This window comes from Ruegeria sp. HKCCD8929, assembly GCF_013031405.1.
In the GTDB taxonomy this organism is placed as follows: Bacteria; Pseudomonadota; Alphaproteobacteria; order Rhodobacterales; family Rhodobacteraceae; genus Ruegeria.
Genome location: NZ_WPZY01000005.1, coordinates 1 through 53909 on the forward strand (window position 1 = coordinate 1; position 53909 = coordinate 53909).

The following is a 53909-nucleotide window of genomic DNA, read 5'->3' on the forward strand; positions in this document are numbered from 1 at the left end:
TCGATGTCTGTCTTCGCCTCGCCAGCAGGTGGGCCAATCTACTCCCCCTCCGAGCCCCGAGCCGGTGGGCGGCCTGCGCTGGTTTGGCCAGACACCGTCAACGATTACGGGTTGGAATTGCCCGCCGATGCGTCGTGTTCTGAGATATTCATCGTTATGCAGTATAAGGACGGTATCGATGAGGCCTGGGACAACTACATCACGTTGATCACCGACAAAGCGGGTATCACCAGCAATGGGGTTCGCACCGTCGGAAACTACAACGGCACGAACCTGTATGCAGGTGGTTCCAGCGCCATTTCCTGGCTTCGAAAAGATGGTGGTTCAGCAACTCGAACTCTACTCCCGATGCCTCTGAGCGTCATTCGCTTCACGTCGAAAGACCAAAGCACCCCGGGTACTCCCATCAATATCGCATCTCTCGGGGGGCCAAACAAAGGCGGGGCGAACCGCGCTTGGCAGGGGATAATGTGTCAACTCATTGCCGTCTCCGCTCAGGTCACCTGGACCGAGGCGCAGGCTGCACAGATGACAGACTTTCTTATGCAGAAATGGGGTATCTCGTGAAAAACAGTCGGTAGGCCCGCTCGTCAAGTCAGGCGCGCTGCGATAAATCTGTCCGACAATTCGCACCCCTATGCCCGAAAACCGCCGCCGCGCAATAAATGGCAGCTGTGTGATGAAACACAGCAAAGAGCCGCGTAGAGTTGTCCGGGAAATCGTGCCAAATTGTCCGGAAGCAGCCGCCGTGCTACACCTCCTTAGTCCATTCAAAGGTGGAAAATTCCAGTTCGCAATGGCCCGAAAATCGGGGGGAAGGTCACAGAGGTGAGCATTAAGTACTTGTTTTTAGGAGATTAAATGGTGCCCGGGGGCGGAATCGAACCACCGACACGAGGATTTTCAATCCACTGCTCTACCCCTGAGCTACCCGGGCACGGGAACGACGATTGCCGTTGGGTGGAGGCGTTCTATGCCGTGCCACCCGCAGTGTCCAGAGGCTTTTTCCAGATTTTTTCAGTGCGGACGGGAGGGCGGAGTTTGCACGGCCGGGGTGACCTCATCCACATCTTCAAGCTCTTCGGATGGTGCTGCGTAAGCACCGTTTAGCCACTTGGCCAGATCCAGGTCCGCGCAGCGTTTCGAGCAGAACGGGCGGTACTTGTGGACTGTGTCGGAGCCGCAGATAGGACAGTTCATTTCAGCACCTCCGCCACAGGCACGCGCCCACGTTTGCGTTGCAGCTCGAAATGCCCCAGAGGGGTCCAGCCAGCAAGTGTTGTCTCTTCGCTGTCGGCCTTGAAGGCCGCCCGCAAAGATGCCTCAAACCCGCGACGGTCCTTCTTGGGCATTGGGGCCAGTTCCAGCGTGATCTGGCCGCCTAAACCGCGCACGCGAAGGGCGCGCGGCAGCACTTTGGCGCAGGCGAAGTTGGCCTTTTGTCCGGCGGCCAGCGAGGTGTCGCTGCCGGTGTTCACGTCCACAGCCACAAGCGCGCGGGTGGGCTGGATGTAGAGGTGTCCGCCGCCCGGCAGCGGTTCGGAAATGCCGCGCACCTGATCCAGCGCGTCCAACACGGAATGAGTTTCAAAACCGCCGGGCTCGGTTACGATCTCGGCCGGGTCGGTCCAGTCTCGCCAGGCCAGCGCGTGCGGGGTGTCGCCCTCGGTCAGCATCTCGGGTCCGGTTCCGGGATCATCAAGCACCTGGGTGGCCAGACCGGCCATCGCAGCGATGTCCTCGGCGATGTCCCCGGCACCCGCCCCGGCGCAGCAGGAACGCAGGATCAGGCCGTGATCCGAGGCATCCATTTCCTCATGTGCGATCTCCAGAAGCCGGTCGCGTTCGTCCTCGTCGCGGATGCTGCGCGAGATGTTCAGGCCGGGCGCGGTGGGCGTAACGATGGCATAGCGGCTTTTGAACAGCAGCTTCGTGGTCACCGGGATCGCCTTGCCCGGCTCGGCATAGCCGGTCACCTGCACCAGCAGTTGCTCACCGGGTGCAAGCCCCTTGACCTGCCGCAAGAAGGCGGGGCCGTCGGGGGTTGAGAGGAACATGCCGCCTTGCCCTTTCACCGGTCGGTCGGCACGGGCGCGGTAGATGGTGCCGGGGGCCGGGGCGTCCCCGGCGATCAGAAAATCGTCAAGCTTGCCGTCGACCATCAGCGCCGCGGCCTCGCGGCCCTGGATGTGGTCGAGGATGATGGTGCGGCCTTTCATGATGCCTCACGATACAGCGGGTATTGAGCGGCCTGCAGCAGGGCAGCGGTCTCCGACAGCGGCAGGCCAACGATACCGGTGAACGAGCCGCTGATCCACGGGATGAAGGCCCCGGCAGGCCCCTGAATGGCATAGGCCCCGGCCTTGCCCTGCCAATCGCCGGTGGCGAGGTAGGCGTTGATCTCGGTATCCGACAAACGCTTGAGCCTGACCTGACTGACCACGTCCCGCTCCCACACCCTGTCGCCCCGGCGCACGGCCACGGCGGTGATCACCCGGTGGCGGCGGCCTGAAAGGGCGTGTAGGAATTCAGCGGCCTCACCGGCATCGGCGGGCTTGCCCAGAATGCGCCGGCCCAGCGCCACCGTGGTATCGGCGCAGAGGACGACATCGCCTGTATCCGCCTGAACTGTCTGCACTTTCTCGCGCGCGATGCGGGCGCAATAGGGGCGCGGCAGCTCAGCCTTAAGCGGTGTTTCATCGATGTCGGGGGGACGTACCGCATCGGGCTGCACGCCAAGCTGAGCTAGCAGGTCCAGCCGTCGCGGACTGCCCGATCCGAGGATGAACGCCATGTGGCTGACGTTACTTGAAGCGGTAGTTGATCCGACCCTTGGTCAGATCATAGGGGGTCATCTCGACCTGCACCTTGTCGCCGGCCAGAACGCGGATGCGGTTCTTGCGCATCTTGCCTGCCGTATGTGCGATGATCTCATGGCCGTTTTCCAGCTCGACCCGAAACGTCGCATTCGGCAGGAGTTCCTTCACGACACCGGGAAATTCGAGCGTATCTTCCTTGGCCATGTTCTCTCCATCATTACATTGCGCACGCAGAATCTGCGGGACGTGCGCTTAAATGAGCGCATTTTCCCCTTATTTCAAGGGTGGATTTGCGTGAAGGCAACAGTTTGTGACCGATTGAACGCGGGGCTCCTGCTCGGTCCAGTGGGCCCGGTTCAGCACCACGCCATCGGCGCGGACATGGGCAATTGCGGACAGATCGACCTCGGCATAGGTCCAGCCGGGTTGGTTGAGCGTGCCCTCGGCCAGAACCCCGGTTGGAGGAAACCCCTTGTCGGGCGGGCCGAAGATGCCGCCGGTGCCGGTGTTCACGTCCACCGCCTTGGACCAATCGTTGTTGCCGACCAGCGAGGCCATGACCGTAACACATTGATTTTCCAACGCTCTTGACATGGCGCCGATGCGGACGCGCCAGTAGCCTGACAGCGCCTCGGTGCAGGAGGGGACGAGGATCAGATCGGCCTCGCTCAGCGCCCGGCCCAGCAGGGGAAATTCACTGTCATAGCAGATCAGGACGCCGATTTTGCCCAGTTCGGTGTCGAACACTTTGAGCGGTCCGCCCGGGGCGATGTCCCATTCCTCGCGCTCGAACCGGGTCATGATCTGCTTGTCTTGGTGGTCGTGACCGCCGCCCGGGGCATGGAGCGCGGCGCGGTTCACGGGGCGGCCAGGTCTGGCAAGAACCGGGGCAGATGCGCCCAAAATGTATGTCTTGTACTCGGTCGCGAGGCGCTGATGCACGATTTGTACATCTTCCATCCGCTCGGACACGGCCCGGATCGAACGTTCCAGATCACCCGCGACTTCAGCGCCGTCCAGCGTCGAGAGCTCCATCGCGCCGTATTCGGGAAAGACGAGCAGCTCGGCCCCATTGCCCGCAGCCTCGGACACCCAGCGCGCCAGCTTGTCTTCGTATTGCGCCCAACTTTCGAGCCAGTTGAGCGGGTAGGCGGCGGTGGCGATTTTCATGTCGGCGTTCCCGGATTGAATTGTCGCGCGACATTAGCGGGTGTCGTCGGATGCTGTACAGCCTGGTCATCCGGGTGTTGCCTGACGGAAGGAGCGGTCGTTTTGCCGGAAGACACCTTCGGTCAACGGGTGGCGTGTGACCGGATTGAACCCAATCTCACCCGGTTGCGATGACAAAGCGGAGGCGGCGTGAATGTATCTGGTTAGTATAGACACTGCCGTTATCCGTGAATCGTGGCGGGGAAGACGCCGGATGTTGTTCAATGTCCGGCCACAATTATCGGATTGACGGTTGCCAACACGACATGTCGCATCGGCTGAACACTACGGCAATTGCGGGTTGGCTAGGAAACCTGCACCCGTAATGATACGGTCTCTGGGTCGGTTCTCGTGTAGGTCTGTTACGGATGAAATAGGGCGTTTTGCTTGTGGCCTATAACGTAGTCTTGCCGCGTTTGTTGGGGGTGACAAGTATCCAGCCGTCTGCATGCCCGTTTGGCCATTGAAGGATCTCCAAATGCCGGACTTTACCTTCAGCATCTATCGACCCGTTAACATCGGCGGGACAGTCGGTTTCGAACGCGCTGGCGCGGTGACGATTCGGGATGACAACGGCTTTCGGGACGACATCTTCGACGATATCGAACAAGCTCCGCCATCTGAGACAAACGGAGACCAAAGAATTGTAGCATCTTCAATCGCTGAGCTCGACGTTGGGGATACGGTCCGGTCGCGCGGCATTTATCGGATGACGAACAACGACACGGGAGAAACCTTTGATAACATCATTGAAGTTTTTTCCGAGACGGCAGGGAATCCTGTGGCTACATTATTTATTTTCACGGCTCCACCACCGGCCTGGCTGTTCGACAATACAAACCGCACGCTTTCACTTCTCAATAGTGATGGGACTACTCCATACGCTTCTATTGTGTGTTTTGCGGCCGGAACACGGATCCGCAAACATGACACTAGCGAGGTGCCGATTGAGGATCTAAGGGTTGGAGACCGTGTTCAGACACAGGACTGCGCGGCACAGAGTATTCGCTGGATCGGGTCGCACAAAGCCAGTGGCTTTGATTTGATGGCTAACCCCAAATTGCGGCCAATACGTATCAGAGCAGGTGCGCTTGGATGTAAACTTCCGACACGAGACCTGATTGTTTCGCCTCAACACCGCATTCTGGTGCGGTCCAAGATCGCGATACGCCTGTTTGATACTGATGAAGTTCTGATCCCGGCGAATAAACTGGTTGCGCTGGACGGCATCGACATCGCTGATGACATAAGCGAAGTTGAGTATTTCCACATTCTGTTCGACAGACACCAGGTCATCTTTTCCAACGGTGCTCCGACAGAGAGCCTGTTCACGGGGCCGGAAGCGATGAGAGCCGTCTCACCAGCGGCCCGCGTGGAATTGGAGACGCTTTTTCCGGAAATCTGCAAATCAGATTTCATCCCCGTCCCGGCCCGCCTCATTCCCGGAAGAGGCAAACATATGAAACAGCTCGTGGCGCGTCACCGCAAAAACGGCAAGCCCCTGCTCGCAGACGCCTGACACATCGCGCATTATCCGACCGCCGATCAAACCGGTTCCTTAGTTCGCGCTTTTCACGCCGGGATCGCCGGGGACTTCTGCCCGCATGCATCGCACGCTTGGGGGTCTACCAGTAATCAGGAGAGTTAAGTGCATCGACGCATCTTGAAGGGCCTTTGAGCGGATCGAGCGGTCGGTCAGTGAGCGACTGGCCCAGCCAACCCTCGGGATACTGGAGCGGTAAAGGCGCCTGAGCATCAACCTCTGTGATCTGGTTGAAACCAACCTTGGAGTAGAAGTTGATGTCGCCATATGTAAGCGCCGCGTCGACACCCTGTTGCCGTAAACTGTTCAAACCGTGGCGCAGGAGTTTTTGCCCAATGCCCTTGCCCTGCTGGTGTGTCGCGACGGCGACGGGCGACAATAAAAACACACTGCGATCATCCTGCGGGTAGGTCAGGCGCGTGAAGATGATGGTTCCGACAATCGCGCCGTCATGCAAAGCCGAGAAAACGAACATGTCGGGATCATTCACCGTCGCGAACATGTCCGTCACGAGCTGTCCAATCAATCGGCCCTCCTCGGCCCCTTCGGAGGCCGTGAAGGTCGATGTGAACAGGTCGATGATTTCGTCGGTTCTGTCCTTGTAGGTGGAAGCGTAATCCATGATCCGATCCTTTTGGCATCGCGTCCTGGCCTTGGTTGAGCCGCGCCGGGACAGCTTGGATACGCATTCGCGATGCGTGACGGGGCGGCCTGTTCTTTAAGCGAATGAAGCGTCGGTTCTTCAAGTTCAAGGTTGCTTTAGATGTTGGCCGGGAGAATATGCAGCCCGCCATATTCGAGTTTGTCAGAAACTACGGGATGCGTTGCAAAACGGCCATTGGGGGACATGTCGCAGCGGGTCGCTCAATGGATCGCAGCCCAAAGGTTGTCGCTTTGGGGATTACAAATCCCGGATCCAGAATTGCAGGGGTTTTGGGGTCTCGCCCGCTTCCCCCAGATCCTTCCACGAGAACTGCGCAATCGCGCCTTGGAGCGGCGCGTAGCCGCGGGCGCGCCAGAACGGGTCGAGCGGTTTGTAGGTCTCGGGGCGCATCGGGTGGTCTGGCGGGCGCTGGACGCCGCAGAAGGCGGTTTTGGCAAAGCCCAGCCCCCGCGCATGCCCCTCGCGCAGGTCAAAGAAGCGGTGGCCGACCCCCTGTCCGCGATAGGTGGGCAGCAGCACCGACTCGGCGCAGTAGAAGATGTCAGCGAGATCCAGACCGGTGCCCGTGAAGGCGGCGGCGAAGTCATCGGCGTGATCGGCCAGCGGGGTGCCGGTTGAGGCACCGACCAGGTGGTCGCCGTCGAACGCGCCCACCACGATGGCGCCGTCGCTGTCGCGGTAGGATTGCAGGTAGTCCCGTTCATAGGCCAGATCGCCGTCATAGAGATAGGGCCAGGCACGGAACACCTCGATGCGCAGGCGAGCCACATCGTCCAGCGCGGCCTCGAGCGCCGGGCCGGTCAGGGCCCGGACATCTGTCACCCTAGCCATTCGAGACCTGCTTTACCCAGTCGGCGAGGTTGTAGAAGGTGGTGACGCGGGTGATCTGGCCGTCGCGCAGGCTGAAAAACGACCCGGCGGGCAGGCGGTAGGTCTGGCCATGGGCCTGCGGCAACCCAGCGTCGGTTTCCAGATAGGTGCCGTTGACGATGAATTCGGCGGCCGCGCGGGTGCCGCCACCATGATCTTCGGTGGCCTCGAAGATCACCATATCGGTCAGGTGCTCTTTGTAGCAGCGGTTCATATGGGCGCAGAATTCGGCGAATTTCTCGCGGCCCACGCGGATCTGGCCTTCGTTCACGTGATGGGCCACATCCTCGGACAGGCAGGCCAGCATTCCATCGACGTCACCTGCGTTGAAGGCGTCGAAATAGCGTTTGACGGTCTCGCTCATGATATCTCCGTTGGCTCGCCCCAGCGCTCTTTGAGGTGCTGGACGATCTGATCGCGGGTTTGACGGTAGTGTGTTAACTTGTCGTCCCGCGTCTCGCCGAGCCCGGTAGGGTCCATTATTGGCCAATATTCGACATCGAGGTGAAAAAAACGGGTGAGTTCCAGTGCCCGGCGCTGGCTGGCGGGCGAGAGCGCGATCACCAGATCGAAGGAGCTGAGGTCGTCGCCCCACTGCTCCATCTCGTCGAACGAGCGGGAGCGGTGGCGGGACAGCTCGACATTCATCTCCTGGCAGACGGCGATGCAGAACCCGTCGATTTCCATGTCGTTATGCACGCCCGCAGACTGCACATAGGTGCCGGTGCCGTAGAACTTCTTCATGATGCCCTCGGCCATGGGCGAGCGGACCGAGTTGTGGTCGCAACAGAACAGGACCGACTGCGGGAGCGGCTGCACGCGTTACCCTCCGAAATGCAGCACGCAGATCAGCGTGAACAGGCGGCGGGCGGTGTCGGTGTCGATATCGGCCTTGCCTTCCAGCCGTTCCTGCAGCACGCGGCTGCCTTCGTTGTGGATGCCGCGCCGGGCCATGTCGATGGTCTCGATCTGGCTGGGCGGCAGGGTCTTGACCGCGTTGAAATAGCTTTCGCAGATCTGGAAGTAGTCCTTGACCACCTGCCGGAAGGGGCCAAGCGACAGGTGGAACTCGGCGGCCTTTTCCTCGGCCTCGGTCTGGATGTCGAAGACCAGCCGCTTGTCGCGGATCGACAGGTTCACGTGATACGGTCCGTCCGGCACCACCCGGTCATCGCGGCGGGGCAGCGAGAAGGTGTTTTCCTCGAGCAGGTCATACACGGCGACCTTGCGCTCCTGCTCTATCTCCGGCGTGGGCGGCGGCAGGTTGCGGTCATCAAGCTCGATATGACTGATGTGGCTCATGTTTTCGGGTACTCGGACTAAACTGCGTTCCGGCAGACCTACAACAACGCAAATAAGGGGGCAACGGCATGTCGCCCCCTTTTGATTGGGTTTGCCCGGGGCCGGGTTATTGAGGCCACTGCGTATTGGCCACCGGCGCTGGGCTCATTACCGGTTGAGCGCGTCGAGGCGGGCGCGTACCGAAAGCCCGTGCGCCTCGAGGCTTTCGGAATGCGCCAGTTTCTCCGCCGCAGGCCCGATGGCGCGCAGCGCGTCGGGGGTCATCTGGCTGAGCGTCGTGCGCTTGAGGAAATCCATCACGCTGAGGCCCGAGGAAAACCGCGCCGAGCGCGCCGTGGGCAGCACGTGGTTCGGGCCGCCGACATAGTCTCCGATGGCCTCGGGTGTGTACTGGCCGAGGAAGATGGCCCCGGCATGGATGGTCTTTTCGCTCAGGGCATTCGGATCGGCCACGCACAGCTCAAGATGTTCCGGCGCGATGCGGTTTGACAGCACCGCCGCCTCGTCCATGTCGCGCACGGTGATCACCGCGCCGAAATCGCGCCAGCTTGCCCCGGCGATGGCGCGGCGGTCCAGCGTTTCCAGCCGTGCCTGCACCGCCTCGGCCACCGCGCGGCCAAAGCGCGCGTCATCGGTGATCAGGATCGACTGGGCACTTTCGTCATGTTCGGCCTGAGACATCAGGTCGAGCGCGATCCAGTCGGGGTCGTTGTCCTTGTCCGCGATCACCAGAATCTCGGACGGGCCTGCGATCATGTCGATGCCGACCTTGCCGAAAACCCGGCGTTTGGCGGCGGCGACGAAGGCGTTGCCGGGGCCGGTGATCTTGTCGACCGGCGCGATGGTCTGCGTGCCATAGGCCAGCGCCGCAATCGCCTGCGCGCCGCCGATGCGGTAGATCTCATCGACCCCCGAGATATGCGCCGCCAGCAGCACCAGCGGGTTCACCTGCCCATCGGGAGTGGGCACCGCGATGGCCAGCCGTTCGACCCCCGCCACCTTGGCCGGGATCGCGTTCATCAGCACCGACGAGGGGTAGGAGGCGAGCCCGCCCGGCACGTAGAGCCCCGCCGCCGACACCGCCGACCAGCGCCAGCCCAGCGTGGCGCCGCTGTCATCCGTCCACTGCGCGTCCTGCGGTATCTGGCGTGCGTGGTAGGCGCGGATGCGGTCGGCAGCCAGTTCCAGCGCTTCGCGGTCCTCGGTGGAGACCGCTTGTGTCGCCTGTGCGATCTCGTCGGTGGTGAAGCGGAGGGTCTCCGGGGTCAGCGCGATACGGTCGAACCGCTCGGTCAGTTCGATCACCGCCGCATCGCCACGGGTCCGCACATCCGCGATGATCCCGGCCACGACCTGATCCACATCGGGGCTGTCCTCGCGCTTGGCCGACAGCAACGCGGCAAAGGCGGTTTCGAAATCGGGCGAGGTGGTGTCGAGAAAGACGGGCATGGTCGGGTCCTCAGGGCGTTTGTTGGGGACATATCGCCGGGGCAGGGCGGCCTCAAGCCTTTGCCCGTCGGGTGCAGCGATTTGCCCGGACGAGGGCTAGAGGGGCTTGAACATCTTCTGACAGGGGCCATAACGCCCGGCCTTCGCCGTGCCTTCGGTCTGCCAGCCGTGTTTCAGGTAGAACCCGCGCGCTGTCGCTGTGCTGTCGAGCCTGCCGGTGTCATGCCCGGCCTCTTTCAGTTCGGCCTCAAGCCGGGCCAGCAGCGCGGCGCCGACGCCGCTGCCGGTGCCATCCGGTGCCACGTAGAGCACCGAGACCTCGCCCTCGGGCGAGATGGCCCCGACGCCGACGGGTTGGCCGTTCAGAAGTGCCAGCCACAGATCATGAGAGCCCTCGATCCGGTCCCGGATACCCTGCGGTGTCTTGTTCGCGGTCCATCGCGCGACGATGTCGGGATCGTTGTCGTGATCCGCCGCGCAGAGCTGGGTGATCGAGCGGATCAGGATGCGGCTCATGTCGAACACGTCGAACAGGGTGGCGCGGCGCAGTTCGATCCCTTTCGGAGCTGCCGAGAAGGCCTGCGATATGCCGCGCTTGTTGCGCATCTACTCCGGGTGGTGCGGCGCCAGTTTCGAGGGCGCCAGATAGGGCCGGGTCACGTCCTTGAGGGTCACATCCAGCGCCTCGACCGCCAGCCGGATCGCGCCGTCGCCCGCCAGCGTCAACAGGATCTGTCCGGCGCCGTCCTCAGCCGCCTCGAAATCGACCGCCAGCAGCGACAGGATCACGTCCTTGTCGGCGCGGTCGACGCCCTGGCTGGCCACACCCAGAACATTGTCGAAGACCAGCACCGACTGCACCCGCTCGAACGGGCGGCCCCGGCGTTCGGCGGCGGCGCGGTCCTCCCACCGGAAGCGGTTGATCAGCAGGGCGAAGCGGTGCTCGCCGGGCCGCCACGACATCTCGGTCACGGGAAATACCGCGTCCTGGGTCAGGGTCGAGACCACCTTGAGGTCTTCGGCATCCTCGACCCCTAGGTTCAGCGGCGCCTCGCGGCCGTCTTCGAATGTTGCGTCAGCCATCAGACTTGATCCGTTCAATCCTGGCGCCCACCCCTTCGAGCTTGCGCACCACATGTTCATAGCCGCGATCCAGATGATAGACCCGGCTGACCACGGTTTCCCCCTCGGCCGCCAGCCCGGCCAGGATCAGCGAGACCGAGGCCCGCAAATCCGTTGCCATCACCGGCGCCCCTTTGAGCCCCTCGACCCCGGTTACCGTGGCCGTGCCGCCATGCACGTCGATCTGCGCGCCCATCCGCATCAGTTCGGGGGCGTGCATGAAGCGGTTTTCGAAAATCCGTTCTTCCAGAACCGAGGTACCTTCGGCGGTGCACATCAGCGCCATCATCTGTGCCTGCAGGTCGGTGGGAAAGCCGGGGAAGGGTTCGGTGGTGACATCCACCGCCGTGACCCGGCCGTTCTTGCGGGCGACCTTGAGGCCCTTGTCGGTTTCTTCGACGTCGATTCCGGCGGCGTTTAGCTTTTCGACGAAAGCACCGACAAGGCTCAGACGCCCGCCGAGAAGCTCGACCTCGCCGCCACAGATGGCCGGGGCCAGCATATAGGTGCCCAGTTCGATCCGGTCGGTCACCACCTGATGGGTCGCACCGTGCAGGCGGTCGACGCCCTGGATCTCGATGGTCGATGTGCCTTCGCCTTCGATCTGCGCGCCCATCTTGCGCAGGCACTCCACCAGATCGACGATCTCGGGCTCGCGCGCGGCGTTCTTCAGCACGGTGGTGCCGTTGGCCAGCGTTGCCGCCATGACCATGTTTTCGGTCGCCCCCACCGATGCAAACCGCATCTCGTGCACGGCACCCTTCAGCCCGCTTGGCGCCTTGGCGTGCAGATAGCCGTCCTTCAGCTCGATCTCGGCGCCCAGCGCCTCAAGCGCCTCGATATGCAGGTCCATCGGGCGCGCGCCGATGGCGCAGCCGCCCGGCAGCGACACCACCGCCTGCCCCAGCCGCGCCAGCATCGGACCCAGCACCAGGTTCGAGGCGCGCATCTTGCGCACGATCTCGTAGTCCGCGGTGTGGCTGATCAGGTCGTGGCTGGACATCGCGAGCACCTGTCCGTCCTGCAGCGACGACACCTCGGCCCCCAGCGATTGCAGCAACAGCGTCATCGTCTTGATGTCGCTCAGCCGTGGTGCATTGGTCAGCGTGAGCGGTTCTTCGCTGAGCAGCGTTGCCGGCATCAGGGTGAGGCAGGCATTCTTGGCGCCCGCAATCGGTATTTGGCCGTTTAGCGGCCCGTTGCCCGTAACAAGAATCGAATCCATCTGCTCCTAGCCTTTGTCCTGACCGGCCTTGTCATCCGAAGCGGCCCGCGCCTTGGCCTGCGCCTTGCGCCGTGCAAGGTTGGCCTTGAGGGCCGCCTTCAATCGGTCCTCGCGCGCGGCTCCGGATTCGCCGTGTTTTTTTGGTGACTTTTTGTCTGACATTGTCTTTCTCTACAGGAGGGGAAAAAAACCGTCCAGACACCCTTGCGCCCTGTTTCGTTTGAGTCTAATCACCCGCCCACAGCGCTGCTGTAGCTCAGAGGTAGAGCACTCCCTTGGTAAGGGAGAGGTCGAGAGTTCAATTCTCTCCAGCAGCACCATCCAAATCCGATCCGTTTCAAAAAATGCGCGTCCGATGCTGGGTGTCGTTGCGTGAGGCATGGTGGCAGGGGATCTGACGAAAGCCCCAAGGGATTACTTTGCGGTACAGGTTCGTTTCAGCACCTCGAATGTGCGGTCGATGACGGTGCGGACCTCGGGCACGAACCGGTCTTCGTGATGGGTGACGAGCCACTGGTCGTGATCAAGCGCTTCAATCGGGTCGGAAAGCTGTTTCAGGGTGTCGAAGCGGCGTCCGATGAATGTGGGCAGCAGGGCCATTGTTTCTCCGGCCAGCGTCAGGTCCAGCGCGTTGCGGGGGTCGGTGATCTCGATGGCCGGGGCGTCGCTTGTGTTGTCCTGAACCCAGCGGGCCGACGGTGTTTGGCCTATGACGCGCGCCCAAACCCGGACCTTCTTGCTGGTCGCATAGGTAGCAAAGCGGACGCGACCGATGCGGCGCCCGGCCAGCCCCGGACCCTCGGGGCGTTTGTTGCGCACGCCGATCAGCGCCTCCCGCCGCCCGATATCGGCGATGTCGTCTGAGGCGATGAACCGCAATTTGACGGAGGTCTGCGCCATAAGCTCGGGCAGTGCGGCGCAGAGTATATGTGTGACCCAGGTCCCGGCGGAGATCTTGATGACCGGAATGCCGCGCCCGGGCGCGTCTTGGATGACCGAGAGGATGCGGTCCTCGATCTCGGTCGCTTTCTGCAACAGCTCCTGCCCCTGTGCGGTCAGCTCATATCCGCGGGCGCGGCGCAGGAACAGTTCACATCCCAGTTGCCGTTCCAGCATCAGGATCCTGCGGCCAAGAGTGGGCGCGCTTTTGCCTGTTGCCCCGGTCGCCGCGGCAAGCCCGCCGTCGCGCGCAACGGCAAGAAAGAGGCGCAGGTCGTCCCAGTCGAGTTTCGTTTCATTCATGAAACGATCATTGCAATACGTTTCGTGGATGTGAAGCCCGTTTGGCGATTAGCTGACCCGTGACGCAGCTTTGGAGGAGTCGTATCATGAAGTTTCTGGACCATGAAATATCGCCGCTGGGCATGGGGTGCTGGCCGATCGGAGGGCCGATGTTTACCGGCGATCAACCCCTTGGCTATGCCAATTCCGATGACGCGGAATCCGTGCGGGCCATACATGCGGCGCTCGATGGTGGGATCACCCTGTTTGATACCGCCGCCGCGTATGGGGCAGGACATGCCGAGCGCCTGTTGGCCCGCGCCCTGAAGGATCGGCAAGATGCGCTGATCGTTACCAAGATCGGGATCACCATCGACGAGGACAGCAAGCGGCTGATATTCGAGGATACCGAGCCCGATACCGTACTGCCTGCCATCGAGGCCTGCCTGTCCAGGCTCGGTCGCGATTGCATAGATGTGGTGTTGCTGCACCAGAACGGTCTGTCAGTCGGGCAGGCCTGGCCGGTTTTCGAAGAGATGGAAAAGGCGTGCGCCGCCGGAAAGATCAGGTCCTATGGCTGGAGCACGGATTTCACGGACAGTGCCGCGGCATTCGCGGATCGCCCGCATTTCCGGACCATCGAACACGCCATGAATGTCCTGATCGATGCGCCGCGCATGCAGGATGTTGTGCGGGATCGGAACCTGACGGCACTTATTCGCTCGCCGCTGGCGATGGGGCTGCTGAGCGGGAAATACGGGGCGGGATCAAAGATGTCTGATCAGGATATCCGGGCGACACCCAATCTGGTGACAAGGTATTTCCAGGACGCCACGGCCAATCCGGCCTTTCTGGCGCAGCTCGATGCGGTGCGGGACCTGTTGACCGTCGATGGGCGCAGTCTGGTTCAGGGAGCGATTTGCTGGCTCTGGGCCAAGGGCGGCATGAACATCCCCATTCCCGGCGCCCGCACGGTGGGGCAGATCGAAGGTATTGCCGGGGCGCTGAGCTATGGCGCGTTGCCCGAGGATGTGATGGCTGAGATCGAGGCCGTGATCGTCCGCGACGCGGCGGAGCTTCATTCGGAAAAAGAGCGCTGATCCCGGCGCCTTTGGTTGGGAGGCTGACCGATCCGTCGTCTGGTGATGGTGGAGGGAGCAAAGAAGACCAGCCCACCCCCCTTCTGGAAATCGGATGGACTGGTAACATTCGCCGGCTCATCCGGTTTCAGTGGGCTGGTCTCAAGTTGGCCGGAAAGGCTGAGATCAGCATCCACGAAACGGGGGTGCCTCGCAGTAAACCAGTTCACAGGACGCCGGAGTTTTTTGCGCGGCTGACCTCTCAGCGCCAGTCGAAGAACCCTTCGCCCGCGCGGGACAGCAATCCGGCGGCCATGGCGCGGCCCAGCTCGGCGGCGTCTGCGACGGCGCCGGTCACATCGTCCGATATCGCCTCGGAGCCGTCGGGCCGCAGCACTTCGCCGCGCAGGCGCAGGGTGGAGCCGTCCAACTCGGCCAGCCCGGCGATGGGGGTCTCGCAAGAGCCGTCGAGCGCGGCGAGCAGCGCGCGTTCGGCGGTCAGGCGGTGCCCGGTCTCGGCGTCGTGGATCGCGGCCAGCAGGTCGGCGGCGCGGGTGTCGTCCGAGCGGCGCTCGATGCCGATGGTGCCCTGTGCGATGGCGGGCAATATGGCGTCGGTGGGGATCGGGGTGGCGGGCACATCGGCCATGTTCAGGCGCCGAATCCCGGCCATGGCGAGAAAGGTGCATTCCGCCACACCATCGGCCAGTTTCCTGAGCCGGGTCTGCACATTGCCCCGGAACTCGACCACCCGCAGGTCGGGGCGGCGGTTCAAGAGCTGCGCCCGGCGGCGCAGCGACGACGTGCCGACCACCGCGCCCTCGGCCAGTTCGGTCAGTGCGGTTTTGTCCGGTGAGATGAAAGCGTCGCGCACATCCTCGCGCGGCAGAAACGTGTCCAGCACCAGCCCGTCCGGCTGTTCGACCGGCATGTCCTTGGTCGAATGCACCGCGATGTCGATCCCGCCGCTTAGCATCGCCTCTTCGATTTCCTTGGTGAACAGGCCCTTGTTGCCGATCTCTTTCAGCGGCCGGTCCGCGTCGATCATCGCCCGGTTGTCGCCGGTGGTCTTGATCACCACGATCTCGAACGCCTCCTGCGGCAGATCGAAGGCGGCGGCCAGCCGATCGCGGGTCTCATGCGCCTGCGCCAGCGCTAGCGGAGAGCCTCGGGTGCCGATTTTCAGCGGTGACGCGGGGGAGGGAAGCTGTGCAGTCATGGCGACAGCTTTAGTCGCGTCACATTGCCCTGACAATGGGGGCGGAGCTTGACAAATTGCCGCCGAAGGCCGAGCGGTGGCGGAAATCGATTTTGGGGATGAGCATGGCCGAGACGAAGAAACTGCTGCGGGCGCTGGCGGGCGAGGTTCAGGACGTGCCGCCGATCTGGATGATGCGGCAGGCCGGGCGCTATCTGCCCGAGTATCGCGCCACCCGCGCGCAGGCCGGGGACTTCCTGTCGCTGTGCTACAATCCGGAACTGGCTGCCGAGGTGACGCTGCAGCCGATCCGCCGTTACGGGTTCGACGCGGCGATCCTGTTTGCCGACATCCTGCTGGTGCCGCAGGCGCTGGGCGCCGATCTGTGGTTCGTGACCGGAGAGGGCCCGCGCCTGTCGACGATCACGCAGCAGGCCGAGTTCGACGCGCTGAAACCGGCCTCGGCGATTCACGACACGCTGGCGCCGGTCTATGAAACGGTGCGCATCCTGTCGCGCGAATTGCCGTCCGAGACCACACTGATCGGGTTTGCCGGGGCGCCGTGGACGGTGGCGACCTACATGATCGCCGGGCGCGGCACGCCGGATCAGGGCCCGGCCCATGCCTTGCGCGAGGGAAATGTGGCGCTGTTCGAGGCGCTGCTGGACCGGATCACGGCGGCGACCATCGATTATCTGTCGGCTCAGATCGAGGCCGGGGCGGAGGTGGTGAAGATCTTCGACAGTTGGGCGGGCTCGCTCAAGGGCGAGGCGTTCCGTAAATACGCGGTCGAGCCTTGCCGCGTGATCACCAAGGCGCTGAAGGAGCGGCATCCGGGCATTCCGGTGATCGGCTTCCCGCGTGAGGCGGGTGACGGCTATGTGGGCTTTGCCAGGGAAACCGGCGTCGATTGCGTGGCGCTGGACAACTCGGTGGCGCCGGGTTGGGCGGCGGAGCATGTGCAGGTGGATGGTTGTGTGCAGGGCAATCTGGCCTCGTCGCATATGGTGACGGGCGGGCAGGCGCTGGTCGATGAGACGCGGGCGATTGTCGAGGCGTTCTCCAAGGGGCCGCATATCTTCAATCTGGGGCACGGGATCACGCCGGATGCGGACCCGGAGAACGTGCAGTTGATGATCGACACTGTGCGCGGATCGTAGCGGTCGGAGCGAGGGGCCGGCCCCTCGCGCTCCCCGGGATATTTTTTGAACAGAAGAAGGGCGGATCAGGTCTGTTTGGTTGACCGGAGGTCTGCGAGGATTTCGTCAGTGTGTTCGCCACGGGCAGGGCTGGGTTGCGGGTGCCAGTCGGTGGCCGAGAAGCGTGGGGCGGGGGCGGCCTGAAGCGTACCGTCGATCTCGCGCCAGGTTTGGCGGGTGCTGTTCATGGGGTGGGCCTTGGCCTCTGCGGGGCTGAGGACCGGGGCGACGCAGGCATCGGTGCCAAGGAACAGGTCGGCCCAGTGATCACGCGGGTGTCGGGCGAAGAGCGCGCTCAGGCGTTCGGTCAGGGCGGGCCAGCGTGTGGCGTCGTATTGCTGCTGGAACTCGGGGTCGTCGGCCAGACCCATCCGGTCGAGGAACAGGGCGTAGAATTTCGGCTCGAGGCATTGCACGGTTACGAAACCGCCGTCCGCGCAGGCATAGGTGCGGCTCCAGTGTGGGCCGTCGAGCAGGCTGTGGCCGCGGGCCTCGGACAGGTTGCCGGTCTGGCGCAGGCTCATCAGCAGGTTCATCATATGGGCCGAGCCGTCGTAGATGGCGGCGTCGACCACGGTGCCCTGACCGGTGGCGCGGGCGTTCAGCAGCCCGGCGAGGAGACCGGTGACCAGATACATCGCGCCGCCGCCGATATCGCCCAGCAGCGTGGCCGGGGTCTGTGGCACGTCGCCGGGGGCAGAGCCGTACCAGAGCGCGCCGGAGAGCGAGATGTAGTTCAGGTCGTGCCCGGCGGCATGGGCCAGCGGGCCGGTCTGGCCCCAGCCGGTCATGCGGCCATAGACCAGTTTCGGGTTGAGCGTGTGGCAGGTCTGAGGGCTCAGCCCCAGCTTTTCCATCACGCCGGGGCGGAAGCCTTCGATCAGGGCGTCGGCGGTGGCAATCAGGTCTTTGGTCGTTTGCAGATCGTCCGGGTCCTTGAGATCCAGCGCGATGGAGCGCTTGCCGCGGTCGAGCAGCGAGCGTTCCGGCATTCCGGGGGTCACCGCGCCGCCCTTGCGGTGGATCACGATCACGTCGGCGCCCAGATCGGCCAGCAGCATTCCGGCGAAGGGGCCGGGGCCCAGCCCCTCGATTTCGATGACACGGATGCCGTTCAGCATGTCTGACCCTCCCTTTGCGGTGCAGGTTTCCGGGCTGCGGGCGGGATTGCAAGTGCTCAGGGGCGCGACGTGGCGTTTTGCTCGATCCGTCGGCGAAAGCGGCCCGGCGGTTGGCCGGTTCCCTTGGTGAAGACGCGCGAGAAATGGGCCGGATCCTCGTAGCCCAGCTCATGGGCGATCTGGGCGGCGGTGAGGTTTGTGTAGATCAGCAGGCGACGCGCCTCGCGCAGGGTCCGGTCGGTGAGCAGCGCCGAGGCCGGGCGGCCGGTGGCCTGCCGCACCACGCGCGTCAGGTGGGTCGGCGTCACCGCCAGTTGCGCGGCATAGGCCGAGAGCGGCTGGCGGGTGCGGAACTGCTGCTCGACCAGCGCCTCGAACCGGCGCAGCAGGGGCGTGTCGGTCGCGGGCTGTGGGGCGTGGTCCTGCAGGGCGCGGGCGGTGAGACCGATCAGCGCTCCGGCCAGGGCGCGCAGCACATGGGCGCGGGCAAAGTGGTGCTGGCCGTGCTCGGCGTGGATGCGGGCGGCAAGGATGTGCAGGTCGTCGGGCAGGGGCAGCACGGCGGCGCGGTCGAAGGGCGGGCGGACGCCTTCGCCTGCGTGCAGGGCCTCGTCCACCAGATCCGAGGGGAGGGTGATGACCCATCCTTCGGTGTCCGGCGCGAAGGTAAACCCGTGCACGCAACCCTGCGGGATGTTGATCAGGCAGGGGGTGATCAGAGGCTCATGGCGCCCGTCGATTTGGGCCGAGCCGCCGCCGCCGGTCAGGGCAAGCACCTGATGCAGGCGGGCGTGGCGGTGTGAGCGCAGCTCCCAATTGTGCAATCGGGAGCGGGCGGCGATGGTCTCGCAATGGATCACATCGGCCAGTTCTGCGGTTTCTCCGAACAGGTTGTAGGTGCGGATGCGGGTGCTGGTCATGTTCGATTTCTACAATAAGCTGCCGGTTCGATCCATTCGCTTGGGGTGATCGCGCGCGCATACTGGCACCGGGAGGACGCGCATGAAGACACAAGTGGGGATCGTTGGCGGCGGGCCGTCTGGCCTGTTGCTCTCGCAGCTGCTGCACCGGCGGGGGATCGACAGCGTGGTGCTGGAAAAGCACACGCGGGCCCATGTGCTGGCCAGGATCCGGGCCGGGGTGCTGGAGCAGGGCTTTGCCGATCTGTTGCGGCTGGCGGGCTGTGGCGACCGGATGGACCATCAGGGCGAGGTGCATGAGGGGGTCAACATTGCCCATGGCGAGGATCTGCACCGGGTCGACCTGCACGGGCTGACCGGAGGCCGCACGGTGATGGTCTACGGACAGACCGAACTGACACGCGATCTTTATGAGGCGCGGGACGCGATGGGCGGCGTGGTGATCCACGAGGCCGAGGATGTGCAGCCGCATGACCTGACCTCGGATACGCCCTACCTCACCTATCGTCAGGGCGATGAGGTGCGTCGGGTGGCGTGCGATTTTGTCGTCGGCGCCGATGGGTTTCACGGGGTCAGCCGCAAGTCGATCCCGGCGGATGTGCTGACCGAGTATGAGAAGGTCTATCCGTTCGGCTGGCTCGGGGTGCTGTCGCGGACCGAACCGGTCGCGCCCGAGCTGATCTATGCGCGGCACCAACGCGGCTTCGCCCTGTGCTCGCTGCGCAGCCGGGTGCTGAGCCGCTACTACATTCAGGTGCCGCTCACTGACCGGCCCGGCGACTGGTCGGACGAGGCGTTTTGGGCGGAGCTGAAACGGCGCCTGCCGGGGCATGTGGCCGCGCGCCTGCAAACCGGGCCGTCGATCGAGAAATCCATCGCCCCGCTACGCAGCTTTGTGGCCGAGCCGATGCGGTACGGGCGGCTGTTTCTGGCAGGCGATGCGGCGCATATCGTGCCGCCGACCGGGGCCAAGGGGCTGAACTCGGCGGGCTCGGACATCCAGTATCTCTATCACGCGCTGCTGGATCACTATGAGCGCGGCGATGACAGCGGGCTGTACAGCTACTCGCAAAAGGCGCTGGCCCGGATCTGGAAGGCGCAGCGGTTTTCGTGGTGGATGACCTCGATGCTGCATGTGTTCCCGGACTCGCCCGCCTATGACCGGCGCCTGCAGGAGACCGAGCTGAACTATCTGTTTTCGTCGGAGGCCGGGCTGCGGTCGCTGGCGGAGAATTACGTGGGCCTGCCCTACTGACGCTCGGTGACGCTGCGTTGCGCGGGGTTCTCAGGCTGTGCCCCGCGTGCTTTGCTGCCAGCCAGCAAGGGAGGATCATCATGCCAGTTGTCACTTACGAAAAGGACGGCCGCATCGCCCGTATCACCCTGAACCGGCCCGAGGTGATGAACGCCATCAATGACGAGCTGCCGGTGGCGCTGGCCGGGGCGGTGGCGCGCGCCGATGCCGATCCGGGCGTGCATGTGATGGTCCTGTCCGGCAACGGCCCCGCCTTTTGCGCGGGCTACGATCTGACCTTTTATGCCGAGGGCAATGGCAGCGGAGACGTGACCCAGCCGATGCCGTGGGACCCGGTCAAGGATTACCGGTTCATGTGGGCCAACACGCAGCATTTCATGTCGCTCTGGCGGGCGATGAAGCCGGTGGTGTGCAAGGTGCACGGGCATGCGGTGGCGGGCGGGTCGGACATTGCGCTGTGTGCAGATCTGACGATCATGGCCGAGGATGCGCAGATCGGGTACATGCCCGCCCGCGTCTGGGGCTGTCCGACCACGGCGATGTGGGTCTACCGGCTGGGGGCCGAGCGTGCCAAGCGGATGTTGTTCACCGGTGACAAGATCTCAGGGCGCGAGGCGGCGGAGATGGGGCTGGTACTAAAGGCGGTGCCGGCGGAGCAACTGGATGACGCGGTCGAGGAGCTGGCCGCGCGCATGGCCACGGTGCCGGTCAATCAGTTGGCGATGCAGAAGATGGTGATCAATCAGGCAATCGAGCAGACCGGCCTGATGCAGACCCAGCGGCTGGCCACGATCTTTGACGGCATCACGCGGCACTCGCCCGAAGGGATCAACTTCAAGACCCGCTCGGAAGAGGTCGGCTGGAAACAGGCGGTGACCGAGCGCGATCAGGGCACGTTCGACTGGACCGCGAACGAGGAAATCCCCAAGCGTAACCGTTGAGTTCAGTAGCGTCCCTTGACCTCGGTCCGGGCGATGCGGCGGGCCTTTTGGCGCTCGCGCAGGAACACGAAAAGGCCCGCGCCCATGATCAGCGCCATGCCCAGCCAGACGACGGGGCCGGGCAGCTCTCCCCAGATCAGCCAGCCCCAGAACACCGCCATCGGCAGGCCGACATATTCGAACGGGGCCACGGTGGCTGCATCGGCGACGCGGTACGCCTGTGCCAGGCAATAGCCGACAATGCCCGAGTTCAGACCCAGCCAGATGAAATAGAACCAGTCTCCGTCGGCGGGCCAGGTCCAGGCGCGCAGCAGGAAGTTCAGGCTGGGATTGTCCACGCCTTCCGCATAGCGCCCGTCGCCCGCCACCAGATAGAAGCCGATCGACACCAGAATGAACATCGCCTGGATATAGACCGCCAGTGCCGAGGCCTTGGTGGTTGCGCCCAGCTTGCGGGTCATGAGCTGGTTCAGGGCATAGGTCAGCGCTGCGATGACCGGCAGGATCAGGACGATGCGATCGGCGTGCAGGCTGTCGCTGCCCTCCCACGGGCGCTGCATGATGATCACCCCGGCAAAACCCACGACCACCGCGCCCATGCGCAGGGGGCCGACCTTTTCGCCCAATACCGGGATCGACAACACCGTGATGAACAGTGGTGCGGCAAAGAACAGGGCGGTCACATCCGCCAGCGGTACGGCGGCCAGCGCTACGAAAAACGTCATGTTCGAGATCACCACTAGCAGGCAGCGCACCGTGTGCAGCAACGGGTGACGGGTTTTCAAAAGTGACACACCGCCCTCGACCTGCATGAGCGCCAGCGACAGGATCATCCCGATGGACGAGCGGATGAACACCATCTGGTGCAGCGGATAGCCGCCCGACAGTTGCTTGATCAGCATGTCGTTGACCGAAATCGCCACCATGCCGGCAACGATAAAGGCGATTCCGGTGCCCGACCGGTTTTGCGCAATCTCACTCATGTGGTGCTCCTTCGGCATGCGGGCAGAGCAATTGCCCGCCGCCTGCTCCAAGGGCTATCACAGGGCGGGGATATGTCCATGCCCGATTTCGGGCAGTGGCGCGGATCGGATGCGATCCGCCTTAGACATTCGTTTCGGTTGCCCGCAGGCGGTTAGCGGCTATACCTCTGGGAGCGGATGGAGAGGCGACAGGGAAGGAGGCGTTCCGATGCAGATGAGCGACACGCGCGAGATAAAGGCCGACCCGGCGGCGGTCTATGGGGCACTGCTGGACCCCGAGATGCTCAAGGCCTGTGTTCCGGGCACGCAGGAGCTGACCGGCAACCCGGATGACGGCTATGAGGCCACGGTTGTGCAGAAGGTCGGGCCGGTCAAGGCGACCTTCAAGGGCACGGTCACCATGTCGGACCTGGTCGAGAACGAGCGCCTGACCATCGCCGGTGAGGGCAAGGGCGGGGCGGCCGGGTTCGCCAAGGGCGGCGCCAGCGTGACACTCAGCCCTGGTGAGACTGGCGGCACGCTGCTGGCCTATGATGTCGAGGCCAAGGTGGGCGGCAAGCTGGCGCAGCTGGGCAGCCGCCTGATCGACGGCTTTGCCAAGAAGATGGCCGATCAATTCTTTGCCAACCTGCAGGAGCAGCTGGAAGGCCCCGCCGAGGCGCCTGCCGAGGAAGAGGCGGGCGAGGACGGCGGCGAAAAGAAGGGCTGGCTGGGGCGCCTGACCGGGCGCGGCTGAAGCCTGCGCATTTGCGCAACGGAATGTGCGCATTCGGCCTGTTCCGGCTTGGCGGCACGCTGTAGGGTCTCCGCCAGAACGAGGAACATGCATGACGGCCATCCTGTCCATCAAAGACCTGCGCAAATCTTATGCGGACGGGTTCGAGGCGCTCAAGGGCGTCTCGCTCGACATTGAAGAGGGCGAGATTCTGGCCCTGCTCGGCCCCAATGGGGCGGGCAAGACCACACTGATCTCGACTGTCTGCGGCATCACCACGCCGAGTTCGGGCTCGGTGACCGTGGGCGGGCATGACATCCAGACGGATTTTCGCGCTGCCCGCCGGATGATCGGGCTGGTGCCGCAGGAGATTGCGCTGGAGCCGTTCGAGAAGGTCTGGAACACGGTGCGGTTCTCACGCGGGTTGTTCGGTCATGGCCCCGACAATGCGCGGATCGAGGAGATCCTGCGCAAGCTGTCGCTGTGGGACAAGCGCAAGAACGCGATCAAGGAGCTGTCGGGCGGCATGAAGCGCCGAGTGCTGATCGCCAAGGCGTTGGCGCACGAGCCGCGGGTGCTGTTTCTGGACGAACCGACCGCGGGCGTGGATGTCGAGCTGCGCAAGGACATGTGGGACATCGTGGCCGAGCTGAAACAGGCCGGCGTCACCATCATCCTGACCACGCACTATATCGAAGAGGCCGAGGCCATCGCCGACCGGGTGGGCGTCATCAACAAGGGCGAGCTGCTGCTGGTGCAGGACAAGGACACGCTGATGGCGCAGATGGGGCAGAAGCAGATCGAGGTCATGCTGACTCAGCCGATCACCGCCATCCCCGAGGTCCTGTTGGAACATAACCTGACGCTGAACGGTAATGGTGACGCGTTGGTCTATACCTATGACACCCATGCCGAGCGGACCGGGATCACCACGCTCTTGAACGACGTGGCGCAGGCGGGGCTGGTGTTGCGCGATGTGCAGACCCGGCAGTCGAGCCTGGAGGAGATCTTTGTCAATCTGGTGTCGGAGGGTGCGACATGAACTGGGCCGCCATTGCCGCCATCTACCGGTTCGAGATGGCGCGTTTCTTCCGCACGTTGGCGCAGAGCTTTTTCTCGCCCGTGCTCAGTACCTCGCTTTATTTCGTGGTGTTCGGCACTGCTATCGGCAGCCGGATACAGGAGATCGAGGGCGTGTCCTACGGCGCGTTCATCGTGCCGGGGCTGATCATGCTGTCGGTGGTGATGCTGTCGATCTCGAACGCGTCCTTCGGCATCTATTTCCCGAAATTCCTGGGCACGATTTATGAGTTGCTCTCGGCGCCGATCAATTTCCTTGAGATCGTGATCGGCTATGTGGGGGCGGCGGCGACCAAGGCGCTGTTCGTGGGGCTGGTGATCCTGGCCACCGCGACCTTCTTCGTCGATATCCGGATCGAGCACCCGCTGGCCATGGCGGCGTTTCTGGTCCTGTCGTGTCTCAGCTTCTCGCTACTGGGCTTCATCATCGGCATCTGGGCCAGCAATTTCGAGCAGATGTCGCTGATCCCGCAACTGGTGGTGACGCCACTGATTTTCCTCGGCGGAACCTTCTACAGCATCTCGATGCTGCCGCCGGTCTGGCAGACGATCACCCTGTTCAATCCGGTCGTCTATCTGATCTCGGGGTTCCGCTGGTCGTTCTACGGTCTGGCCGATGTACCGATCGCGCTGAGCCTGCTGGCAATCGCCGGTTTCACCGGGGTCTGCCTTGCCGTGATCTGGTGGATTTTCAAGACCGGATGGCGCATCCGCAGCTGATCCCGCCGTTGCATTTTTGCCGATGAAGTGTGGGAATCTTGTTGCCGTCGCGTTTCTGTCAGGACGGGCGTCTTGTTTGTCGGCAGGGGGCACTCTACATCGGCTGCCATGAAGCTACGCCTGCCGTTTATCAAAAAGCCGCCAATGGTGGCTGTTGTTCGTTTGTCGGGTGCCATCGGTATGGCAGGGCGCGCGTCCCTGAACGACACCACCCTGGCGCCGGTTCTGGAAAAGGCGTTTCGCAAGGGCAAACCCGCTGCCGTAGCGCTTGAGGTCAACTCGCCCGGCGGCTCTCCGGTGCAAAGCGCGCTGATCGGCGGCCGCATCCGGCGGCTGGCGGATGAGCTGAAGATCCCCGTCTATGCGTTTGTCGAGGACGTTGCCGCCTCGGGCGGCTACTGGCTTGCGGCGGCTGCGGATGAGATCTGGGCTGATGACAACTCGGTTCTGGGGTCCATAGGGGTGATCTCGTCGGGTTTTGGCGCCCATGTGTTTCTGGCACGGCAGGGGATCGAGCGGCGGGTGCATACCGCAGGCAAGTCAAAATCCATGCTCGACCCGTTTGCGCCGGAAAAGGATGAGGACGTCGAACGGCTCAAGGTCATTCTGGGCGATATCCATCAGAATTTCATCGCCTATGTGAAAGAGCGGCGCGGCGAGCGGCTGGAGCGCAAGGCCGATCTTTTCAACGGCGAGATCTGGCTGGCGAAGCGCGCGACCGAGCTGGGGCTGATCGACGGGGTCGGCCATCTGAAACCGCGGATGCAGGAGCAGTTCGGCGACAAGGTCAAGTTCCGCCGCTATGGCGTGCGGCGCCCGTTCTGGACCCGGATCGGCACCGAGCTGACGCAGGATGCGATTGCAGGCATAGAGGAGCGGGCGGCCTACGCGCGTTTCGGTCTCTGACGTGATATTCAAGATCGTCTCCCTCTTTCTGGTGGGCATGGCCGTGCTGGCAATGTTCGGCAAGCTGCGGTTTCCGGGACAGAAACGGCTGAGTTCGGCCAAATGCCGGCGCTGCGGGCGATACAGGATCGGCAGAGGCCCCTGCGCCTGCGAAAAGGGAGACCGCTCATGACAGCGTGGCTGTATTCTGCGCTGGGGCTGGTCATCTTGCTGCTGGCAGGCGATGCGCTGGTGCGCGGGGCAGTGAACCTGAGCTTGCGTCTGGGTGTTCCGGCGCTGATCGTCAGCCTGACCATCGTGGCCTTCGGCACCTCGGCGCCCGAGCTGCTGATCGCCATCAAGGCGATTCAGGAGAACGCGCCCGGGATCGCGCTGGGTAACGTGGTGGGCTCGAACACGGCCAACATCCTGCTGGTTCTCGGGGTGCCCGCGCTGCTGGCGACGCTGCACACCAGCGAATGCGACACGCGCCGCAACTATGTCTTCATGCTGATGGCCTCGGTTCTGTTCATCGCGCTGGCGGCCTGCGGCGTCTTCAACCTGGCCAGCGGGGCCATCTTGCTGGCGGGGCTGACGCTGGTTCTGCTCAACGCGTTCCGGCAGGCCAAGGCGCATCGCAAGGCGTGCGGAGAGGCATGTGCCGACGACGATGAGCTTGAGGGGCTGGAAGAGGCCGATCCCAACATGCCCTACTGGCGCATCGCGCTCTATCTGGTGCTGGGCCTGATCGGCCTGCCGATGGGGGCGCATCTGCTGGTGGAAAACGCTTCGATCATCGCGCGCACCTATGGGGTCAGCGAGACGGTGATCGGCCTGACGCTGGTGGCGGTGGGCACTTCGCTGCCCGAGCTTGCGACCACGGTGATGGCAGCCCTCAGGCGGCAGGCGGATGTGGCGCTGGGCAACGTGATCGGCTCGAACATGTTCAACCTGCTGGCCATCGTCGGTATCGCCACCCTGTTCGGACGCATCCCGGTGGACGATTCGTTCCTGCGCTTCGATCTGTGGGTGATGCTGGGCGCCTCGCTGCTGCTGATCCCGTTCGTGTTCTTCAAGCAGGACATCAACCGCCTGTGGGGGCTGGCCTTGACCGCGCTCTACGGGATCTATGTGATTGCCGTACTGACCTGATGCCTCTGCCGGAGGACCCTGAATGACCCGAGCTCTAGTGACCGGTGCCGGTATCCGGCTGGGCCACGCGATGGCGCTGTATCTGGCGACGCGCGGCTATGACGTGGCCGTGCACTATGCCAGCTCGGAAGCGCCTGCCGCAGAGACCGTGGACGAGATCCGCGCCATGGGCCGCAAGGCGGTGACCCTGCAGGCGGATCTGCTGGATGAGGCACAGACCCAGGACCTGCTGCCGCGTGCGGTCGAGGCGCTGGGCGGGCCGGTCACCTGTCTGGTCAACAACGCCTCGATCTTCGAATATGACAATATCCAATCCGCCACCCGGCAGAGCTGGGACCGGCACATGGACAGCAACCTGCGCGCGCCTTTCGTGCTGACGCAGGCGATGGCGGAACAGGGGCTGCAGGCGGTCACGGATGAGAATGGTGAGCCCATGGCGATCGGCCTGATCGTCAACATGGTGGACATGCGCGTGCGCAAACTGACGCCCGAGTTCATGACCTACACCATCGCCAAGATGGGCCTCTGGGCGCTGACCCGGACCGCCGCACAGGCGCTGACGCCCGCGATCCGGGTCAATGCGATCGGTCCGGGCCCCACGATGCGGGGCCATCGGCAGAGCGATGAGCATTTTGCGGCGCAGCGCGCGAACACGGTGCTGGAGCGCGGCTCGAACCCGTCCGACATCACTGCCGCGTTGGGATATTTCATGGATGCCCCGGCGGTAACCGGGCAGTTGCTTTGCGTCGATGGCGGGCAGCATCTGGGCTGGCGTACTCCGGATGTTCTAGGCCTGGAATGAGGGTTTTTGGTGCAAGTTTTGCACCGCTCGCATTTCTGTTACTTAAGCGTTACAAAAATGTCTTTTATTTCATGGGCTTGTCAGGCCTCATAAAAAATAACGTTAAAAATCAATGCGTTGAATATGTGCCTATTTTTTGGGCATTTCAGGGAAAAGGCCATGAAACAAGGAGAAATCGCGATGCCCCGAAAGTTATCTGCATAGTTATCCACATAAACCGTGGATTTGTTTCCTCTTGATCTGGGCGGCCCAAGATTGCAGCCATTCCCAGAGAATCATATCTGAATGCGATGAACCAACACAGCGACCCCGATTCCCAACCTCCGGTGACCGGCTATGCCTGCATCCAGCAGTATCTGAAAACGCTGGACAGCTCGCCCGGCGTGTACCGGATGCTCGATGGTGAAAGCCGGGTTTTGTACGTCGGCAAGGCGCGCAATCTGCGGGCGCGGGTGTCGAACTATGCGCGGCCCGGCCATTCGGGCCGGATCGAGCGGATGATCGCGGCCACCGCCTCGATGATGTTCCTGACCACGCGGACCGAGACCGAGGCGCTGCTGCTGGAGCAGAACCTGATCAAGCAGCTCAAGCCGAAATACAATGTGCTGCTGCGCGACGACAAGAGCTTTCCCAATATTCTGGTGGCCAAGGATCACGCCTTTCCGCAGATCAAGAAGCATCGCGGGGCGAAGAAGGAAAAGGGGACCTATTTCGGCCCCTTTGCCAGCGCTGGCGCGGTGAACCGGACGCTGAACCAGTTGCAAAAGGCGTTCCTGCTGCGCAACTGCTCGGATTCCATGTTCGACAGCCGCACCCGGCCCTGTTTGCTCTATCAGATCAAGCGGTGCTCGGGGCCGTGTGTGGGGCTGATCTCGGAAGCAGGCTATGCCGAAAGCGTCAAGGATGCCGAGCGGTTCCTGTCGGGGCGATCGACCAAGGTGCAGGAGGAACTGGCTGAGCAGATGATGACGGCGTCCGCGGCGATGGAGTTCGAGCGCGCCGCCGGTCTGCGCGACCGCATCCGGGCGCTGACGCAGGTGCAGTCGAGCCAGGGCATCAACCCGCGTGGAGTAACGGAGGCGGATGTCGTGGCGCTGCACATGGAAAGCGGGCAGGCCTGCGTTCAGGTGTTCTTTATCCGCGCCAATCAGAACTGGGGGAACCGGGATTTTTACCCCCGCGTCGGCCCGGATGTATCGGCAGCCGAAGCGATGGAGGCCTTTCTTGGTCAGTTCTACGACAACAAGGAGCCGCCCCGGCAGCTGATCCTGTCGGATGCCATCGAAAACGCCGACCTGATGGGCGAGGCGCTGTCTGAGAAGGCGGGCCGCAAGGTCGAGTTGCTGGTGCCCCAGCGCGGGGAAAAGGCGGAACTGGTCTCGGGTGCGCTGCGCAATGCGCGGGAGTCGCTGGCGCGGCGCATGTCGGAAAGCGCGACCCAGGCCAAGCTGCTGCGCGGGGTGGCCGAGGCGTTCGATCTGGACGGGCCTCCGAACCGGATCGAGGTCTATGACAACAGCCATATTCAGGGCACCAACGCGGTGGGCGGCATGATCGTGGCGGGCCCCGAGGGCTGGATAAAGAACGCGTATCGCAAGTTCAACATCCGTGGTGACGATCTGACCCCCGGTGACGATTTCGGCATGATGAAAGAGGTGCTGACCCGCCGCTTTACCCGCCTGCTGAAAGAGGACCCGGATCGCGACAAGGGCCTGTGGCCCGATCTGCTGCTGATCGACGGCGGTGCCGGGCAGGTGAGCGCGGTGCATGAGATCATGGTGACCCACGGGGTCGAGGACATCCCCATGGTCGGTGTCGCCAAGGGCATCGACCGCGATCACGGCAAAGAAGAATTTCACCGGATCGGTCAGCGGCCCTTTGCGCTCAGACGCAACGACCCGGTGCTCTACTTCATCCAGCGGCTGCGGGATGAGGCGCACCGCTTTGCCATCGGTACCCACCGCGCCAAGCGGGCCAAGGCGGTTGGCGCGACGCCGCTTGATGAAATCCCTGGCGTTGGTGCCACCCGCAAACGCGCGCTGCTGGCCCATTTCGGCAGTGCCAAGGCGGTCAGCCGGGCCAATCTGGCGGACCTGAAGGCGGTGGACGGGATCTCGGAAGGGTTGGCGCAGAAGGTCTACGATTTCTTCCACGAAAAGGGCTAGGCGCTGACCCTTTTGCCCCGCCACAGGATGTAGAGGCCCGAGGCCACGATCAGCGTGCAGCCCGTCAGCATGTGCGCCTCCAGCCGCTCACCGAACAGGACGATGCCCAGCCCGATGCCGAAGAGCAGGCGGGAGTAGCGGAACGGTGTCACGGCGGACACCTCGCCGGTGCGCATGGCCTTCATCAGGGCGGAGTAGGCGATGACGCCCCAGAACACCGCGCTCGTCAGTTGCAGGCTGGCGGTGGCGGTGAGGGGGACCAGGGCGATGCCCTCCCAAAACGAATAAAGAACCCCTGCCACCACAATCGACAGGAAACCGTAGAACCCCAGAACATCGGTGCCAAGCGTCGCTGGTGCCGCGCGGCTGGCCAGATCGCGCCCGGCAAAGCCCAGCATTCCGAGCACGGCGAGGATGGACAGCGGCGAAAAGCTCTCACCGGTGGGGCGGATGATGATCAGCACTCCGATCAGGCCGATCAGAATCGCGCTCCACCGCCGCCAGCCGACCTGTTCGCCAAAGACCAGCGCGGCGCCCGCGACGACCACCAGCGGCGTGGCCTGCAGGATCACAGTGGCCGAAGAGAGCGGGGTCAGCGCGATGGCGAGAACGTAGAACAGGCGGCCCAGCACCTCGAACAGCACCCGCAAGCGCATCGGTGGCGACAGCACGTCCGGATGCAGCAGCCGCGCGCCGCGCCAGCGTGCGATGCAGCCAAAGACCAGCGCGCCGCCAAGCCCGAACAGGATCAGGATCTGCCCGACCGGAAGCGTGGCGGAGGCGGCCTTCAGCAAGGCGTCTTCGAGGGCAAAGCCTGCCATCGCTGCGATCATCCAACCGCTGCCGATCAGGTTTGACCGGTGGTCCGTTTGAATATGCGCTGTCATGATGCCTGCCGTCGCATTGCCCGGATCAATACGGGTCGCGTTCCCTGACCCATTTCACGGGGCTCAATCTGACCGGGAATGGACGCGGAGCCAAGGGGCATCTCACGCCTTGCTGTACGCCGGGCTTTCGTCCGAAATGCCGCAGGTGTTTGTGGGCCATGCAGTTTTTCCACGGCCCGGCTTTCATGTCCGAAAGCCGCGATATAATGTCCGGCTCATGAAATGGAACCTGCCCAATATCCTGACCCTGCTGCGCCTGCTTGCGGCGCCCGGTCTGGCCGTGATGTTTCTCTACTTCACCCGCCCTTACGCGGACTGGTTCGCGCTGGTCCTGTTCGTGACCGCCGCCGTGACCGACTGGTTCGACGGCTATCTGGCGCGGGCGTGGAAACAGGAAACCAAGATGGGTGCGATGATGGACCCGATCGCCGACAAGGCGATGGTGGTGATCGCGCTGATGATCCTCGTGGGCTATTCGACCGAGCACTGGACCCCATGGCTGGTTTTGCCCGCCACCGTGATCCTGTTTCGCGAGGTTTTTGTCTCGGGACTGCGCGAGTATCTGGGCGATGTGGCAGGCACGCTCAAGGTCACTAATCTGGCCAAGTGGAAGACCACCGCGCAGATGATCGCGATTGCGGTGCTGTTCAGTCAGGGGATCTTTGAGCATTACGCTGTCATGTCTTCCATTGGCATGGACGAACACATCAGATCAGAGGTACTTGCCGGAAACATTTCCGACGAAGTGGGATTGAGGTGGAAAGTAGAAGCGATGAATTGGGCCGGGCAAATCGGCTTGTGGCTGCTATGGCTCGCGGCGGGTCTGACATTGATCACGGGCTATGACTACCTACGTAAAGCCATGCCACATCTGAAGGAGACGTAAGGGATGGATGTGCTCTATTTCGCCTGGGTCCGGGAACGGATCGGCCTGCCGAAAGAGCGGGTCGAGACCAATGCCGCCACCGTCTCGGATCTGGTCACCGAGTTGCGCGCACGCGAACCGCGGTATGAGGCCGCCTTTGCCGATCTCTCGGCGCTGCGGGTGGCGCTGGATCAGGAGCTGTCCGATTTCGATGCCCCGCTGTCGGGCGTGCGCGAGGTGGCGTTCTTTCCGCCGATGACCGGAGGCTGAGCCGGTGCGCATCGCCGTGCAGGAAGAAGAGTTCGATCTGGGCGCCGAGGCCAATGCCTTTGCCGCAGGCGGTACTGCAGATGGCGCCATCGTGACCTTCACCGGCGTGGTGCGCGATCTGGCGCGCGGCGATCTGGATGTGATGGAGATCGAGCACTATCCCGGCATGACGGAAAAGGCGATTGCCAAGATCGCCGATGAGGCCAAAGCCCGCTGGTCGCTGGGCGACGTGCTGGTGATCCACCGCCATGGCCGTCTGGCGCCCGGTGACAAGATCATGATGGTCGCCACCGCCGCCCCGCACCGCAAGGACGCCTTTGAGGCGGCAGAATACCTGATGGACTACCTGAAGTCCCGCGCCCCGTTCTGGAAGAAAGAGATCACGTCGGACGGCGCCGATTGGGTGGCCGCGAAAGACGAGGACGAGGACGCGCTGGGGCGGTGGTAGATCCGCCGGATCGCGCTGACCCGACCGGTTTCATGTAATCTGAGCCGCCGTTCCAATCCTGGCACCCAGCCCGGAATCAAGGCACGCAGTGCCGCCGGGCAGCGCCCGACCGCCCCTATGGGCGGGCGCTATGTTGACGTTCGTGTCCCGTACAGAGGAGGGGTATGATGGCCCCATAAAGTGAAGACCATTGACGGCAGGGGCGCCCACCCGCGGTCGGGCGCTGCCCTCTGTTCGAGTATCAGGTGGATAGTGTTTCCCAGGGTCAATTTTGCCGGGAATGCCAGGATTTGTGTCACTCCCCCCGCGCCAACTGCCCCCGCAGTTCTTCCGCCTCCTGCCGTGCGTCGCGGAGGCCCTCCATAGCGGCGGACAGCTCGGCTTCGGTCTGGGTGAGTTGGTTGGTCAGTTCGGCTTCGCGCTGCTGCAGGTAGGTGATCGCCTGATCCCTGGTCTCCTCGGCCTCGTGCAACTCCTGGCTCATGCGGTCCAGATCGGCCACATCGCTCTGGCGGACGCGGGACAGGCGGTGGATCAGCCAGTTGGCGAACCAGCCCATGCAAAAGGCCACGAACAGGATGATGGCGGTGGCGATGATGAATTCGGTTCTGTTCATGTCACTGGTCCTCTGCGCCCTCTGTCGAGGCGCCGTCTGTCTCATCCGCAGGCGCCGTTTCCGCCGCCTCGGGGCCGGGGCTTTCGATGGCTTCCAGCCCGGTTTCCACCTCTTCAATCGGTTCCGGGCGGATCAGGCGGAACTCGATGCGGCGGTTTTCCTCGCGCCCCGCTTCAGTGTCGTTATCCGCGATCGGCTGGCTTTCGCCATAACCCACGGCGGCATAGGTCGAGGTCAGCACCCGCCGCGACCGCAACTCGTTCAGGATGGACTGGGCCCGTGCCTGGCTGAGCTGCTGGTTCATCTCTTCACGGCCCTGGCTGTCGGTGTGGCCCTGGATCTCCATCCGGATTGGCCCGCATTCGCGCAGCAGGTCGGCAATGCTGTTGAGCGTGTCCAGCGAGCCCGAGGCCACCGTGGCCGAGCCCGGCTCGAACGCGATCTTGTTGGCCTGCTGCATCTCGGCGATCTGCTCTTCGCAGAATTCCGGGTCGGGCAGGGCGTCTTCGGGTTCGGGCGGTTCCTGATAGGTAATCGACAGGTCGAAATCCTGCGCCTCGCCCAGCTTTTCCGAGAGCAGCCCGGCGATCTCGGCGCTGGCATCCGCGTCATGGCTCATCCCGCTGAGCACGACGTTGTCAGGCGTGACGGTTAGCGCGCCGTTGTTCAGCCGCGACAGCGCCTCGAGCCCGGCCAGCACCCGCACCGGCCAGTCTGCGGGCAGGTCAGGCACCACGCGCGTTGCGGTGTGCACGGCGGTCGAGCCAAAGGCCGCGCGGGCGTAGCTGTCGGTCATGTCGCGCAGGGTCTCGTCGCCGACCCGGCCCCGCAGCTGCACCAGCCCCTCGGGGCTGAGCGTGGCGGTGAACTCGGAGGGACCTGCAGTGTTGGCAACCTCGGGCTCGGGCAGGACGGCGTGCAGGGCAAAGACCTTGGGCAGGCTGGTCTCAAGCTCTCCGACAACCCGGTCGAAATCGGCCTGATCGGTGCCCTGCTGGGCGATCAGAGTGATGTCAGCGTCGGCGATGGTGACCGAGCCCCGGCCCAACTCGGCCAGCGCGCTGATGCTGAGTTCGGCTGCCTGTGCCCAATTGGGTGACGGCACGCCCAGCCCGATGGTGCAGTTGGCCCGGCCTTCCAGCCCGGCCCTGTGCGCGGCCGCGACGATGCGGTTGCGGGCGGTGTCATCCTGGGCCGAGCAGGCGTCGAACCGGGCGCCCTCATCGCCGATCAGGAACCGCAGGGTGAACGGCGTGATGACCGGGCGCGGGGCCGAGATCGACAATCCGATCCGCAGGCTGGGTGGCGCGGCGCGGGTCAGCTCCTGTTCCAGCCGGGCCTTTTCCTCGGGGCTGTCCGAGATCGCGGTGATCTTGACCAGCCCGGCACTGGCCGAGACCTTGGCGCGCGGCAGTTTCGACAGCGCCAGCACCGCAAAGGCCATCGCGTCGTCCCACCCGGCGGGTTTGGGATAGTCGGCGGTTTCCATCAGATCGGTCACCAGTGCCTGCCGGTCGAGTTTCTGCAGCGCTTCCGCCAACGCCTCGCGATCCTCGCTGGCCGGGATCAGGCCGATGATCGAGATGCCGCTGTCATTGCGCAGGATCTCGGCCGAAAAGCGTGGGGGTGCCAGATCCGCGGTGGGCGCCACATCCATTCCGTCGATGACGCGAGAGGGGTCGACCTCATCCCCCGCGACGGTCAGCGCGTTGAACCGGGTGGCCTCGTCCGGGGCGGTGCCGGTGATGACGACCCGCAACCCGTCCGACTGAACCTCGGCCCAGTCGTGCCCCTTGGTATCAAGGGCCCGCCGCACCACGATTTCCGAGTTCCTCTCGACCGCGGTGACCGCGTAGCTTGCGCCGATCAGGCACAGACCCGCGGCCAGAACAAAGGTCAGAACGACCACGATGGAAAAGGATGGGCGCATGGGCAGCTTATGTCTTGTCCGGTCTTTCGGGCGAAGTCTTACAGGCCCCCGCCCCGGGGTGCAATCACACCAGCAGGGCGGCACCAAGGAAGATCAGCGGAATAAGGCCGGTGTCGCGATTGGCCCAGAACAGTTGCAGTAGCTTGGCGTTGTCCTCGATGTCGAGGCCGCGCAACTGCCAGGCCATGTGCCAGCCCATGGCCCAGGGCGCGGCGATGGCCAGTACCAGTGCCAGAATCGAGGCATCGGGCAGCGCCGCCTCGATCACCGCCAGCCCCATCAGGGTGACGGTGGCGACCAGAAAATACTTCATCCAGCGTGCCGTGTCGGTGCCGAACAGGCGGGCGGTGGATTTCACCCCGATCAGCGCGTCATCCTCGGTGTCCTGATGCGCATAGATCGTGTCATAGAACAGCGTCCAGGCGATGCCCGCGCCGTAAAGCAGCACCGCGGGCCAGCCCAGCGAGCCGCTATGCGCGGTCCAGGCCAGCAGCGCGCCCCAGTTGAAGGCCAGCCCCAGAAACGCCTGCGGCCACCAGGTGAATCGCTTGGCAAAGGGATAGATCGTGACCGGCAACAGCGACAGCACGCCCATGGCGATTGCGGCGCGGTTGAAGGTCAGCAGGATCGCCAGCCCCAGCAGCGACTGGATCACCATCCACACCACCGCCTGTTTCACCGTCACCTGGCCCGAGGGGAGCGGGCGCGACCGTGTCCGCTCGACCTGGCCGTCGAAATCGCGGTCGGTGATGTCGTTCCAGGTGCAGCCTGCGCCGCGCATCACGAAGGCGCCGATGGCGCAGCCCACCGCGATCCACAGATCGCCCCAGCGCGGGTCGCCGCCGTCGAGCATGGCCAAGAGCAGCCCCCACCAGCAGGGAATCAGCAACAGCCACGTGCCGATGGGCCGGTCGGCGCGGCTGAGCCGAAGATAGGGCCGGGCAAACGCCGGGGCATAGGTGTCGACCCAGTTGTCCGCGACCGCATCCGCGACCTGACCATCTGGTGTTGGGGCATCGCCTTGCATATGTAGGCCCTTATGAGTGCAAAGATCAGGCTGTATGTAGAGCACCCTCTGGGCCCGGGGCAATCGGTAGCTTTGACGCGTGAGCATGCGCATTACCTTTTCGGCGTGATGCGGCTGTCTGCTGGCGCGCCAGTGGCCCTGTTCAACGGGCGCGACGGAGAGTGGCTGGCCGAGGTGGCCGAGGCGGGCAAGCGCGGCGGCACGCTTGTCTGCGTCGAACAGACGCGACCCTTGCAGATGCCGCCCGATCTGTGGCTGTTCTTCGCCCCGATCAAGAAGGCGCGCACCGATTTCATCGTCGAAAAGGCCGCCGAGATGGGGGCCGCGCGGATCGTCCCGGTGCAGACCGAGTTCACCAATTCCGAACGCATCCGGCAGGACCGGTTGCAGGCCCATGCCATCGAGGCCGCCGAGCAATGCGGCGGCACCTTCGTGCCCGAGGTCTGCGCGATGCAGAAACTCGACCGCGTGCTGGCCGACTGGCCCGAGGGGCGGCAACTGATGTTCTGCAACGAGGCCGAGGTCGGCTCGGCCCTGCGGCTGGCCGAACATGAAAAGGGGCGGCCCTGGGCGATTCTGATCGGGCCCGAGGGCGGATTCTCGGACCGCGAGCGTGCGCGTCTGACGGCGCTGCCTTATTCCCACGTGGTCACCCTCGGCCCCCGCATCCTGCGGGCGGATACGGCGGCGGTGGCGGCGCTGACGCTGTGGCAGCAGGCGTTGGGGGACTGGGGATGAGCTGGCGCCGGGCGCAGGACGCGGACGTTCCGGGGATCGAGCGGTTCCTGCGCGCGCGTCTACAAAGCTCGATGTTTCTGCTGGCCAATCTTCAAAACCACGGCCTGACCGGCGACGCGCCGCATGCGATGACGATATGGGCGTTGGGTGACGAACCACGCGGTGTCTTTGGCATTTCCCGGCAGGGCATGGTGCTGCTGCAATGCCCTGATTGCGGCGAGGCCGATCTGCGCGCCGCCACTGCCCTGATCGCGGATCGCGAGGTGACCGGGATCATCGGTGAGGCGGCACAGGCACGGCGGCTGATGGCGCTGGCCGGTTGGGAGCATCGCGCCGCCAAGCTGAACAAGGATGAGCCCGCCTTTGCGCTGGACCTCGCGCGTCTGGTCATCCCCGAGAGCTCCGACACCGAACTGGTGCCGCTGGCCGATGTGGACCGGTCGATACCGGTGGCATGGCGCGCCGCGTATCACGCCGAAGTGCTGGGCGCCCACCCGGACGAGTCGCGCCAACTGGCCGAGCAGGATGTAAGCGCATATATCGAACGCGGTTCTCACCGGGTCCTGCTGGCCGACGGGCAACCGGTCTGCATGACCGGTTTCAACGCCAGCCTGCCGGATGTGGTGCAGATCGGCGGGGTCTATACGCCGCCCGACCTGCGCGGACACGGCTACGCGCGCCGGGCGGTTGCGTTGCATCTGGACGAGGCGCGGCAGACCGGGGTCACCCGCGCCATTCTGTTTGCCGCCAATGCGCCCGCCGTCCGTGCCTATCAGGCCATCGGGTTCGAGCGCGCGGGTTCGCTCGCCCTGATCCTCTTCGACATGCAGACGGAGGTCACCGCATGAGCTTCATCCGCCCCGAGGCCAAGACCGCCATCTGGCGCTGGCGTGAAGTGCTGGTCGGGATTGGCGTGGGTCTGCTTGGGTTTAGCTGGATCGGTGGGCCCGGCGGGCTGCTGGGCTGGATCGGCTGGGTGCTGGTTCTCGCGGGGGTGGCGCTGGCGGTGATCGGGGTGCAGCGGGCGCGCTTTCGCACCGGTGCGGGCGGGCCGGGCCTTGTCACCGTGGATGAGGGCCAGATCACCTATATGGGTCCCCTGACCGGCGGCATGGTTGCCGCGCAGGAGTTGGAGCGGCTGGCGCTCGACCCCACCTCGCGGCCTGCGCATTGGGTGCTGGAACAGCCCGGGCAGGCCACGCTTCACATTCCGGTGAACGCCGAAGGCGCCGAGGCGCTGTTCGATGTGTTCTCGAGCCTGCCGGGGCTGAAAACCGAGCAGATGCTGGCCGAACTCAACGGCGGTTCCGCTCACCCGGTCGTGATCTGGGAACGTCATCCCATGCGGCCTCCGGGATTGCGGCTGCATTGACACCGCGCGCGTTTGCGACCACGACTGACCCTCACGAACAGACACTTCAGGATCGGAGCACGGCTCATGTCCATTCCCCAGTCCGGCGGCGGACCGATTGAGCGCCACGAACAACTGGCCGAGTATCTGGCCGACGGTTGCAAGCCCAGGCAGGATTGGCGGATCGGAACCGAGCATGAGAAGTTCGGCTATTGCAAGGACACCCTGAAACCGCTGCCCTACGAGGGCAAGCGCTCGATTCTCGCGGTGCTCGAAGGGCTGCGCGATCTGCATGACTGGGAGCCGCTGGAAGAAGGCGGTAAGCTGATCGGCCTGCAAAAGGACGGGGCCAATGTCTCGCTGGAACCGGGCGGGCAGCTGGAACTGTCAGGCGCACCGCTGGAAACCATTCACGAGACCTGTGACGAGGTGAACGCGCATCTCAAGGACGTGAAGGACATCGCCGACAAGATCGGAGTGGGCTTCATCGGTCTGGGTGCGGCGCCGATCTGGACCCATGACGAGATGCCGCTGATGCCCAAGGGGCGGTACAAGCTCATGGATGCCTACATGCAGAAGGTGGGCACCATGGGCCGCACCATGATGCGGCGGACCTGCACCGTGCAGGTCAATCTGGATTTCGCGTCCGAGGCGGACATGGTGCAGAAACTGCGCGTGGCGCTGGCGCTACAACCGGTGGCGACCGCGCTCTTTGCCAATTCCCCGTTCCTCGAAGGCAAACCCAATGGCCACAAATCCTGGCGCAGCCGGGTCTGGCGCGATCTGGACGCGGCCCGCACCGGCATGCTGCCCTTCGTGTTCGAGGACGGGTTCGGGTTCGAGCGCTGGGTGGACTACGCGCTCGATGTGCCGATGTATTTCGTCTATCGCGACGGGCAGTATATCGACGCGCTGGGCCAGAGTTTCCGCGATTTCCTGAAAGGTGAGTTACCCGCGCTGCCGGGCGAAACGCCGATGCTTAGCGACTGGGCCGATCACCTGACCACCGCCTTCCCCGAGGCACGGATCAAGAAGTTCATCGAGATGCGTGGCGCCGATGGCGGCCCGTGGCGGCGCCTGTGTGCTTTGCCCGCCTTCTGGGTCGGTCTGATGTACGATCAGGGCGCGCTGGATGCGGCTTGGGATCTGGTCAAGGGTTGGGACACTGAGACCCGCGACGCACTGCGCGTTGCCGCCAGCGAAGGCGCCCTGCAAGCGCAGGTCAGGGGCATTCGGATGCACGATCTGGCCCGCGAAGTGATCTCCATTGCCGAGGCTGGCCTCAAGGCCCGCGCCTATCCGGGCGCTGGCGGGCTGGTGCCGGACGAGACGCACTTCCTCAATGCGCTCAAGGACAGTCTGGACAGCGGCAAGGTGCCCGCGGACGAGTTGCTGGACCGCTACAATGGCGATTGGGACAGCGACCTGACCCGGATCTACGCCGATTACAGCTATTGATCCATGACCCATCCGCCGGGGCGGCGGATGGGGTTTCGGGACTGGATCAGCGCGTCAGAACCGGTAGGTGGCGCGGATTTGAATGGTCGTGGCCTCGACATCGACGCCGGAACTGTTGAAATCGTCGAACTCATGATACAGGATCTCGCCCCCGACGCTGAGACCGCCTCCGACCAGCATTTCATAGCCTGCGCCGATGAAATAGCCGTCATCGCTGCCCAGCGTGTCGGTGTCCGCGTCAGCAAACCCGACCGTGCCGTAAAGCAGTCCGTCGCCGATCTTGTAGCCGCCGCGCGCCTTGACCCGCAGCACGTTTTCCAGCGTGGCGGCGGTCCCCACTTCGATATCCGCGAAATCGTAATCAAGACCCGCGCCAAGCACCCAATCGCCAAAGTCGTGGTCATAGCCCACGACCAGACCGCCGATCAGGCCGTCGCCCTCGACACCGGCGGCGTTGGTGTCGACGTCGGCATATCCAATCTGACCCCCGGCATAAAACCCGGACCAGTTGCCGCTGGATTGCGCCAGGGCAGAACCGGCAGGAATCGCGGCAATGGCCGAAGCTAGGGCAATCTGTCTTAGCATTTCCTATCCTTTCGTATCCGAGGTCACCGGAGCCCCAAATGGGATCCGGTGCTATCAATGTGAGAGTATACGGCGCAGGCGTACATGTGGATCACCGGGGCAGGGGACGGACAGCGCAAACCGGCGTGTTTTTTCCCGTTCGGTCGGCATGTTTTGGCTGATCCCCGAAATGTGATCGGGCACTCTGTGCGCAAGGAACGGAAAACGGCGGCAGAAGGGTCTGCCGCCGCTGTTCGCTTTGGGATGGTCCGGCTTACTGCTGAAGCGAGGCCGGGTCCTTGTCGGCGATGTCTTCCCAGTTGGCACTGGCCTTTTCGATAAAGCCGGGGATGTCGCCTTCCCAGCGCTGCTGGATGTCGGGCGAAATGTTCAGGTACAGCTTGTTGTCGACGATCTTCCAGATGTTGGGATCACCGTCGAACTTAAAGCCCATGGCCGCACCAAAGGCGCAGTAGCCGCCATATTCGGGCAGGTAGGCCTCGGGGTTGGCCTCGAACGCGGCCTTGTTCTCTTCCGATGCAAAGCGGTACATCGCATCGTTGTGGAGTGTCGTGATCTTCCAGTTGCCCTTGGTGGGCTCACCTTCGGTGAAATAGGCCACCGGGTCATAGCCTTGCAGCGCCAGACCGGTCGAGCTTGCGTTGATCTCGACACCGGCGGCCAGAGCCGAGGTTGCCAGCGCAACCGAGAGTGCCACGCCACCCAGCAGAGATTTTACCTTGTTCATGGGTTCACCTTTCTTGTGTGTGCCAGCCGGGGTGCCGTAATTGCGTCCGATTGGCTGTAGTGTTTGATGCGTGCGGCCGAAATAAACCGTCACGTCACAGCAGGTGGCACCGGCCCCGGTAACGTTCAAAACAACCTATTGTGTATGTGCATGGGCGAAAAATTCCTGTGCGGTGATACACAGTTGGCGCCCGCGTTAGCAGGTGTCGGGGGTCAGCCCGGTGGTGAAGCGGATCACCTTGTCGGCGGGCATTTCACAGGGCCGCAACAAGAGTTGACCGTCCGACAGACGGTAGAGGTTGAGGCTGATGTAATCCGGCCCGCCGCGTTCATTCGCGACCAGTTTATGCGCCCGACCATTGGCCGATGCGGTGCGGCTGACAACATAGGACCGCCCGCTTGAGCGGCCGGTGAACGTGCCCGTGGGCAGGGCAAAGAAAGCTTCCGAAAACGCGGCCGGAACCGTCAAGACTGGCCGATCTTGGGCTCGGTCCCGGCCTTGATGCGGGAGATGTTCGCACTGTGGCGCCAATAGACCAGCAGTGTCAGGATCACGCCCAGCAGGAAGGCCGAGCTGTGCCCCAGAAACAGCGCCCAGATGGTTGACGAGGCGGCGGCGGCCAGTGCCCCTGCCGAAGACATGCGTGAGATCACCGCGGCGGCAAGCCAGGTCAGGCAGCAGGCCACGCCCACGGGCCAGGCCAGCGCAAGCCAGAGGCCCAGAAAGGTCGCAACGCCCTTGCCGCCCTTGAAGCTCAGCCAGACCGGAAAGCAATGGCCGACAAAGGCGGTCAGGGCGGCCAGTTGCGCCGCGTCTTCTCCGGCGAGCAGCCGCGCCAGCAACACCGCCACCGCGCCCTTGCCGCCGTCGAACAACACCGTCAGCGCGGCGGCGGTCTTGTTGCCGGTGCGCAGCACGTTGGTGGCCCCGATATTGCCCGATCCGATCTCGCGCAGGTTGCCCAGCCCCATGACTTTGGCCAGCACCATGCCGAAAGGGACCGAGCCCAGCCCGTAGCCGATGACGGCCCAGAGGATCAGTTGCAGCGTTGTTGAGTCGATGGGCGGCATCAGTCTCTCCGGTAGACGGGCGTTCCGCCCACGTAAGTTGCCAGCACCCTACCTTGCATGCGCTGGCCGTCAAACGGGGTGTTCTGGGATTTCGATTTCAGGGTGAACCGGTCGAGCACAAAGGGCACATCGGGGTCGAACAGCACCAGATCGGCGGGCGCGCCCTCGGACAGACGGCCGCTCGCCAGCCCCAGCCGTTTGGCCGGATTCAGCGCCATGGCACGGAACAGGGTCGGCAGGTCCAACTGCTCGGCATGATAGAGGCGCAGGGCGGCGGGCAGCAGCGTTTCCAGCGCAACGGCGCCCGATGCCGCCTCTTCGAACGGTAGCCGCTTGCTTTCCTCGTCCTGCGGCGTGTGCATCGAGCTGATTGTGTCGATCAGGCCCGTGTGCACCGCCTCGATCACCGCCTGCCGGTCGTCTTCGGAGCGCAGCGGCGGCTTGACCTTGAAGAAGGTGCGATAGTCGGCCACGTCCAGCTCGTTCAGCGTCAGGTGATGGATCGAAGTGCCGGCGGTGATGTCCAGACCGTTGCGCTTGGCCCGCTCCAGCGCGGGCAGGGCGCGGGCGGTGGTGATCTGGTCGGCATGGTATTTGGCGCCGGTCATCTCAAGCAGGGCGATATCGCGGTCCAGCCCCATCCGCTCGGCCATGGGTGAGACCGAGGCCAGGCCGCGCAGGGCGGCAAACTTGCCGCTGGTCGCGGCGGCGCCGTTGCTCAGCCCCGGCTCCTGCGGATGGGCGATGACCAGCGCCCCGCAGGAGCGCGCATAGGTCAGCGCCCGCGAGAACACCTTTGTATTGGTCACAACGTGGTCGCAGTCGGTAAAGGCCACGGCACCTGCGTCGAGCAAAAACCCGATCTCGGTCATCTCGCGCCCCTCGCGCCCCTTGGTCAGTGCGGCCATGGGCAGCACGTTGACCGGCGTATCCGCCTGCGCGCGGCGGGTGACGAATTCCAGCGTCTCGGGCGTGTCGATAACCGGCGCAGTATCGGGCCGGGTGATGATCGTGGTCACACCCCCGGCAGCGGCGGCCAGCCCGGCGGATTTATAGCTTTCCTTGTGGCGCTCACCGGGTTCACAGACCTTGACGCCGATATCGACGATGCCGGGCGCGAGGCACTTACCGCCGCAGTCGATACGCTCTGCATCCGGTGCGTCCGGCCCCTGCGCGCCGTCGCCCCGGGCCACGATGCGCCCGTCCGACACGTTTAGCCAGCCGATGGCGTCCGTCCCGGCTTCGGGGTCGATCAGGCGGGCGTTGGTGAAGAGGATATCGCTCATGTCAGCGCCCTTTCGATGGCGGCTTTGGTGGCGGCGGGGTCGGCCTGGTACTTGATCAGATGCTTGTCGCCGCTTCGGGTGACGATCTGGACGAAACTGCCCATGGTGTGCACCGCCTCGATCTGGTTCAGCGGCACGCGGCGGCCCGCGGTGGTCAGCGCGTCCTTCGTGATCTCCCAGACCACTGCCAGATCTTCCGAGGCCAGATACCAGCCGCGCAGGGCGACGGCGGCCAGCCCGGCGGGCGCGCCGGTCCAGACATGCGGGTTGCCGACCAGCCACAGCACCGCCATCGCCGCGGCCATGCCCCCGGCGGCCAGCCAGGCGTAGCTGCGGATATAGGTTTGGCGGTCGGCGGGGAAACGGGTCACAGGGCCAGCCACAGGATGCCTCCGACGATCAGGGCCATGACTACGGCAAACAGGGTAAAGCCGATCCGCCGCGCCTCGGCCCGGGCCTGCCGCGGGGAGGCGCGAGGGGCGGAGAAGGGCTTGGCGCTTTCGGCGGTCATGGGCCGGGCGGTCCAGTTCGTGCCCTCTTCGGTGAAGAAACCGGCAAGTGCCATGCGGGGATCTGGGGTCAGCTCCAGCGCCCGGTCTTTGAAGGCTTTGCTGCGCAGGACCATCACCCAGCCCTCGACGGCCTCAAGCGCTGCGCGGTCGAGCTGATCCTCGGAGATGCCGCAGCCCTCGGTCAGGTAGCCGTAAAGACCCAGCTCTTCCAGATCCGAGACCGGGAACACTTCGATCTGGTCCTCGTCCAAGGCATCCACGCCCAGGACCTGCGCCGCCGCGCCCGGCTCGCGCAGGAATTTCGCCTCTTCGGGGCGCATGTCGAGCGTGAACAGACGCAGCACGCCGCGTTCGTTCCTGGCGACGGTCAGCTTGCTCATGCGGCCTCGCGCAGGTTGTGGGCCAGCAATTCCATGGCGGCCATGCGCACGGCCACGCCCATCTCGACCTGTTCCTGAATGACCGAGCGGTTGATGTCGTCGGCCAGCGTGCCGTCGATCTCGACACCCCGGTTCATCGGCCCCGGGTGCATGACAATGGCATCCGGTTTCGCCAGCTTCAGCTTCTCGCCGTCCAGCCCGTGGCGGTGGTAATATTCGCGTTCCGAGGGGATGAAGCCGCCATCCATCCGCTCTTTCTGAAGCCGCAGCATCATCACCACGTCCACGTCCCGCAGCCCCTCGCGCATGTCGTCATAGACCTCGGCCCCGAACTCGGCGAACTGGCCGGGAACCAGCGTCGGCGGGCCGATCAGGCGGATGCGGTTTTCCATCTTGCCCAGCAGGATTAGGTTCGACCGCGCCACGCGGGAATGGGCGATGTCGCCGCAGATCGCGATGTTCAGCCGGTGCAGCCGCCCCTTGGCCCGGCGGATGGTCAGCGCGTCCAGCAGCGCCTGCGTCGGGTGCTCGTGCCGCCCGTCGCCTGCGTTCAGCACCGCGCAGTTCACCTTCTGCGCCAGCAGATCGACCGCGCCGGAATGCGGGTGCCGCACCACCAGCAGGTCCGGGTGCATGGCGTTCAGCGTCATCGCGGTGTCGATCAGCGTCTCGCCCTTTTTGATCGAGCTCGCCTGCATCGCCATGTTCATCACATCCGCGCCCAGCCGCTTGCCCGCCAGCTCGAAACTGGCCTGCGTGCGGGTCGAGTTTTCGAAGAACATGTTGATCTGAGTCAACCCGGCCAGCACGTCGGCATGTTTGGCCGATTGCCGGTTCAGCTCCACGTATTTCTCGGCCAGATCCAGAATGGCGGTGATGTCATGGGGGGAAAGCTGCTCGATGCCAAGAAGATGACGATGGGCAAAACGCATGGGCGGCTCCGGTCTGACAGTCCCGCCGCTTATAGGAAGGACACGGCAGAGGGGCAATATGGCGTGATCACTCGGTGTCCAGCGCTTCGCAGCCGCCATCGTCGGTGCATTGCTCGCCCGGTCTGCACCAGCGGCCCTTGCCGCAATCGACGGCCTTGACGGGGACGCAGCCGCGAATGCGCGAGCATTTGAAGCCGGGCCGGCATTGCGAGCCGGTCTCGGGGCAGAGGAACCAGCCGGGCCGGGTGCAGCCGCCGCCGGGGATGCAGGTGCTGCCCGCCGGGCAAACCCGGCCCTCGCATCGGATTTCCCGGCTCGGTACGCAGGTCCCCGTCGGATCACACCGGTTGCCCAGCGGACAGTCGCTGTTGCTGAAACATTTGTCGGGGTCCGAACCGGGCCGCGTATTGGGGGCGATGGGATCGCATCGCGAACCGCCCGCCACGCATTTCTCAAACGGCCCACACGTGCGCCCGCCTCCGCAATAGGTGCCACCGGGCGGGATGCAGAACCCATCCCAGCTGCAGCGCTGGCCGAGGTTGCAGCAATTGCTGGCCCCGCATTGAAAGGTGCCCGCGCGGCATTCGGTGTGAAAATCCGCCTGCGCTGTGGGCGCGAGAAGGTCGAGGACAAGTGCAAGCAACAGGGTAAGGCGCAGCGTCATGGGCCCATGCTCGGGCGGTCTTTGGTCGCTGACAAGCCCAATTCGCTTTCCCTTATCGTCAGGCAGGATAGATTGAGACACATGGAATCGGCCTTGGACTATCACACCGCTCGGGCGCTGCTGGAATGGCAGATCGAACTGGGCGTGACCGAGACCATCGGGGATGCACCGGTGGACCGGTATGCGTTGCCCGACACCGCGCCCAAGCCGAAAAAGCTGCAATCCGCCAAGCCCGCGCCGGAGAAATCGCCAGAGGCCGATCCAGTTGAGGTGGCGCAACAGGCTGCAAAAGGCGCCGGATCGCTGGCCGAGCTGCGCGCGGTCATGGAGGCGTTTGACCTCTGCGACCTCAAGCGCGGCGCGCGGCAACTGGTCTTTGCCGATGGCAACCCCGCGGCCCGCGTGATGATCATCGGCGAGGCGCCGGGACGTGACGAGGATCGCGAGGGGCGGCCTTTCGTGGGCCGGGCCGGGCAATTGCTGGACAAGATGCTGGCGGCGATCGACCTGAACCGTGCCGAGACGGTCTATATCACCAATGTCCTGCCCTGGCGACCGCCGCAGAACCGCGATCCCAAACCCGAAGAGATCGGGATGATGAAGCCGTTCCTTGAACGCCACGTGGCGCTGGCGAAACCGGATGTGCTGGTGCTGATGGGCAATATCAGCTGTCAGGCGGTGCTGGGCAAGCGCGGCATTACACGGCTGCGCGGCAACTGGGATCAGGCGATGAACCTGCCGGTCATCCCGATGTTTCACCCCGCCTACCTGCTGCGCCAGCCGCAGATGAAGCGGCAGGCCTGGGCGGATCTGCTGGAGCTCAAGGCGAAACTGAAAGGCATCTGATGCGTATCCTGGCCTTTTCCGACCTGCACATGGCCCGCGCCCGCGCCGCCGATCTGGTGGCGGCCAGCGAAGGGGCCGATCTGGTGATCGGGGCCGGGGATTACTGTAACGGGCGCAAAGGGCTGGACGATGCGATGGCGATGCTGTCGGGCATCTCGGTGCCGCTGGTTCTGGTGCCGGGCAACGCCGAAAGCGCTGGGGAACTGTCCGAGGCCGCCCCCGATGGCGCGCATGTGCTGCATGGCCAGACCGCCACCGTGGACGGTCTGCGCCTGTTCGGGCTCGGCTACGGCGTGCCGGTGACGCCCTTTGGCGCGTGGTCCTGCGACCTGTCCGAGGCCGAGGCGGCCGAAATGCTGGACCGCTGCGACACCGCCGACATCCTGATCACCCATTCTCCGCCCAAGGGCCTGGTCGACAAGACCTCGCACGGGGCCTCGGTCGGGTCGGTCGCCGTGCGCGATGCCATCGAGCGGTTGCAGCCCGCGCTGGCCTTTTGCGGCCATATTCACGACAGCTGGGGCGCGCGCGGCATGATCGGACGGACCGAGGTGGTCAATCTGGGCCCCACCGTGAACTGGTTCGAGGTGTCTGCTTGATCGACACCTTCACCCTGCTGACTTTCCTGCCCGCGGCGCTGGCGCTGAACCTGTCGCCGGGCGCGGACATGATGTTCTGCTTCGGGCAGGGCCTGCGCTCGGGCCCCCGCGCGGCGGTGGCGGCAAGTGCGGGGATTTCAACCGGCTCGATGGTGCATGTGGCGCTGGCAGGGCTGGGCCTCGGCGCCGCTGTGTCCGCGATGCCGTGGCTCTTCGACGTGATCCGCTGGGTCGGGGTGGGATACCTGCTGTTTCTCGCCTGGACTGCCATCCGCACCGGAGCCATTCCCCCGGAAGCGCCGCAGAAACCCGCCAAACGCGCCTTTCGCGACGGGTTGCTGGTGAACCTGACCAATCCCAAGGTGATCCTGTTCGTCCTCGCCTTCATCCCGCAATTCATCGACCCCGCCGCTGGGCCGATCCTGGCGCAATTCGTGATCTTTGGCCTGATCATCGCGCTGGGCGGGTTCTTCATCAACGGCGCCGTCGGCGTATTCGCAGGCGGGGCCGGGCGGCGGCTGACCGGCAACCCACGCGCGGCGCGCGTGCTGGGCTGGCTCAGCGGCGGCATATTCACGGCGCTGGCCCTGCGGCTGGCCATCATGGAAAGGGCCTGACATCCAATGTCGCGCATCGACGAAAGCCTCGATTTCATCCCCGTCCGCATTGCCGTCCTGACGGTCTCGGACAGCCGCTCGCTGGACGAGGACCGCTCGGGCCAGACGCTGGCCGACCGGATCGAGCGGGCGGGGCACGAGCTGGCCGACCGCAAGATCCTGCGCGACGAACGGGCCGAGATTGCTGATCAGCTGCGTGCCTGGATTGCGGACCCTGAGATCGACGTGGTGATCTCGACCGGAGGCACCGGGCTGACGGGCCGGGATGTGACGGTCGAAGCGCATCGCGACGTCTATGAAAAGGAAATCGAGGCCTTCGGTACCGTTTTCACCCTGATCTCGATGGACAAGATCGGCACCTCGGCGGTGCAGTCCCGCGCCACTGGCGGCGTGGCAGGCGGCACCTACCTGTTTGCGCTGCCCGGCAGCCCCGGCGCCTGCAAGGATGCCTGGGACGGAATTCTGGAAAAACAGCTCGATTACCGCCACCGCCCCTGCAATTTCGTGGAAATAATGCCCAGATTGGACGAACACCAGCGACGGAAGTAGACTTGTCGCGCGTTTGAACACGTGTAACCGTCTTTTGGCTTGGCATTTTTTCCTGCCCGGCTACCTGTTGGTGACGGCAGCCTGAAGCGACCGGAGCGATGTGATAGATGCGATTTTTGCGGCAGAGCCTTGTGGGCGTCTTTCTGGCCTCGCTGACGCTGGCGCTGCTGATTTATGCCGCGCAACTGGTGATGGGCGCTGTGCAGGAGTTCATGGCGCAGGACAATCGCCAGCCTGAGTCGCGCGAACGGATCTTCACGGTCAATGTGCAGACCGCCGAGCTGCGCACAGTCACGCCATATCTCGAGGCCTTCGGCGAAGTGCAGAGCCGCCGCAGGCTGGAACTGCGCGCGGCCATTGGCGGGCGCGTGGTGGCATTGTCGGAAGACTTCGAAGAGGGCGGCGCTGTCACCGCAGGCGAGGTGCTGGTCGAGCTTGACCCCGCGGACGCGCAATCGGCGCTTGATCGGGCCAAGTCCGATCTGCTCGACGCGCAGGTCGAGGAGCGCGATGCCGAACGTTCGCTGCTGCTGGCGCAGGATGAATTGAAGGCGGCGCGCGATCAGTCCGAGCTTCGCGAACGCGCGCTCAAACGGCAGCAGGACCTGGCCGAGCGCGGGGTTGGCACCGCCGCTGCGGTTGAAGAGGCCGAACTGGCCGCCGCCTCGGCCCGGCAGGCGGAACTGGCCCGGCGCATCGCACTGGCGCAGGCCGAGGCACGGGTCGATCAGACCCAGACCCGCATTGCCCGCGCCCTCATTGCGTTGGAGGCCGCCGAGCGCGATCTTGAGGACATGACCGTTCGCGCCCGTTTCGACGGCACGCTCAGCGGCGTGACGCTGGTCGAAGGGCGGCTGGTTGCAGCCAACGAGAAACTGGCCGAACTGGTCGACCCGCAGACGCTCGAAGTCGCGTTCCGCGTCTCGACCGCGCAATATGTGCGGCTACTGGATGAGGATGGCCGCCTGATCCCCGCACCCGTCACCATCTCGCTTGAGGTCACAGGCGCTGACCTGGCCGCCCGGGGTCGCATCAGCCGCGACAGCGGCTCGGCGGGCGAGGGCCAATCGGGGCGTCTGATCTTTGCCCGTCTTGACGCCGCGCCCGGGTTCAAGCCGGGGGATTTCGTCACCGTTTCGGTCGAGGAACAGCCGCTGGCCAATGTGGCGCGCCTGCCGGCCTCGGCGCTGGATTCCTCGGGCACGGTGTTGGTGCTGGGGCCGGGGGAACGGCTGGAATCCCTGCCGGTCGAGCTGATCCGGAGGCAGGGGGACGAGATTCTGCTGCGCGGCGACGGTCTGGCCGGGCGCGAGGTGGTGACCGGTCGCACACCGCTTTTGGGCACCGGCATCCGGGTGCGCCCGCTGCGGACCGAGGAACAGACCGCGCTCGACCCCGGCATGGTCGAACTGACCGATGAACAGCGCGCCCGTCTGGTTGCCGCCGTCGAAGCCAATGAGCGGCTGTCGGATGCCACCAAGGCCGAGGTGCTGGGGCAACTGGCCGAGGCCAAGGTGCCCGCCCGTCTGGTCCGGCGCATCGAAGCGCGTTCCGGGGGCTGAGGGCGATGATTCGCGAGATCCCCAGCGCCGCCGGTGGTCTGCTGAGCTATTTCACCCGCCACCGCACCGCCGCCAACCTGCTGCTGGTGATCTTGCTGGTTCTGGGCGCCGCTGCGATCCCCAACATGCGGGCCCAGTTCTTTCCCGATGTGATCCTTGAGCGGGTCAATGTTACCGTCGATTGGGAGGGCGCGGGCCCCGAGGATGTTGACAGCGCCATCGTGCAGGTGCTTGAGCCGTCGCTGCTGGCGGTGGACGGGGTGGAAAGCTCGGAAGCCACCTCGCGCGAGGGTCAGGCGCAGATCCGGCTGGAATTCGAACCCGGCTGGGACATGGCCCGCGCTGCTGACGAGGTGCGCACCGCCGTCGACAGCGTGACCAACCTGCCCGAAGAGGCCGAGGAACCCAGCATAAGGCGCGGTGCCTGGCGCGATCGGGTGACCGATGTGGTTCTGACCGGTCCAATGGAGCCCGGCCAGCTTGCGCTGTTGACCGACGAGCTGATCACGCGGCTGTTCAAGGTCGGGGTGACCCGCACGACCATCCGCGGCATTGCCGCACCGCGCATCGTGGTCGAGGTGCCGACCGCGCAGCTGATCGCCAACGATATCTCGATGTCCGACATCGCCACCGCTATCGCCGCCGAGGTCGACGCCAACCCGGCGGGCGATGTGACCGGCGCCAATGCCCGCATCCGCACCGGGGTCGAGAAACGAACGCCGGAAGAGATCGAGGGGATCGTCCTGCGCTCGAACGCCGATGGCTCGAAACTGACCATTGCCGATGTAGCGCAGATCCGGGTTGAGGGTGTGACCCGCAACCGCAGCTATTTCGTTGGCGAGCATCCGGCCATGTCGGTCCGGGTGGATCGTTCGAACCAGGGCGATGCCATCGAGATCCAAAGCACGGTCGAACAGGTGGTGGCCGAGATGCAGGTCAGCCTGCCCGACGGGGTGACGGCGGAACTGATCCGGACCCGCGCGCAGGCGATCACCGACCGTCTGGACATTCTGGTCGACAACGGTCTGGTCGGGCTGGGGCTGGTGATCTGCCTGCTGTTTCTGTTCCTGAATGCCCGCATCGCCTTCTGGGTCGCGGCGGGTATTCCGGCAGCCATGTTCGCCGCCATCGCGCTGATGTATATCGCCGGGTTGTCGATCAACATGGTCTCGCTGTTCGGCCTGATCATCACGCTGGGCATCGTTGTCGATGACGCCATCGTCGTCGGCGAACACGCCGATTTCCGCGCCCGGCGGATGGGCGAGCATCCGGTGGTCGCCTCGGAACGGGCCGCGATGCGCATGGCGATGCCGGTCTTTGCCGCCACGCTGACCACCGTGATCGCCTTTTTCGGCCTGACCGCCATCGGCGGGCGGTTCGGTGAGCTGATCCGCGACATCCCGTTTACCGTGATCGCGGTGCTGCTGGCCTCGCTGGTCGAGTGTTTCCTGATCCTGCCCAACCACATGTCCCATGCCATCGCGCATTCGGCCAAGGAGCACTGGTACGACCTGCCCAACCGGGTGGTGAACCGTGGTTTCCGTTGGGTGCGCGAGCATCTGTTCCGCCCGCTGATCGCCTGGGTGGTCTGGGCGCGTTACGTGGTTCTCGCGGCGGTCGTGGCGATTCTGGCCAGTCAGCTTGCTCTGTTCATCAAGGGTGACGTCAACTGGCGTTTCTTCAACGCGCCCGAACGCGGCTCGGTCACCGGCAATTTCATCATGGTCGAGGGCGCAACCCGGGCCGATTCGCTGGAGATGATGCGCGAGATGCAGCGCGCCACCGAGGAGCTCGGCCGCATCTACGAGGAACGCCATGGCCGCAACCCCATCGACTATGTGCTGGCCGAGATCGGCGGCAATGCGGGTTATGGTCTGGCCGGGGCGGACACTAAGGATCCCGACCTGCTGGGCGGCATCTCGATCGAGCTGATCGACGCCGACCTGCGCCCCTATTCCAGCTTTGCCTTTGTGGGTGAGCTGCAGGATTTCGTAAACCGGCACCCGCTGGCCGAAACCGTCAGCTTCCGGGGCTGGCGTTCGGGGCCCGGGGGCGATGCGCTGGACGTGCAGTTCTTTGGCGCTGATGTCAGCACGCTCAAGGGCGCGTCCGAGGATTTGCAGACCGCACTGGCGCGTTACCCCGAGGTTTCGGCGGTCGAGGACAATCTGGCCTATGACAAGGAAGAGATCATTCTGGACCTGACCGCGCAGGGGCAGGCGCTGGGCTTTACCATCGAAACGCTGAGCCGCGCCCTGCGCAACCGGCTCAACGGGATCGAGGCGGCGACCTTCCCCGATGGGCCGCGCAGCGCCGAGATCCGGGTCGAGCTGCCCGAGAACGAGCTGACCGCCGATTTCCTGGAACGCACGCTGATGCGCACGCCGGATGGTGTCTACGTGCCGCTTGCCGATATCGTCTCGGTCACCCAGCGGTCGGGTTTTTCGACCGTGCGGCGCGAGAACGGGCTGCGGCTGATTTCGGTGATCGGTGACATTTCCGAGGACGACCCGGCCCGTGCGACCGAGATCGCGACGGCGCTGGAAACCGAGATCCTGCCCAAGATTGCCAGCGAGCGGCAGGTGGAATGGCGCATGGCCGGCCTCAGCGAGCAGGAGGACGAGTTCCTCAGCGAGGCGCGCACCGGGTTGATCCTGTGCCTGACCGGCATTTATCTGGTGCTGGCCTGGGTCTTTGCCAGCTGGACCCGCCCGCTGGTGGTTATGGCGATCATCCCGTTTGGCCTCGTCGGAACGATCTGGGGGCATTACCTCTGGGACGTGCCGCTCAGCATGTTCACGGTTGTGGGGCTGTTGGGAATGACCGGGATCATCATCAACGACTCGATCGTGCTGGTGACGACCATTGATCAGTACCAACAGGATCGCGGGTTGATCCCGTCGATCATCGAAGGGGCCGCCGACCGGTTGCGCCCGGTGATGCTGACTACGCTGACCACGGTGCTGGGGCTGACGCCGCTTCTGTACGAAGGCTCGCAACAGGCGCAGTTCCTCAAGCCGACGGTCATCACGCTGGTCTACGGTCTGGGCTTCGGCATGGCGCTGGTGCTGCTGGTGGTTCCGGCGCTGCTGGCGGTGCAGCGCGACATCTCGCGGCCCCTGACCGCGATGCGCCGCGCGCTGCGCGGGTCCAACACCGTGGCACGCGGTGCCGCGGCGGGGACCGGGGCGCTGATGCTGGCCTGGCTTGGTGTGACGATGATCTGGCCGATGATCAATGGAACTTTGCCTGCAGTCCTAACGGCGGCTCTTCCGATGCTTGACGGGTTGCCGGTTGCGCAAGCCGGCCTTGGGCTGTTCCTGATCGGCGCACTGACCATTCTGGTGATGGCCTCGCTCGCCTCGGCGCTGGTCTTTAGCCGACTGTCAGCCAGAACCGATGCCTGACCGCTGCCACCGGGCGCGGGCAAGCCGCTTGGAAGCGGCTTAAGCGGTTTTCAAACCGCTTCAAGGCGTTTGCAAACGCCTTTCATCCCTAGTGGAGAGGGTGGATCAGATACGGCTTAGCGCCGTTTCCAGCAGATCGACGACCCGCGCGCTCATCTGCAGGCTGCCGTTGCGGACATGGTCGACGGGAAACCAGCGGGCGTCCTTGGCATCGTCACTGGGCGTTGGCGTGCCGCTGACATAAGCGCAGTCGACACCGACCAGAAGGTAATGGTGGGTCACAACCCCGGTGTCATCACTGCGGAGCAGATCGAGATTGTCGAGATAGGCGCGCGGCTCGGCAACGATGCCAGTTTCCTCCAGCAACTCCCGGCGCGCGGCCTGCATCACGGTCTCGCCCCATTCCACATGCCCGCCGGGAAACCCCCAGAGCCCAAAATCCGGCTGCTTGCCGCGTTGCGCCAGCAGCACGTGACCGTCATGGATCACCACCGCGAGCGCACCGATAAAAGGGGTTCGGCTCATCACTCAGCCCGGCGTGCAGCCTTGAATATCAACCGCGTGTCTGGCGCCGAGAACGGTGATGCGGACCTCGGACCGGTCCAGCGCAAATGCAGCACCCGAGTTGCTGATCACCTCGGAGCTGGCAATCAGCGTGTTGCCCTGCCGCCGGGTCTGGGTTTCCGCGGCCCAGAGCGCGGGGTTCCCGGGCTCGATCACGGCCACTTCGCTGCCGCCTGCGGATGGCATCGCGATATGCGCCTCGATCTGCAATCCATGCTGCGTCGGTTTCAGCCGGCAACTGGCGGATTTCACCCCCGCCTCGCGCGCCGAATAGGGCCGCTGCGCCAGCGCCGCCGCGATTGCCGGGTGACGTCCCGCACCCGAATCGAGCCTGTGGTTAAAGCTCAGATTGCCGGGTATGCACACCTCCTTGCACACCC

The 53909-nt window shown here is 64.3% G+C and carries 61 protein-coding genes and 2 tRNA genes (1 of these 63 running past the window's edge); 27 read left to right on the forward strand and 36 right to left on the reverse strand.

Annotation, left to right across the window (positions count from 1 at the left end):
* Window positions 1-567, forward strand: a 567-nt coding sequence (locus GOX53_RS09245) for a hypothetical protein (RefSeq protein WP_217351728.1), incomplete at its 5' end; no start/stop codon positions are given.
* Between the two features lie 295 nt (window positions 568-862).
* Here GOX53_RS09245 and GOX53_RS09250 read toward each other — a convergent pair.
* The 6 genes from GOX53_RS09250 to GOX53_RS09275 all read right to left on the reverse strand — a co-directional run bounded on the left by GOX53_RS09250 (window position 863) and on the right by GOX53_RS09275 (window position 3989).
* Window positions 863-937: transfer RNA gene (locus GOX53_RS09250), tRNA-Phe, on the reverse strand.
* Between the two features lie 80 nt (window positions 938-1017).
* The gene (locus GOX53_RS09255; protein WP_171175605.1) at window positions 1018-1200 is read right to left on the reverse strand and encodes a DNA gyrase inhibitor YacG; all 183 of its coding nucleotides are present in this window, start codon (window positions 1198-1200) and stop codon (window positions 1018-1020) included.
* Entirely contained in the window at window positions 1197-2219 is a 1023-nt protein-coding gene (locus tag GOX53_RS09260) for a ribonuclease E/G (protein WP_171175607.1), read from the reverse strand. The genes GOX53_RS09255 and GOX53_RS09260 overlap by 4 nt, the downstream gene beginning before the upstream one ends.
* Window positions 2216-2794, reverse strand: a complete 579-nt coding sequence (locus GOX53_RS09265) for a nucleoside triphosphate pyrophosphatase (RefSeq protein WP_171175609.1) — start codon at window positions 2792-2794, stop codon at window positions 2216-2218. The genes GOX53_RS09260 and GOX53_RS09265 overlap by 4 nt, the downstream gene beginning before the upstream one ends.
* Before the next feature lie 10 nt (window positions 2795-2804).
* Window positions 2805-3023: a translation initiation factor IF-1 gene (gene infA / locus GOX53_RS09270; protein WP_005978431.1), complete on the reverse strand. Its 219-nt coding sequence runs from the start codon at window positions 3021-3023 to the stop codon at window positions 2805-2807.
* Between the two features lie 69 nt (window positions 3024-3092).
* Window positions 3093-3989, reverse strand: coding sequence for a carbon-nitrogen hydrolase family protein (locus GOX53_RS09275; protein WP_171175611.1), 897 nt, complete (start codon window positions 3987-3989; stop codon window positions 3093-3095).
* Window positions 3990-4506: 517 nt separating this feature from the next.
* Here GOX53_RS09275 and GOX53_RS09280 point away from each other — a divergent pair.
* On the forward strand, window positions 4507-5547 hold the full coding sequence (locus GOX53_RS09280) for a Hint domain-containing protein (protein ID WP_254446523.1): 1041 nt from the start codon (window positions 4507-4509) through the stop codon (window positions 5545-5547).
* Between the two features lie 106 nt (window positions 5548-5653).
* Here the strand turns inward: GOX53_RS09280 and GOX53_RS09285 are convergent, their stop codons facing one another.
* The 10 genes from GOX53_RS09285 to GOX53_RS09330 form a co-directional block, all read right to left on the reverse strand.
* A complete protein-coding gene (locus GOX53_RS09285; RefSeq protein ID WP_171175613.1) occupies window positions 5654-6193 on the reverse strand; it encodes a GNAT family N-acetyltransferase in 540 nt (179 codons plus the stop codon).
* Between the two features lie 279 nt (window positions 6194-6472).
* A complete protein-coding gene (locus tag GOX53_RS09290; protein ID WP_171175614.1) occupies window positions 6473-7066 on the reverse strand; it encodes a GNAT family N-acetyltransferase in 594 nt (197 codons plus the stop codon).
* Entirely contained in the window at window positions 7059-7469 is a 411-nt protein-coding gene (locus GOX53_RS09295) for a ketosteroid isomerase-related protein (protein ID WP_171175616.1), read from the reverse strand. Before GOX53_RS09295 ends, GOX53_RS09290 begins: the two co-directional genes overlap by 8 nt.
* Window positions 7466-7924: a low molecular weight phosphatase family protein gene (locus tag GOX53_RS09300; RefSeq protein ID WP_171175617.1), complete on the reverse strand. Its 459-nt coding sequence runs from the start codon at window positions 7922-7924 to the stop codon at window positions 7466-7468. Before GOX53_RS09300 ends, GOX53_RS09295 begins: the two co-directional genes overlap by 4 nt.
* A gap of 3 nt (window positions 7925-7927) precedes the next feature.
* Entirely contained in the window at window positions 7928-8407 is a 480-nt protein-coding gene (locus GOX53_RS09305) for a UPF0262 family protein (protein ID WP_171175619.1), read from the reverse strand.
* A gap of 147 nt (window positions 8408-8554) precedes the next feature.
* Window positions 8555-9856, reverse strand: coding sequence for a histidinol dehydrogenase (gene hisD / locus GOX53_RS09310; protein ID WP_171175621.1), 1302 nt, complete (start codon window positions 9854-9856; stop codon window positions 8555-8557).
* A gap of 96 nt (window positions 9857-9952) precedes the next feature.
* Window positions 9953-10462 (reverse strand): GNAT family N-acetyltransferase, encoded by a 510-nt coding sequence (locus GOX53_RS09315; RefSeq protein ID WP_254446524.1) that lies wholly within the window; start codon window positions 10460-10462, stop codon window positions 9953-9955.
* On the reverse strand, window positions 10463-10939 hold the full coding sequence (locus GOX53_RS09320) for a DUF2948 family protein (RefSeq protein ID WP_171175623.1): 477 nt from the start codon (window positions 10937-10939) through the stop codon (window positions 10463-10465).
* Window positions 10932-12203, reverse strand: coding sequence for a UDP-N-acetylglucosamine 1-carboxyvinyltransferase (gene murA / locus GOX53_RS09325; protein WP_171175625.1), 1272 nt, complete (start codon window positions 12201-12203; stop codon window positions 10932-10934). Before murA ends, GOX53_RS09320 begins: the two co-directional genes overlap by 8 nt.
* A 6-nt stretch (window positions 12204-12209) precedes the next feature.
* Entirely contained in the window at window positions 12210-12365 is a 156-nt protein-coding gene (locus GOX53_RS09330) for a hypothetical protein (RefSeq protein WP_171175627.1), read from the reverse strand.
* A gap of 83 nt (window positions 12366-12448) precedes the next feature.
* Between GOX53_RS09330 and GOX53_RS09335 the strand changes: the two genes are divergently transcribed.
* Window positions 12449-12523: transfer RNA gene (locus GOX53_RS09335), tRNA-Thr, on the forward strand.
* A gap of 94 nt (window positions 12524-12617) precedes the next feature.
* Here GOX53_RS09335 and GOX53_RS09340 read toward each other — a convergent pair.
* The gene (locus GOX53_RS09340; RefSeq protein WP_171175630.1) at window positions 12618-13445 is read right to left on the reverse strand and encodes a LysR family transcriptional regulator; all 828 of its coding nucleotides are present in this window, start codon (window positions 13443-13445) and stop codon (window positions 12618-12620) included.
* Window positions 13446-13531: 86 nt separating this feature from the next.
* Here GOX53_RS09340 and GOX53_RS09345 point away from each other — a divergent pair, with 86 nt between their 5' ends.
* Window positions 13532-14524, forward strand: a complete 993-nt coding sequence (locus tag GOX53_RS09345; protein ID WP_171175632.1) for an aldo/keto reductase — start codon at window positions 13532-13534, stop codon at window positions 14522-14524.
* A 241-nt stretch (window positions 14525-14765) separates the two neighbouring features.
* Here the strand turns inward: GOX53_RS09345 and hemC are convergent, their stop codons facing one another.
* A complete protein-coding gene (gene hemC / locus GOX53_RS09350; RefSeq protein ID WP_171175634.1) occupies window positions 14766-15722 on the reverse strand; it encodes a hydroxymethylbilane synthase in 957 nt (318 codons plus the stop codon).
* A 104-nt stretch (window positions 15723-15826) separates the two neighbouring features.
* Here hemC and hemE point away from each other — a divergent pair, with 104 nt between their 5' ends.
* Complete coding sequence (gene hemE, locus GOX53_RS09355) at window positions 15827-16861, forward strand: uroporphyrinogen decarboxylase (RefSeq protein WP_171175636.1); 1035 nt, start codon at window positions 15827-15829, stop codon at window positions 16859-16861.
* 65 nt (window positions 16862-16926) lie between these two features.
* Here hemE and GOX53_RS09360 read toward each other — a convergent pair whose 3' ends face one another.
* Together GOX53_RS09360 and GOX53_RS09365 are read right to left on the reverse strand one after the other, a co-directional pair.
* Window positions 16927-18021, reverse strand: a complete 1095-nt coding sequence (locus tag GOX53_RS09360) for a CaiB/BaiF CoA-transferase family protein (RefSeq protein ID WP_171175638.1) — start codon at window positions 18019-18021, stop codon at window positions 16927-16929.
* A gap of 56 nt (window positions 18022-18077) precedes the next feature.
* On the reverse strand, window positions 18078-18941 hold the full coding sequence (locus GOX53_RS09365) for a helix-turn-helix domain-containing protein (protein ID WP_171175640.1): 864 nt from the start codon (window positions 18939-18941) through the stop codon (window positions 18078-18080).
* Window positions 18942-19023: 82 nt separating this feature from the next.
* On the opposite strand from GOX53_RS09365, the gene pobA reads away from it, so the two are divergent.
* Window positions 19024-20196 (forward strand): 4-hydroxybenzoate 3-monooxygenase, encoded by a 1173-nt coding sequence (pobA, locus tag GOX53_RS09370; RefSeq protein ID WP_171175642.1) that lies wholly within the window; start codon window positions 19024-19026, stop codon window positions 20194-20196.
* A gap of 80 nt (window positions 20197-20276) precedes the next feature.
* A complete protein-coding gene (locus tag GOX53_RS09375; protein WP_171175643.1) occupies window positions 20277-21137 on the forward strand; it encodes a crotonase/enoyl-CoA hydratase family protein in 861 nt (286 codons plus the stop codon).
* Between the two features lie 2 nt (window positions 21138-21139).
* Here GOX53_RS09375 and GOX53_RS09380 read toward each other — a convergent pair whose 3' ends face one another.
* On the reverse strand, window positions 21140-22120 hold the full coding sequence (locus tag GOX53_RS09380) for a DMT family transporter (protein ID WP_171175645.1): 981 nt from the start codon (window positions 22118-22120) through the stop codon (window positions 21140-21142).
* 208 nt (window positions 22121-22328) lie between these two features.
* Here GOX53_RS09380 and GOX53_RS09385 point away from each other — a divergent pair, with 208 nt between their 5' ends.
* The 7 genes from GOX53_RS09385 (at window position 22329) to uvrC (ending at window position 29639) form a co-directional block, all read left to right on the forward strand.
* Window positions 22329-22856 carry a CoxG family protein gene (locus GOX53_RS09385; protein ID WP_171175648.1) on the forward strand — a complete coding sequence of 176 codons (528 nt, stop codon included), beginning with the start codon at window positions 22329-22331 and terminating at the stop codon, window positions 22854-22856.
* A 91-nt stretch (window positions 22857-22947) separates the two neighbouring features.
* The gene (locus GOX53_RS09390) at window positions 22948-23877 is read left to right on the forward strand and encodes an ABC transporter ATP-binding protein (protein ID WP_171175650.1); all 930 of its coding nucleotides are present in this window, start codon (window positions 22948-22950) and stop codon (window positions 23875-23877) included.
* Window positions 23874-24635, forward strand: a complete 762-nt coding sequence (locus tag GOX53_RS09395) for an ABC transporter permease (RefSeq protein WP_171175652.1) — start codon at window positions 23874-23876, stop codon at window positions 24633-24635. The genes GOX53_RS09390 and GOX53_RS09395 overlap by 4 nt, the downstream gene beginning before the upstream one ends.
* Window positions 24636-24743: 108 nt before the next feature.
* Window positions 24744-25541 (forward strand): S49 family peptidase, encoded by a 798-nt coding sequence (locus GOX53_RS09400; RefSeq protein ID WP_171175654.1) that lies wholly within the window; start codon window positions 24744-24746, stop codon window positions 25539-25541.
* 168 nt (window positions 25542-25709) lie between these two features.
* Complete coding sequence (locus GOX53_RS09405; RefSeq protein WP_171175655.1) at window positions 25710-26672, forward strand: calcium/sodium antiporter; 963 nt, start codon at window positions 25710-25712, stop codon at window positions 26670-26672.
* 22 nt (window positions 26673-26694) lie between these two features.
* Window positions 26695-27474 carry an SDR family oxidoreductase gene (locus GOX53_RS09410; RefSeq protein ID WP_171175657.1) on the forward strand — a complete coding sequence of 260 codons (780 nt, stop codon included), beginning with the start codon at window positions 26695-26697 and terminating at the stop codon, window positions 27472-27474.
* A gap of 290 nt (window positions 27475-27764) precedes the next feature.
* Window positions 27765-29639 carry an excinuclease ABC subunit UvrC gene (gene uvrC, locus GOX53_RS09415; RefSeq protein ID WP_171175659.1) on the forward strand — a complete coding sequence of 625 codons (1875 nt, stop codon included), beginning with the start codon at window positions 27765-27767 and terminating at the stop codon, window positions 29637-29639.
* Here uvrC and GOX53_RS09420 read toward each other — a convergent pair.
* A complete protein-coding gene (locus GOX53_RS09420) occupies window positions 29636-30526 on the reverse strand; it encodes a DMT family transporter (protein ID WP_171175661.1) in 891 nt (296 codons plus the stop codon). The genes uvrC and GOX53_RS09420 overlap by 4 nt on opposite strands.
* Before the next feature lie 217 nt (window positions 30527-30743).
* Here GOX53_RS09420 and pgsA point away from each other — a divergent pair, with 217 nt between their 5' ends.
* Genes pgsA through GOX53_RS09435 form a run of 3 tightly spaced genes read left to right on the forward strand, consistent with a single transcriptional unit; the run spans window position 30744 to window position 32109 of the window.
* Window positions 30744-31412 (forward strand): CDP-diacylglycerol--glycerol-3-phosphate 3-phosphatidyltransferase, encoded by a 669-nt coding sequence (gene pgsA / locus GOX53_RS09425; protein WP_171175663.1) that lies wholly within the window; start codon window positions 30744-30746, stop codon window positions 31410-31412.
* A 3-nt stretch (window positions 31413-31415) separates the two neighbouring features.
* The gene (gene moaD / locus GOX53_RS09430) at window positions 31416-31661 is read left to right on the forward strand and encodes a molybdopterin converting factor subunit 1 (protein ID WP_171175665.1); all 246 of its coding nucleotides are present in this window, start codon (window positions 31416-31418) and stop codon (window positions 31659-31661) included.
* A gap of 4 nt (window positions 31662-31665) precedes the next feature.
* Window positions 31666-32109, forward strand: a complete 444-nt coding sequence (locus GOX53_RS09435; protein WP_171175667.1) for a molybdenum cofactor biosynthesis protein MoaE — start codon at window positions 31666-31668, stop codon at window positions 32107-32109.
* Window positions 32110-32404: 295 nt separating this feature from the next.
* Here GOX53_RS09435 and GOX53_RS09440 read toward each other — a convergent pair whose 3' ends face one another.
* The 3 genes from GOX53_RS09440 to ubiA form a co-directional block, all read right to left on the reverse strand.
* The gene (locus GOX53_RS09440; RefSeq protein ID WP_171175669.1) at window positions 32405-32725 is read right to left on the reverse strand and encodes a hypothetical protein; all 321 of its coding nucleotides are present in this window, start codon (window positions 32723-32725) and stop codon (window positions 32405-32407) included.
* A gap of 1 nt (window position 32726) precedes the next feature.
* Window positions 32727-34655: an OmpA family protein gene (locus GOX53_RS09445; RefSeq protein ID WP_171175671.1), complete on the reverse strand. Its 1929-nt coding sequence runs from the start codon at window positions 34653-34655 to the stop codon at window positions 32727-32729.
* Window positions 34656-34719: 64 nt separating this feature from the next.
* Window positions 34720-35682, reverse strand: coding sequence for a 4-hydroxybenzoate octaprenyltransferase (ubiA, locus tag GOX53_RS09450; RefSeq protein ID WP_171175673.1), 963 nt, complete (start codon window positions 35680-35682; stop codon window positions 34720-34722).
* A 12-nt stretch (window positions 35683-35694) separates the two neighbouring features.
* On the opposite strand from ubiA, the gene GOX53_RS09455 reads away from it, so the two are divergent.
* The 4 genes from GOX53_RS09455 to GOX53_RS09470 all read left to right on the forward strand — a co-directional run bounded on the left by GOX53_RS09455 (window position 35695) and on the right by GOX53_RS09470 (window position 39229).
* A complete protein-coding gene (locus GOX53_RS09455) occupies window positions 35695-36420 on the forward strand; it encodes a 16S rRNA (uracil(1498)-N(3))-methyltransferase (protein WP_171175675.1) in 726 nt (241 codons plus the stop codon).
* Window positions 36417-37268, forward strand: coding sequence for a GNAT family N-acetyltransferase (locus GOX53_RS09460; RefSeq protein ID WP_171175677.1), 852 nt, complete (start codon window positions 36417-36419; stop codon window positions 37266-37268). The genes GOX53_RS09455 and GOX53_RS09460 overlap by 4 nt, the downstream gene beginning before the upstream one ends.
* Window positions 37265-37792 (forward strand): DUF202 domain-containing protein, encoded by a 528-nt coding sequence (locus tag GOX53_RS09465; RefSeq protein WP_171175678.1) that lies wholly within the window; start codon window positions 37265-37267, stop codon window positions 37790-37792. Before GOX53_RS09460 ends, GOX53_RS09465 begins: the two co-directional genes overlap by 4 nt.
* A 66-nt stretch (window positions 37793-37858) precedes the next feature.
* Entirely contained in the window at window positions 37859-39229 is a 1371-nt protein-coding gene (locus GOX53_RS09470) for a glutamate--cysteine ligase (RefSeq protein ID WP_171175679.1), read from the forward strand.
* A 54-nt stretch (window positions 39230-39283) separates the two neighbouring features.
* On the opposite strand, the gene GOX53_RS09475 is transcribed toward GOX53_RS09470, so the two are convergent.
* The 9 genes from GOX53_RS09475 to GOX53_RS09515 form a co-directional block, all read right to left on the reverse strand.
* Window positions 39284-39814: an outer membrane protein gene (locus tag GOX53_RS09475; protein WP_171175680.1), complete on the reverse strand. Its 531-nt coding sequence runs from the start codon at window positions 39812-39814 to the stop codon at window positions 39284-39286.
* Between the two features lie 253 nt (window positions 39815-40067).
* Window positions 40068-40541, reverse strand: coding sequence for a YHS domain-containing (seleno)protein (locus GOX53_RS09480; RefSeq protein ID WP_171175681.1), 474 nt, complete (start codon window positions 40539-40541; stop codon window positions 40068-40070).
* A 195-nt stretch (window positions 40542-40736) separates the two neighbouring features.
* Window positions 40737-41009 carry a hypothetical protein gene (locus GOX53_RS09485; protein ID WP_171175682.1) on the reverse strand — a complete coding sequence of 91 codons (273 nt, stop codon included), beginning with the start codon at window positions 41007-41009 and terminating at the stop codon, window positions 40737-40739.
* Window positions 41006-41611 carry a glycerol-3-phosphate 1-O-acyltransferase PlsY gene (gene plsY / locus GOX53_RS09490; RefSeq protein WP_171175683.1) on the reverse strand — a complete coding sequence of 202 codons (606 nt, stop codon included), beginning with the start codon at window positions 41609-41611 and terminating at the stop codon, window positions 41006-41008. Before plsY ends, GOX53_RS09485 begins: the two co-directional genes overlap by 4 nt.
* Window positions 41611-42897, reverse strand: a complete 1287-nt coding sequence (gene pyrC, locus GOX53_RS09495; protein ID WP_171175684.1) for a dihydroorotase — start codon at window positions 42895-42897, stop codon at window positions 41611-41613. Before pyrC ends, plsY begins: the two co-directional genes overlap by 1 nt.
* Window positions 42894-43280: a hypothetical protein gene (locus GOX53_RS09500; RefSeq protein ID WP_171175685.1), complete on the reverse strand. Its 387-nt coding sequence runs from the start codon at window positions 43278-43280 to the stop codon at window positions 42894-42896. Before GOX53_RS09500 ends, pyrC begins: the two co-directional genes overlap by 4 nt.
* Window positions 43265-43789 carry a hypothetical protein gene (locus GOX53_RS09505; protein WP_171175687.1) on the reverse strand — a complete coding sequence of 175 codons (525 nt, stop codon included), beginning with the start codon at window positions 43787-43789 and terminating at the stop codon, window positions 43265-43267. Before GOX53_RS09505 ends, GOX53_RS09500 begins: the two co-directional genes overlap by 16 nt.
* Window positions 43786-44721, reverse strand: a complete 936-nt coding sequence (locus tag GOX53_RS09510; RefSeq protein WP_171175689.1) for an aspartate carbamoyltransferase catalytic subunit — start codon at window positions 44719-44721, stop codon at window positions 43786-43788. Before GOX53_RS09510 ends, GOX53_RS09505 begins: the two co-directional genes overlap by 4 nt.
* A 67-nt stretch (window positions 44722-44788) precedes the next feature.
* Window positions 44789-45385 (reverse strand): scavenger receptor class F, member 2, encoded by a 597-nt coding sequence (locus GOX53_RS09515; protein ID WP_171175691.1) that lies wholly within the window; start codon window positions 45383-45385, stop codon window positions 44789-44791.
* An 81-nt stretch (window positions 45386-45466) separates the two neighbouring features.
* On the opposite strand from GOX53_RS09515, the gene GOX53_RS09520 reads away from it, so the two are divergent.
* From GOX53_RS09520 to GOX53_RS09545, 6 genes are all read left to right on the forward strand, one after another.
* On the forward strand, window positions 45467-46231 hold the full coding sequence (locus tag GOX53_RS09520; protein ID WP_171175693.1) for a uracil-DNA glycosylase family protein: 765 nt from the start codon (window positions 45467-45469) through the stop codon (window positions 46229-46231).
* Window positions 46231-46830, forward strand: coding sequence for a metallophosphoesterase (locus tag GOX53_RS09525; RefSeq protein WP_171175695.1), 600 nt, complete (start codon window positions 46231-46233; stop codon window positions 46828-46830). Before GOX53_RS09520 ends, GOX53_RS09525 begins: the two co-directional genes overlap by 1 nt.
* Window positions 46827-47447 carry a LysE family translocator gene (locus tag GOX53_RS09530; protein ID WP_171175698.1) on the forward strand — a complete coding sequence of 207 codons (621 nt, stop codon included), beginning with the start codon at window positions 46827-46829 and terminating at the stop codon, window positions 47445-47447. Before GOX53_RS09525 ends, GOX53_RS09530 begins: the two co-directional genes overlap by 4 nt.
* Before the next feature lie 6 nt (window positions 47448-47453).
* Window positions 47454-47996: a molybdenum cofactor biosynthesis protein B gene (gene moaB, locus GOX53_RS09535; RefSeq protein WP_171175700.1), complete on the forward strand. Its 543-nt coding sequence runs from the start codon at window positions 47454-47456 to the stop codon at window positions 47994-47996.
* Window positions 47997-48103: 107 nt separating this feature from the next.
* Window positions 48104-49558, forward strand: coding sequence for an efflux RND transporter periplasmic adaptor subunit (locus tag GOX53_RS09540; RefSeq protein ID WP_171175702.1), 1455 nt, complete (start codon window positions 48104-48106; stop codon window positions 49556-49558).
* Between the two features lie 5 nt (window positions 49559-49563).
* Window positions 49564-52965 carry an efflux RND transporter permease subunit gene (locus GOX53_RS09545; protein ID WP_171175703.1) on the forward strand — a complete coding sequence of 1134 codons (3402 nt, stop codon included), beginning with the start codon at window positions 49564-49566 and terminating at the stop codon, window positions 52963-52965.
* A gap of 105 nt (window positions 52966-53070) precedes the next feature.
* Here the strand turns inward: GOX53_RS09545 and GOX53_RS09550 are convergent, their stop codons facing one another.
* Together GOX53_RS09550 and GOX53_RS09555 are read right to left on the reverse strand one after the other, a co-directional pair.
* Window positions 53071-53490 (reverse strand): NUDIX hydrolase, encoded by a 420-nt coding sequence (locus tag GOX53_RS09550; protein WP_171175704.1) that lies wholly within the window; start codon window positions 53488-53490, stop codon window positions 53071-53073.
* Window positions 53491-53493: 3 nt separating this feature from the next.
* On the reverse strand, window positions 53494-53909 hold the 3' portion of the coding sequence (locus tag GOX53_RS09555) for a protein-disulfide reductase DsbD domain-containing protein (protein ID WP_171175705.1). Its footprint extends 397 nt past the window's final position; 416 of the gene's 813 nt are visible here — the last part of the coding sequence; its start codon lies off the right edge, out of view — the gene reads right to left on this strand; the stop codon is at window positions 53494-53496.

Coding starts and splice junctions, on each gene's coding strand:
- GOX53_RS09255 (WP_171175605.1), bottom strand. CDS start 1,200: ATGAACTGTCCTATCTGCGGCTCCGACACAGTCCACAAGTACCGCCCG.
- GOX53_RS09260 (WP_171175607.1), bottom strand. CDS start 2,219: ATGAAAGGCCGCACCATCATCCTCGACCACATCCAGGGCCGCGAGGCC.
- GOX53_RS09265 (WP_171175609.1), bottom strand. CDS start 2,794: ATGGCGTTCATCCTCGGATCGGGCAGTCCGCGACGGCTGGACCTGCTA.
- infA (WP_005978431.1), bottom strand. CDS start 3,023: ATGGCCAAGGAAGATACGCTCGAATTTCCCGGTGTCGTGAAGGAACTC.
- GOX53_RS09275 (WP_171175611.1), bottom strand. CDS start 3,989: ATGAAAATCGCCACCGCCGCCTACCCGCTCAACTGGCTCGAAAGTTGG.
- GOX53_RS09280 (WP_254446523.1), top strand. CDS start 4,507: ATGCCGGACTTTACCTTCAGCATCTATCGACCCGTTAACATCGGCGGG.
- GOX53_RS09285 (WP_171175613.1), bottom strand. CDS start 6,193: ATGGATTACGCTTCCACCTACAAGGACAGAACCGACGAAATCATCGAC.
- GOX53_RS09290 (WP_171175614.1), bottom strand. CDS start 7,066: ATGGCTAGGGTGACAGATGTCCGGGCCCTGACCGGCCCGGCGCTCGAG.
- GOX53_RS09295 (WP_171175616.1), bottom strand. CDS start 7,469: ATGAGCGAGACCGTCAAACGCTATTTCGACGCCTTCAACGCAGGTGAC.
- GOX53_RS09305 (WP_171175619.1), bottom strand. CDS start 8,407: ATGAGCCACATCAGTCATATCGAGCTTGATGACCGCAACCTGCCGCCG.
- hisD (WP_171175621.1), bottom strand. CDS start 9,856: ATGCCCGTCTTTCTCGACACCACCTCGCCCGATTTCGAAACCGCCTTT.
- GOX53_RS09315 (WP_254446524.1), bottom strand. CDS start 10,462: ATGCGCAACAAGCGCGGCATATCGCAGGCCTTCTCGGCAGCTCCGAAA.
- GOX53_RS09320 (WP_171175623.1), bottom strand. CDS start 10,939: ATGGCTGACGCAACATTCGAAGACGGCCGCGAGGCGCCGCTGAACCTA.
- murA (WP_171175625.1), bottom strand. CDS start 12,203: ATGGATTCGATTCTTGTTACGGGCAACGGGCCGCTAAACGGCCAAATA.
- GOX53_RS09330 (WP_171175627.1), bottom strand. CDS start 12,365: ATGTCAGACAAAAAGTCACCAAAAAAACACGGCGAATCCGGAGCCGCG.
- GOX53_RS09340 (WP_171175630.1), bottom strand. CDS start 13,445: ATGAATGAAACGAAACTCGACTGGGACGACCTGCGCCTCTTTCTTGCC.
- GOX53_RS09345 (WP_171175632.1), top strand. CDS start 13,532: ATGAAGTTTCTGGACCATGAAATATCGCCGCTGGGCATGGGGTGCTGG.
- hemC (WP_171175634.1), bottom strand. CDS start 15,722: ATGACTGCACAGCTTCCCTCCCCCGCGTCACCGCTGAAAATCGGCACC.
- hemE (WP_171175636.1), top strand. CDS start 15,827: ATGGCCGAGACGAAGAAACTGCTGCGGGCGCTGGCGGGCGAGGTTCAG.
- GOX53_RS09360 (WP_171175638.1), bottom strand. CDS start 18,021: ATGCTGAACGGCATCCGTGTCATCGAAATCGAGGGGCTGGGCCCCGGC.
- GOX53_RS09365 (WP_171175640.1), bottom strand. CDS start 18,941: ATGACCAGCACCCGCATCCGCACCTACAACCTGTTCGGAGAAACCGCA.
- pobA (WP_171175642.1), top strand. CDS start 19,024: ATGAAGACACAAGTGGGGATCGTTGGCGGCGGGCCGTCTGGCCTGTTG.
- GOX53_RS09375 (WP_171175643.1), top strand. CDS start 20,277: ATGCCAGTTGTCACTTACGAAAAGGACGGCCGCATCGCCCGTATCACC.
- GOX53_RS09380 (WP_171175645.1), bottom strand. CDS start 22,120: ATGAGTGAGATTGCGCAAAACCGGTCGGGCACCGGAATCGCCTTTATC.
- GOX53_RS09385 (WP_171175648.1), top strand. CDS start 22,329: ATGCAGATGAGCGACACGCGCGAGATAAAGGCCGACCCGGCGGCGGTC.
- GOX53_RS09390 (WP_171175650.1), top strand. CDS start 22,948: ATGACGGCCATCCTGTCCATCAAAGACCTGCGCAAATCTTATGCGGAC.
- GOX53_RS09395 (WP_171175652.1), top strand. CDS start 23,874: ATGAACTGGGCCGCCATTGCCGCCATCTACCGGTTCGAGATGGCGCGT.
- GOX53_RS09400 (WP_171175654.1), top strand. CDS start 24,744: ATGAAGCTACGCCTGCCGTTTATCAAAAAGCCGCCAATGGTGGCTGTT.
- GOX53_RS09405 (WP_171175655.1), top strand. CDS start 25,710: ATGACAGCGTGGCTGTATTCTGCGCTGGGGCTGGTCATCTTGCTGCTG.
- GOX53_RS09410 (WP_171175657.1), top strand. CDS start 26,695: ATGACCCGAGCTCTAGTGACCGGTGCCGGTATCCGGCTGGGCCACGCG.
- uvrC (WP_171175659.1), top strand. CDS start 27,765: ATGAACCAACACAGCGACCCCGATTCCCAACCTCCGGTGACCGGCTAT.
- GOX53_RS09420 (WP_171175661.1), bottom strand. CDS start 30,526: ATGACAGCGCATATTCAAACGGACCACCGGTCAAACCTGATCGGCAGC.
- pgsA (WP_171175663.1), top strand. CDS start 30,744: ATGAAATGGAACCTGCCCAATATCCTGACCCTGCTGCGCCTGCTTGCG.
- moaD (WP_171175665.1), top strand. CDS start 31,416: ATGGATGTGCTCTATTTCGCCTGGGTCCGGGAACGGATCGGCCTGCCG.
- GOX53_RS09440 (WP_171175669.1), bottom strand. CDS start 32,725: ATGAACAGAACCGAATTCATCATCGCCACCGCCATCATCCTGTTCGTG.
- GOX53_RS09445 (WP_171175671.1), bottom strand. CDS start 34,655: ATGCGCCCATCCTTTTCCATCGTGGTCGTTCTGACCTTTGTTCTGGCC.
- ubiA (WP_171175673.1), bottom strand. CDS start 35,682: ATGCAAGGCGATGCCCCAACACCAGATGGTCAGGTCGCGGATGCGGTC.
- GOX53_RS09455 (WP_171175675.1), top strand. CDS start 35,695: ATGAGTGCAAAGATCAGGCTGTATGTAGAGCACCCTCTGGGCCCGGGG.
- GOX53_RS09460 (WP_171175677.1), top strand. CDS start 36,417: ATGAGCTGGCGCCGGGCGCAGGACGCGGACGTTCCGGGGATCGAGCGG.
- GOX53_RS09465 (WP_171175678.1), top strand. CDS start 37,265: ATGAGCTTCATCCGCCCCGAGGCCAAGACCGCCATCTGGCGCTGGCGT.
- GOX53_RS09470 (WP_171175679.1), top strand. CDS start 37,859: ATGTCCATTCCCCAGTCCGGCGGCGGACCGATTGAGCGCCACGAACAA.
- GOX53_RS09475 (WP_171175680.1), bottom strand. CDS start 39,814: ATGCTAAGACAGATTGCCCTAGCTTCGGCCATTGCCGCGATTCCTGCC.
- GOX53_RS09480 (WP_171175681.1), bottom strand. CDS start 40,541: ATGAACAAGGTAAAATCTCTGCTGGGTGGCGTGGCACTCTCGGTTGCG.
- plsY (WP_171175683.1), bottom strand. CDS start 41,611: ATGCCGCCCATCGACTCAACAACGCTGCAACTGATCCTCTGGGCCGTC.
- pyrC (WP_171175684.1), bottom strand. CDS start 42,897: ATGAGCGATATCCTCTTCACCAACGCCCGCCTGATCGACCCCGAAGCC.
- GOX53_RS09505 (WP_171175687.1), bottom strand. CDS start 43,789: ATGAGCAAGCTGACCGTCGCCAGGAACGAACGCGGCGTGCTGCGTCTG.
- GOX53_RS09510 (WP_171175689.1), bottom strand. CDS start 44,721: ATGCGTTTTGCCCATCGTCATCTTCTTGGCATCGAGCAGCTTTCCCCC.
- GOX53_RS09515 (WP_171175691.1), bottom strand. CDS start 45,385: ATGACGCTGCGCCTTACCCTGTTGCTTGCACTTGTCCTCGACCTTCTC.
- GOX53_RS09520 (WP_171175693.1), top strand. CDS start 45,467: ATGGAATCGGCCTTGGACTATCACACCGCTCGGGCGCTGCTGGAATGG.
- GOX53_RS09525 (WP_171175695.1), top strand. CDS start 46,231: ATGCGTATCCTGGCCTTTTCCGACCTGCACATGGCCCGCGCCCGCGCC.
- moaB (WP_171175700.1), top strand. CDS start 47,454: ATGTCGCGCATCGACGAAAGCCTCGATTTCATCCCCGTCCGCATTGCC.
- GOX53_RS09540 (WP_171175702.1), top strand. CDS start 48,104: ATGCGATTTTTGCGGCAGAGCCTTGTGGGCGTCTTTCTGGCCTCGCTG.
- GOX53_RS09545 (WP_171175703.1), top strand. CDS start 49,564: ATGATTCGCGAGATCCCCAGCGCCGCCGGTGGTCTGCTGAGCTATTTC.
- GOX53_RS09550 (WP_171175704.1), bottom strand. CDS start 53,490: ATGAGCCGAACCCCTTTTATCGGTGCGCTCGCGGTGGTGATCCATGAC.